This window comes from Xanthomonas sp. 3058 (assembly GCF_014199765.1).
In the GTDB taxonomy this organism is placed as follows: domain Bacteria; phylum Pseudomonadota; class Gammaproteobacteria; order Xanthomonadales; family Xanthomonadaceae; genus Xanthomonas; species Xanthomonas campestris_B.
Genome location: NZ_JACHOF010000001.1, coordinates 567,246 through 624,916 on the forward strand (window position 1 = coordinate 567,246; position 57,671 = coordinate 624,916).

The following is a 57,671-nucleotide window of genomic DNA, read 5'->3' on the forward strand; positions in this document are numbered from 1 at the left end:
TATCTGGGCATCCCGTTTGCAGCGCCCCCGGTCGGCGCGCTGCGCTTCCGCGCGCCGCAGCCAGCGCCCCAATGGAGCGGCGTGCGCGACGCTACCCGTGTGGGACCGGCCTGCCTGCCGCGCTATCGGTTCGGCCAGAAGGAGCTGTCCGAAGACTGCCTGACGCTCAACATCTACACGCCGCCCGGCCCTGCCCCCGCGCATCCGCGCGCAGTCATGGTGTGGATCTACGGCGGCGCGATGCAACTGGGCAGCAACGCCGACTACGACCTGAGCGCGCTGGCGGCACGCCAGGATGTGATCGTGGTCGCGCCCAATTATCGACTTGGCGTCTTCGGCTTCCTCGCGCATCCGGCCCTGCGTGGCGAAGGCGAAGGTGCCTACGCGCTGCTCGATCAACAGGCCGCCTTGCGCTGGGTACAACGCAACATCGGCGCATTCGGTGGCGATGCGCGCAATGTCACCGTATTCGGCGAATCCGCCGGCGCCTGGAGCATCTGCTCCCATCTCACCTCGCCGGGCGCCACCGGCTTGTTCCAGCGCGCGATCCTGCAGAGCGGCAGCTGCCTGGCCGGCGATTCGGGCCTGCCGCGCGTCGAGGCCGAACGCGGCGGTGTGCGCATGGCGCAGGCGCTCGGCTGCGATGGCGCGGCCGACGTTGCCGGTTGCCTGCGCGCACTGCCGGCCGACGCCTTGCTGGATGCCAAGCCGCAACGCCGCGGCCTGACCGGCGGAGATGCCTGGGCACCGATGGTCGGCGGCGACGTCCTGCCCGAGCCGCCGGAAACGGCGATCGCCAACGCAAGCCACGCACGCGTGCCGCTGCTGCTGGGCAGCAACCGCAATGAAGGACGTCTGTTTGCGCAACTGGCCTCCTATGTGGGCGGCTTCGTGTTGCGCAGCAGCTACCGCTCGCGCGTGCAGGGGATGCACGACGATCCGGCGGCGGTGCTTGCGCAGTACGCGGACGTCGCCGCGCGCTCGCGCTGGAGCGCCTACGCCGACATCGTCACCGATGGCGTCTTCGCCTGCCCCACCCGCCGGCTCGGCCACTTGTTGCGCGACCAGATGCCGGTGTATGCCTACGAATTCGACGACCCGCACGCGCCCTACGGCCTGTTGCGTCTGCCGTTCTCGCATCCGCTGGGCGCCTATCACGCCGCCGAACTGGTGTATCTGTTCCAGCGTCCTTGGGCACTCAGCGGCGAGCCGCAGTTCAGTCCGTCGCAGCACGCATTTGCCGACACGCTGCAGGATTACTGGGGCGCGTTTGCACGTACCGGCGATCCCAATGGCGCAGGCCGGCCACACTGGCCACGTTTCGATGGAAACACCCCATTGACGCTCTCGCCCGGCAGGATCGGCGCGACGCCCGACTTCGTGCAGCGTCATCGTTGTGCGTTCTGGGATGCACAAGCGCACGCTGCCACACACACGCCGGCGTCCGCTACCGCCGCGCATCCAACCTCGCAATGATCCACACCTCCACAGGAGTTACGCATGTCTGTCGCCACTTCCTTCCCCTGCCTCATGGTGCCGCTACGCAACGGGCGCAGCGTGCCCGCGCTGGGCCAGGGCTCGTGGAATCTGGGCCAGGGCCGGCATCCGCCGCAGCAGGAGATCGACGCGTTGCAGACCGGCCAGCAGCTAGGCATGCGCCTGATCGACACCGCCGAGATGTACGGCAACGGCCGTTCCGAGCAGTTGATCGGCCAGACCATCGACAGCGCACAGGCACCGTACCTGGTGTCGAAGGTATTGCCGAGCAATGCGAGCGCGCGCGGCATTGCGCGTGCCTGCGAAGCCAGCCTGCAGCGGCTTGGCGTGCGCACGCTGGATCTGTATCTGCTGCATTGGCGCGGCGGCAGCGATCTTGCCGAGGTGGTCGACGCGTTCGAGGCGCTGCGCGATGCTGGCAAGATCCGCGATTGGGGCGTGTCGAATTTCGATGTCGACGATATGCAGGATCTGTGGCGCATCGATGGCGGGCAGCGCTGCCTGGTCAATCAAGTGCTCTATCACGCCGGCAGCCGCGGTATCGAATTCGATCTGCTGCCGTGGTGCGCCGACCATGAGGTGACGGTCATGGCGTACTCGCCACTGGGGAGCCGCGCCTTGCTCGATCATCCAGTGCTGCATGCCATCGGTGCACGGCGTGGCGTTGCAGCCACTGCGGTGGCATTGGCCTGGGCAATCCGCAGCGGCCAGGTGATCGCCATCCCCGAATCGGGCACGCCCGCACACGTGCGTGAAAACGCCGCAGCATGCACATTGCAGCTGGATGCGCAGGATCTTGCCGCACTCGATAGCGCGTTCCCGCCGCCAACGCGCAAGCAGCCGCTGGATCTGCTGTAGATCAAACACCGCACGCTGGGTCACGCAGACCGTGCATGTGGCGGTGTTCGCATCATGCGCGTGGTGTGTTGGCATTGCACAGCGCGCGGTAGCGCACGCTTTGCGTCGTGACGCAAGCATGTGAGTGTTTGCTCGCATGTAGACACATCCGTTTAACAGCGCCGCTCCCAGGCTCGGTTGGATAGCTCGCATCCCAGCCCGCCAACGTGGAGTCCCCCATGGCCAAGTCCCCAAGCAAACCCGCACAGGTTCCTTCTGTCGGCAGTTCCGCCAGCGCGCAAGAGTTGCGCGGCACCGGCGACGAACTGCACCAGAAAGCCGGCGGCTCGCATCCGCAATTGACCACCAACCAGGGCATCCCGGTTGGCGATAACCAGAACTCGCTGCGCGCCACGCCGCGTGGGCCGACGTTGCTGGAAGACTTCATCCTGCGCGAGAAGATCACCCACTTCGATCACGAGCGCATCCCCGAGCGCATCGTGCATGCACGCGGCAGCGCGGCGCATGGCTATTTCGAGCTGACCAAGTCGTTGAGCCAGTACACCACCGCCAAGATCTTTACCGAGGTTGGCGAAAAAACCCCGCTGTTTACGCGCTTTTCCACCGTTGCAGGTGGCGCCGGCTCGGTGGACACGCCGCGCGACGTGCGCGGATTCGCGGTCAAGTTCTATACCAAGGAAGGCAACTGGGATCTTGTCGGCAATAACATCCCGGTGTTCTTCATCCAGGATGCGATGAAGTTCCCGGACCTGATCCATGCGGTGAAGATGGAACCGGACCGCGGTTTTCCGCAGGCAGCCAGCGCGCATGACACGTTCTGGGATTTCATCTCGCTCACCCCCGAATCGATGCACATGATCATGTGGGCGATGAGCGACCGCACGATTCCGCGTTCGCTACGCATGATCGAAGGCTTCGGCATCCACAGCTTCCGCTTCCTCAACGAAGCCGGCGACAGCACCTTCGTCAAGTTCCATTGGCGTCCCAAGCTGGGTCTGCAGTCCACGATCTGGGACGAGGCAGTCAAGATCGCCGGCGCAGACCAGGACTTCCATCGTCGTGATCTGTTCGAATCGATCCAGAACGGCGATTTCCCCGAATGGGAACTGGGCGTGCAGTTGTTTACCGAGGCGCAGGCCGAGGCGTTCCCGTTCGACCATCTGGATTCGACCAAGGTCATTCCCGAAGAATTGGTACCGCTGCAGATCGTCGGCCGCATGGTGCTGGACCGCTGGCCGGACAACTTCTTCGCCGAAACCGAGCAGGTGGCCTATTGCCCGGCCAACATCGTGCCCGGCATCGACTTCAGCAACGACCCGCTGCTGCAGGGTCGCCTGTTCTCGTATCTGGATACGCAGTTGAGCCGCCTGGGTGGACCCAACTTCCATCAGATTCCGGTCAACGCGCCCAAGTGCCCGTTCGCCAATAATCAGCGCGATGGGCATATGCAGATGGGCGTCCCCAAGGGCCGTGTCGCCTACGAGCCAAGCTCGCTGCAGGCCGATGCACCCCGTGAGGCGCTGCGTGGATTCCCCAGCCATGCAACGCCGGCCGAAGACGGCGCCAAGGGCCGCGTGCGCGCAGAAAGTTTTGCCGATCACTACAGCCAGGCGCGGATGTTCTTCCGCAGCCAGAGCGCACCGGAACAGGCCCATATGGCATCGGCGCTGGTGTTTGAGTTGTCCAAGGTGGAGACCGCGCACGTGCGCGAAGCCATCGTTGGCCACCTGCGCCACATCGACCCGACGCTGGCGCAGCGCGTGGCCGATGGCATGGGCATGACCACGTTGCCGCCGGCGCCGCCGGCTGCGGTTGCGCCGACCGATATGCCGTTGTCGCCGGCCTTGCAGCTGATCGGCAAGATGAAGGACACCTTGCAGGGCCGCACGGTGGGCATCCTCATTCACGATGGATCCGACGCAGCGGCGATCAAGGCGGTGCGCAAGGCTGCCGAAGCTGCGGGTGCCACAGTGAAAATCGTCGCGCCGAAAGTGGGCGGCGCCAAGCTCAGCGACGGCAAGCAACTGGCCGCCGACGGCCAATTGGCAGGCACACCCTCGGTGGTGTTCGATGCGGTGGCGGTGCTGTTGTCCTCGGAAGCAGCCAAGGCGCTGACACGCGAATCGGCAGCACTGGACTTCGTCAGCCATGCCTGGGCCCATCTGAAGGCGATTGCATACGACGATGGCGCGCAGCTACTGCTGAAGGCCGGCAATGTCGGCAAGGACGCGGGCGTGATTGCAGCGGCCGATACCAAGGCCTTCATCACTGCCGCCAAGACCCGCCAGTGGGCACGCGAGCCGAAGGTGCGCATGCTGGCGTAACCGTATCCGCAGAGGCTGCACAGGCTTGGGCGCGAACGATTCTACGTCGTTCGCGCCCAAGTCGTTTATGCGGGCAGCAACTCATCTTCAGCAGTAGACCAACGCGTCCTATGCAACGGCCAGCCTTCAGCCATTCTCTTGGCCGCGTCTAATAAACGACGCTGCGATTTGGAATCCTGGCTGCCTTTACGTCGTTGCGCCTTCTTGTCTTTGGGGTGTTGGCACGCGCGGATAGGCCAGCTGTAGAGCAGCGGGCTGCGACTCGGCTGCAAGGCCCTTCCCCGCCCACCGTCGCGGGACACGCCGCAAGTACGTCCTTGTAGGCTCTTACGCGGCATCCATGCCGCGTAAGGTCCCGCGCCGGTGGGCGGGCAAGGACCAGTCAAGATGGTCGGTTTGCAAGGTTGCAAGCAAGAGCATGAGGTGCGCTGGGCGGATCACTCTGGGACCGACTGGCTTCTTACTGCCTTCCCATTGCAGCGGAATAGCCGACAGACCTTCAACACGTGACCTCTCAACTTTTCATCTGCCAGGCTGAGCAACAAGCTTTCAGGAAAACAGCCGACCAACTGTCTGGTGCGGTGTCCTCGCCGCTTGCGGGACCGTGTGGCGGCATGGATGCCGCCACCGAGCCTCCACGGACGGATTCACGGCGTGTCCCGCAAGCGGTGGGGGCACCGCACACTCGACGAACCAGGCTTTTGGCTGCATCCACCAAACGAGAGTGCAACCTGGAATCTCGATGGATTCACGCAGTGCTCGGCAAGCGGTAAGAGGACCGCGTGCTCGACTAACTCAGCTGCTGAGCAGTCGTCTTGTCAGACAAGCTAAGCCGGTTCTGCAGGAAACTGCGCAGCGTTCGCCAGCGCGCGGTACTCGCGCGGCGTCATGCCCGCCGCCAGCTTGAATTGCCGCGCAAAGGCGCTCTGGTCGCTGAAACCGCAGGCATGCCCGATCTCGGTGAGACTCTTGTTCCCGTGCAGCAGATGCATCGCCATCTGCAGGCGCAGCTTGGCCAGCACCTGTTGCGGAGTCAGCTGGAACACCTTGCGGAACGAGCGCTGCAGCTTGGACATCGAAAACCCGGTGATTTCCACCAGCACCTGCATGCGTACGTTCTGCGCGTAGTTGGCGTTGAGGTACGCCAGCGCAAGCCGCAGTTTTTCATACTGCGATGCGTGCCCGTCCTGCGGCCCCAGATCGCGCGAGATGCCGATGATGCCCTGCACCTTGCCGTCGACCAGCAGCGGACGTTTGCAGGTCAGGCACCAGCCCGGTTCGCGGTTGGCGAACAGGTGCAGCTCCAACAGGTTGTCGATGACCGCACCGGCCAGCACCTGCTCGTCCTGATTGGCGTAATTGGCGCCCAGGCCGCTGGGATACACCTCGGCAACGCGCTTGCCGATCAACTCCTTGCGCGACTTCAGCCCCAACCGCCGCAGCATGGTCTGGTTGACGTGGGTATAGCGGCCCTCGCGATCCTTGACGAAGAACAGCACGTCCGGCACGGCATCGAACAACGCTTCCAGATCGGCAGGGTCGATGCTCTTCATGCAGGAGGTCATGCAGGACGGGACTCGGGATCAGGAAAGACGCAGCTGGCGATGACGCGCGCCACCGATGCAGGCCGCAGCGCCATGATACGCCGCGCGCGGCAGACGCCGGCGCACTGCCTCAGCGCGGGTTGTCGGCCACGTTGGACGCAGCCGGCGCAGCCTTGCTGTCCACCGCCGCTGCAGTGGTGTTGCCGATGCGATCCAACGGCACCTGCTGCGCGCGCCAGCCACTGACAACCGCCGCACCGGACTGTGAGCCGATCTGCACCTGCAGGCGCGCACTGCCGCCGGGCGCAATGAACTCGATGGCGCAATCGCCGGCGGCCATGCAGCTGTCGGCGGCGAGCGGATCCACGAGCTGCCAGCCTTGCTCCATCACCGCCTGCGCGAACGCGCGGTAGCCCATGCCGGACTTCAGCGTAGCCGGCAGCGGCACCCCCGGATCGCTGACCGCCGCATCGGTGCCGACAGCGGCAGCCGCAGACACGGGGGCACGCGCAGCAACGGCCGTGGGCCGCGATGCGGCATTCAGGGCAGGACTACAGATTAGGGCGAGCGCCCACAATGAGGGGCGGAACAACATGCGCATGCAAACGGTCCTTGCGATCCTGGCAGGGAACTGAGGAAGTTAAGGAATCGCTATTTTGACATGGCTTGCTTGCTGCGGCACTGCTGTCTCCTGCGGGCATTCAGCCAGATGCGTTGAACCAGGCCACCTCGGCCTGCCGCAAGCGGACGCATGCTTTAAAAGGCGCCGTCGACCTCAGCGCACCTGTCCCTCCGAACATCGTCTGGCGGGCAATGCACGACTACCTGGCGCATGCCCCAGGTCGAAGTCCGAACCATCCCGATCCAAGGCTGACACAGCGCAGAGTCGCCATCTCCGCAGGCGCGTTGCATCCTTGTGGTTTGACCGTGGAGTACCCGATGCTCGATACCACCTCTCCCGCATATGCGGTCGGCCAGCTCTGGCGCTGCCGTGGGCGTACCGCGACGGAGATGCCGCTGGTGCTGATCAACCAGATCGATGTGCATCCCCACGGCGGCCAGATCCTGCACGTGAGTATCAGCGACATCCAGGTGCGTCACGCAGGATTGCCCGATGGGATTCTCGACACGCTGCCGCACATCCCGATGATCGCGCAGGCCCTGGAGCGCAGCGCTGCCGAACACGTCGGCAATGCCGCGCCCAATCAGGATTACCTGCCGGGCCATGCAGAATGGGAAGCCGCCTTCGACGCCGGCAATGCCGGCTCGTTCGGGATCGCCGTGGCGGAGATCCTGCACATCGTGGAAGGCCAGTTAGCCAAACGCGATCAGCTGCCGAACTGAGCAAGCCGAACGAACGCCTTGCGACACGCAGTACAGACCAGGCCGTCACGCGTCATAAGCTCACCCATCGGCACGCCGCTCCGGGCGACGTGCCGATCATGGCCTCACTGACCGATATGCTGCTTCAGCCAGCTGTTGACGGTGTCGTGCCACAGCACGCTGTTGTCCGGCTTGAGCACCCAGTGGTTCTCGTCCGGGAAGTACAGGAACTTGGAGTCGATGCCCTTGCGCTGCAGCGCGGTGAAGGCGGCAAGGCCCTGCTCGACCGGGATGCGGAAATCCTGCTGGCCGTGGATCACCAGCATCGGCACCTTCCACTTGTCCACGTGCAGCACCGGGTTGAACTTCTCGTAGCCGGCCGGGTTCTGCCACGGCGTGCCGCCGTTTTCCCATTCGCTGAACCACAGTTCCTCGGTGGCGTAGCCCATGGTGCGGTTGTCGAACACGCCGTCGTGATCGACCAGGCACTTCCACGGCTGGTTCCAGTTGCCGGCCATCCAATAGACCATGTAGCCGCCGTAGCTGGCGCCCAGCGCACAGGCCTTGTCGCCGTTGAGGAAGCCGTATTGTTTCTGCGCGGCGGCCCAGCCTTTTTGCAGGTCTTCCAGCGGGCGGTCGCCCCAATGCTGGCTGATCGCATCGGTGAAGTCCTGGCCGTAGCCGGTGGAGCCGTGGAAGTCGATCATCACCACCGCGTAGCCCTGCCCGGCATAGGTCTGCGGATTCCAGCGATTGCTCCAGCCGTTGCCGAAGCTGCCCTGCGGCCCGCCGTGGATCAGGAACGCCACCGGGTAGGTCTTGCCTTCCTGGTAGTTGTACGGCTTGACCACGTAGCCGTGCACGGTGTCGTTGTTCCAGCCCTTGAACTGGAATTGCTCGTAGTCGCCGAACTGCACGTCCGGCAGCAGTTCGCTCGCGCTCTGGGTGATCGCACGCAGGCCCTGGCCCTGCACATCGCTGACAAAGACCTGGTCGCCGCTCTTGAGCGAATTGCGCGTAAACGCCAGCGTATTGCCGACCAGGGTCGGCGCATGCACGCTGCCCTCGCCCACCAGCTTGGTCGCCTCGCCGCTGGCGATATCGATCTTGAACAGCGGATGCTCGCCCAGGTCGTCGGCACTGGTGTAGAGACTGGCGCCATCGTCGCTCAACACGATCTCGCCGGCCGAACGGTCCCACTTGGGCGCGATCTCGCGGGTCTTGCCGCTGGCCAGCTCCATCGCCATCAGGCCGAAGCGGTCGGCTTCGAAACCGGGGCGCTTCATCGCGCGGTAGTACAGCGTCTTGCCGTCGGCACTGAACACCGGGCCGGCATCCCAGGCCGGGTTGGACGCGGTCAGATTGACCGGGGCAGCCTTGCCGCCGGCATCCAGGCGGTACAGGTCGAAGTTGGTCTGCCACGACTCGTCGTTGCCGGTGGCCTTGTCGCCGGCCTGGGCCTTCTTCGAGGTGCCGGGGCCGAATGCCTGCGGCACGCGCACGCTGGCGACCACGCTGCTGCCATCCGGCGACCAGGCGTAATCGTCGTTGCCGCCGAACGGCTTGGACGGCGCATCGCCGGCCAGCGTGGCGCTGATCGCCGAGGCACCGACGACCGGCTTGGCACCGGCAACGGGCAGGTCGGCGACAAACAGCGTGTTGCGGCGGCCGTCGTTCCAGGTATCCCAATGCCGCACGAATAACTGGTCGTACACCACCCCGCTGGCCTTGGCGTTCTTGACGCTAGCGAGCTTGGTCTTGGTGCAGCCCAGGTCCGAGCCGCAGTCCTGGAACACCGCGGCACTGAAGGCGATGCGCTTGCCGTCCGGCGCGAGCTTGTAGCTGTCCAGGTCCACCGCAAAGGCGGTCAGCTGCTGCGGGGTGCCGCCGGCCAGCGGCTGCGCGTACAGCTGCTGGGTACCGGATTTACTGCTGAGGAAGTACACCGTCTTGCCGTCCGGCGACAGCGCCGGGCTGTTGACGTTCCAGCCCTCGGGGGTCAGCCGCTTGGGCGGTGCCGCATCGCGGGTGCGCAGGTTGCGCACCCACAGGCCGGTAGCCGGCTTGCCATTGCCGCTCTTGGCTTGGCGCTTGGCGAACACCAGCACACTGCCATCGGGGCTGAGCGTGGGCGAGGACACCCGGTCCATCGCCACCATGTCGCGCACATCGAAACCGCGCGCGGCGGCCAGGCTTGGCAAGGCAGTCAACAGACACAGGGGCAGCACGGCGTAACGAAGCTTCATCGAGAGTTCCTGCAACGGCAAAACGTCGATGGTAGGCGTTGCTGCGGCGCACGCGCAAAGACTTGCGCTTGCGTCTGCCTGCGCGGTCGCGTGGGCGTCGCCTCGTGCATGGAATCACGCGCGTCAGCGCCGCGACCGGAAGCCAAGGCGTGTGCTGTCGAACGCGCATGGCCGTCGCGCGTGGCGGCATGGGTCATGCGGCCAGCAAGCTGATGACGCCAGCCAGGCACGCTTGACGCGTGCGCGCTGTGTTGGATGGGTGATTGCAACAGTCGCCACTACGTTGAGAAGGGCTTCCCATGCGGCCGCTCCCGCTCGGCGTTGTTCAAGCATCGGCAGCGCCGGCGTGCCGCGTACGGGTGTTGCGAGGCGCCAGTCGAACTGGCGCCTCGCAACCTTGACCATGCGTCTCAAGCAGTGTGCACGTCCCGGCAACTCACCCTGCCCTGACGCACCACACGCATCAGAAGCGGTGCGCCAACCCTACATACACCTGTGCATCCGGGGTGCGGTCGTTGAGGCCGAAGTTGGCGCCCACGTCCAGTTGCAACAGCGGGTTGATCAGATACGCAGCGGCGATGTCGGCCGAATACTGTTCGATGGTTCCGGCAGGGTCGCGATTGATCGAGGACCACACTTCAACCGCCATCGACAGCTTGGGCGTCAGCGGGCGCGCCAGGTTGATCGCATTGATCACCGCGATGTGATTGCCGCTGCCATCGCTGTCGGCCAGCCAGTCGACCTCCGGGCCGAAGGTCAACGAGAAGCTGTTGGGCAAGGCGAAGTTGATCGGCAGCGCGATGCCGCCTTCCCACTCGTCGTTGCCCAGGCCGGTGCGCGCGGTAGGCGCCTTGACGAACGGCAGCACCGCGACGGTGGCGGTATCGCTCTCGTAGAACCGCGCCTTCATGCGCAGATAGATGTCGCCACCGCCGCTCAGGCTGCTGCGTGCGCCGGTGGCGCGATCGGTGGTCTTGACCTGCAGCTGCGGCGCCCAGTTGAGCTGCAGATCGATGCGGTCGCTGACGCCGTATTTGAGCGTGGGATTGGTGAACACCGAGGTTTCGATGCGTGTGCCGGGCTGGCTGTCGCGGGTGTAGCTGCCGATGTCGGTTTCCAGCTGCCAGGCGCCGGTCGGCACGGTACAGGTGGAATTGGCCTTGGTCGGCCGGTCGGTGCACAGCGCCGCTTCGGTGGCGTCTTGCGCCTGCGCTTGCGTGGCCAGGCCGCACAGCACGCCGGCCATGGCGATGGCCAGCACAGGGATGCGCGGTGCGCGGGAAGAGGAACGGGGAATAACAGTCAGCATTGCAGTAACTCCATGGCAGAGCGCTGGATCGATGACACGACAAACCAGCAGTGAGTGGGTGGGTGGGGGTGCGCGTGGAGAGGTGGATCGACTGCACGACGCCGGAATGGCAGCGTCTGGTCGATCCTATCGAACTGTCGAGCTCACAAGACAAAAAGCGGCCGCAACCGCACGTTGGAAGAGACGCAGTGTGATTGGGCTAACGTTTTTTGTCGGCAGCAGCGGCGGCGCGATGGCCTACGGCGCGGAGATCAGCGGGTCGATCGAGGCATGCGGCAGCCGTAACGCATCATCCGTGCGGGAGACGGCACGATACGGAGCGGCGGCATAAAGGCGCTATGCATGAGCGCTGGATCTGGCATAAAGCCGGCGCAAAGACAGGCTGCAGACGACGAAGTGCGGTCTGGGACAGTCGATGGGTCTGCGGCGGCGGTGCGTGGGTAGGGACAGATGGCAGCGGCATGCGCTGCGGGCAGGTCGCCTTGCGCGCCTGCCAGGACGGCGCATGCATCGCATGCGCCGTGTCTGTCAAAGGCTCAGGCCGCCTGTTCGCCGCGCTTGCCGACGCGATACAGCAGCCAGCCGACCAGGGCGAGAATGGCCAGGCCGAACCATTGGTTGAGCTGCAGGCTGGCCGGCAGCGCCAGCACATCGGCACGACTGGACAGCACGATCGGCACCGCGATCGCGATACCCATCAACGCCTCGCCAGTGATCAGGCCGGCAGCAAACAGCACGCCCGGACGATGCACGCGGTCGCGGCCGTCTTCGTCATCGGCACGGATCTTGTGGAAGCGCTCCACCAGATGCGCGATCAGGCCACCGACAAAGATCGGCACCATCAGTTCCAACGGCAGATAGATACCGATCGCGGCAGCCAGCACCGGCACGCGGAAGCGCTTGCCGGTGGCCTTCAACCACTCGTCCAGCGCGATGATGGCCGCCCCGACGCCGGCACCGATGGCGATCATCGACCACGGCAGCTGGCCGCCGAACAGCCCCTTGGCGACCGAAGCCATCAACGTGGCCTGCGGCGCAGCGAGCGAGTTGGGATGCTGCGGCGTGGCCGGGCCAATGCCGTAGGCCTGCGCGAGCAGGTTCAACACCGGCGCCATGATCAGCGCGCAGGAGAACGCACCGATGGCCAGCATCAGCTGCTGCTTCCACGGCGTGGCCCCGACCAGATAGCCGGCCTTGAGATCCTGCAGGTTGTCGCCGCCCACCGCCGCCGCGCAGCACACCACTGCGCCGATCATAATTGCCGCCACCGCGCCCAACGGCGCCGCGCCGATGCCGACCGGCACCAACCCGTCCTTGCCGAGCAACAGCACCAGCACCGCCGAGGCGAACAGGATGGTGGAAATGGTGATGCCCGACACCGGGTTGTTGGACGAGCCGATCAAGCCGGCCAGATAGCCGGACACCGACACGAACAGAAAGCCGGCCACGACCATGATGATGGTCATCGGGATCGACACGTGCCACTGCTGCACGATGGCCTGGTACAGGCCGAGCAGCGGCAAGGTGCACAGCACCAGCGCCACCAGCATCCACTTCATCGGCAGGTCGCGCTCGGTCTCGGCGACCACACCGCCACCGCTCTTGCGTGCGGCGGCGAAGCCGCTCTTGACGCCGGACAACAGCGACTTGCGCAGCGAGAACAGCGTCCACACGCCGCCGATCAGCATCGCGCCGACACCCAGGTAGCGGATCTTCGCGCCCCAGATGCCGAACGCCGCATCGGCTGCCGGCGCACCCACCAGGCTCTGCGCCAATGCCGGGTCCGAGCCCATGAAAAACTGCTGATATAGCGGAATGGCGATATGCCAGGACAGGATCGAGCCGGACAGCACCACGATGCCGACGTTCAAGCCGACGATGTAGCCCACGCCCAGCAGTGCCGGCGACAGGTTGGTGCCCAGATAGCCGACCAGCCGGCTGCTGCCCAGATATGTGGCCTGCGCCCAGGTATCGGGAATCACCCGCAGGCCGCTGGCCGCGCCCAGCTTGACCAGCGCACCGATGGCGCCGGACATGGCCAGGATCTTCAGACCCGGGCCGGGGTTGTCGCCGGCCTTGAGCACTTCGGCTGCGGCCTTGCCCTCGGGAAACGGCAGCGGATCCTCGACGATCATCGAGCGCCGCAGCGGCACCGAGAACAGCACGCCGAGCAGGCCGCCCATGCCGGCGATGCCGAGCACCCACCAGTACTTGAAGTCCGGCCAGTAGCCCATGATCACCAGCGCGGGGATGGTGAAGATCACCCCGGCGGCGATCGACGAGCCGGCCGAGGCACCGGTCTGGACGATGTTGTTTTCCAGGATGGTGCCGCCGCCAAGCAGGCGCAGCACGCCCATCGACACCACCGCGGCCGGAATGGCGGTGGCGATGGTCAGGCCGGCGAACAGGCCCAGATAGGCGTTGGCGGCCGAAAGCACCACCGCCAGCACGATGGCCAGCACGACGGCGCGGAAGGTGAGCTGGCGCGGTTGCGCGTCGTGGCGCATTGGGCATTCCCCTGTAGGCAAAAAATCCGCACCACGCTAGCGCTTACGCCTACGCGAGTCCAGCTGCGGCGCGGCGTGACAGGGCGCCCGCCGTGTCGACAACGTCCCCGCAATTTTGATCATGCACTTCATGTTGTAGGCCAACACGGCCAGGCGGATCTCCGTCCTGACCTTTGGAAGCGTCTTGGTCAGCAATGGCGTCGTGCCCAGCCACGCCTTGAGCGTGCCGAACACATGCTCCACGGTCGCTTTCGCTTCGCGCGAACAGGCCGCCATGTAGCCGTGGCGGCCTGTTCGTCCCCGCGTTCGCCCCCGAATTCCCGCGTTTGGTCCCAGAAATCCGGGGGACGGTCACTTGCTGGTGGCAAATAGTGGATGGCGATGCCCAGACTGGCGTCCAACGATCCTGTGGAACGAGATATGCGGGAATGGAGCATGGTGGTAACGGCGCTGTGGCTGTCACTGCTGGCGGGTGCCAGCGTGGCGGCCGAAGGCAACTGGGCGCACTACGGCGGCGCGCCGGGGGGCGGCCAGTATTCGCCGCTGACCCAGATCACTCCGCACAACGTCGGCCGGCTTAAGGTCGCCTGGTCCTTCCACACCGGCGAAAAAGGCGCAGGGCTGCCTGACCCGGATCGGATGCGGTTCGAGGCCAATCCGCTGGTCATCGACGGGCGCATGTACCTGACCACCGGCACTGACATCGTGTTCGCCCTGGATGCGGCCACCGGGGCCAAGTTGTGGACCTTCGACCCCAAAGTTCCACGCAACAAACGCTATGGCGACCCCGCCTCGCGCGGGGTCAGCTATTGGCGCGACCCACAGGCGCCGGCCGGCGCGGCCTGCGCCGAGCGCATCGTGCTGGGCACCCTGGATGCCCGGTTACTGGCGGTGGACGCGCGCGATGGCAAGCCCTGCGCCGCGTTCGGCCAGAACGGCAGCGTTGACCTGCGCCAGGGCATCTACATTCCGCAGGAGGATTCGAACTGGAGCAATTATGCGGTGACTTCGCCGCCGGTGATCGCCGACGGCGTGCTGGTGACCGGCAGTTCGATTGGTGACAACCGCGCCCACCACGAGGAACAGGGCGTGGTCCGCGGCTATGACGTGCGTAGCGGCCGCGAGCTGTGGCGCTGGGATCCGGTGCCGCGCCGACCGGACGATCCGCGCGCCAGCGACTGGCAGGCCGAGCAGGCGGCCACCGTCGGCGCGGCCAATGCCTGGCCTCCGCTGTCGGTGGACCCGGCGCTGGGCCTGGTCTACGTGCCCACCGGTTCGGCCAGCCCGGATTTCTACGGCGGCCAGCGCCTTGGCGACAACCGCGATGCCAATTCGCTGGTGGCGCTGGAAGTGAAAACCGGCCGCCGCATCTGGGCGCAACAGTTGGTCCATCACGACATGTGGGATTACGACCTGGCTTCGCAGCCGGCGCTGGCCACGGTGCAGACCACGCAGGGTCCACGCGATGCGGTGCTGCAAGCGACCAAGACCGGGTTCCTGTTCGCCTTTGACCGGCGTACCGGCGCGCCGGTGTTCCCGATCAGCGAAGTGCCAGTGCCGGCCTCCGACGTGCCCGGCGAACAGGCATCGCCAACCCAGCCCATGCCAGAGCCCGCGCTGCGCCTGGCCAAGATGGCCGCGCTGACTGCGGCCGATGCGTGGGGCCCGACGCCAGGCGAACGCAGGGCCTGCCAGGCATTGATGAGCGGCCTGCGTTCAGAAGGCATCTTTACTCCACCCAGCGTGCGCGGAACGATTGCCTCGCCCGGCTGGGCTGGCGGGGTGAACTGGGGCGGCATCGCGATCGACCCGCAGCGCCAGCTGGCGATTCTGCCGGTAATGGACCTGCCGATGCAGATGGCGTTGATCCCGCGTGCTCGCTTCGACTGGAAGGACGAGAAGAACTTCCCGCGACAGGACTTCAACGGCATGGAAGGCACCCCCTATGGCTTGCGTCGCGGCGCGTTGCTCTCGCCCAATGGCACGCCGTGCGTGGCGCCGCCGTGGGGCAAGCTGGTTGCGGTGGACCTGCGCACGCGCACCGTGGCCTGGGAGCGTCCGTTGGGCTCGCTGGAAGAGCGGCTGCCGTGGCTGCCCCTCAACGTCGGCATGCCGCTTCTGGGCGGTGCGGTGACCACCGCCAGCGGGCTGACCTTTATCGCCGCTGCCGAAGATTCGCACCTGCGTGCTTTTGATACCGCGACGGGAAAGCCGCGCTGGGATAGCAAGCTCCCCGCCGGCGGCAACGCGACGCCGGCGGTGTATGCAGTGGCAGGCAGGCAATACGTTGCCATTGCCGCAGGCGGGCGCGAGGATTTCGGCAAACTTGGCGATGCGGTGGTGGTTTACACCCTCGATGGCACTGGCGCAGACCTGGTGTTCCAGCACGGCATCGCACTGCGCATGAGCGTGCTGGCGAGCGTCGGTGTGCTGTTGCTTGCGGCGCTGGTCAGCGTGCCGGTGTGGTGGCTGCGCCGTCGGCGTGCCCGGCGCCGTTGAGAGGCGGGCCCGCCGGCCCTACAAGGCCTTGCGCCGCACCGCGATGTCTGCTCCTGGCCGAGGCTGAGTGACGACTGCCCGGCCGCTGGCAATATCTCGGCACCATTCGGTTGAGGGCTTTTGAGTCTTGGTTTCCGGGGTTTCGTCGCCTCCCACTTCGCTTGGTCAGACGCGGGTTTCAGTTTGAAAACTGCACCGCTATCTTGCGGAAGCATTCACGGCACGTTGCGGACGCACATCAGTCGACGGATCAAGGGAGTGGTAGCACATGGGTCGCTGGCTTTTTCTTGCTTTTATCAGCCTGTCATTTGCGGCGAAAGGCGTTGTTATCCGGGGCGATGTTGACGATTCGAAATATCGGATCGATGGCTCAGAATTTCCGGCACTGGCAGACCTGCCAGGCGAAGGGCATGGTGTTCTCATCGCGCCGAGATGGGTCGTCACCGCAGCTCACGCGGCTCCCATGGAAGGCATGGCTGCAGAGGTGACTGTCAATGGGAATGCCTACAAAGTTGCGCACGTCGTGGTCCACCCCGGCTACAGGCCAATGCCGGATGCGCTAGCGCAGGAAGCCCTGAAGTCCGGCGACCCGTCCAAGATTCATGCCTTTCTAGCGAACTCGGACGACATCGCCTTGATTGAACTGGAATCGCAGGTAGAGCAGGTTGCACCAGTGATGCTTTATCGCGGCAGTGACGAAGTCACCCAAGTCGCCATGCTGGTCGGGAAAGGGGCCACCGGCAACGGCGACCACGGGCAGCTTCCCGACAGTCCGCATCGTGGCGTGCTGAGGCGGGCCTACAACGTCATCACCGGAGCCAATGCCCGTTACCTATGGTATCGATTCGATCCCCCCACGCATGGCCTGTCTCTGGAGGGCATGCTTGGAAGCGGCGACAGCGGTGGCCCAGTCGTTGTGCGGGCCCACAGCGCTTGGCAACTCGTCGGGTTAGCGTCTTGGATCTCTGCGGTTCCGGAGCACGCCCTGGAGGCTGGCTTCTATGGTCAGATGGCATACAACGTCCGTGTATCGCGATACATCGCTTGGATCGATAACGCGATGTGCGCGGCAGATGGCACTTGCGCCGAGCCTCGCCAGCGCCTGGACCACTGAGGCGCCCGCAGCCATCGCTCACACGGCCACTTCCGGCTATCAACAGACGCGCAGGCAGCAGCGACACGCGACCTTCCAACATACCGCGTCGGCACCAGCTCGCGCCGCGCTGCCAACTGCATCGACAACTGACCTGGCGGCTACTTCACATCGCCAGGCCGCTGGCAGCAGATCCGCACCACGAGAGCGGTACCGGTCATCGCCCATTCGGTGACCGGTACCGCAACTACTCAATGAAGTAACTCGGCGAACGCGCGATCGGCTTCGATGACATCCGGCAGCGCCGCGAACAGCGCATCCAGATCCACGCCATCCATCAACGGCCCACGTACCGCCTCCTGTGCCGCCGCAGTGTCGCCGCCATGCGCGTGCAGCACGTCGGACACCTGCACTGCCTGCGCAACCAGCAGCGGCATCCGCGCGCCTTCCGGCGCGGCGGCGGGCCGGACCTGATAGGCGATCGCTTCCTGGATGACCGCTGGCAACTGCCAGCGACGCACCAGCTCGGCCCCGACTTCGGGATACCCAAATCCCAGCTGGAGGGTTTCTTCGGCGGCGTGGGCGGCAGAGGAGCTTTCGTGATTGATGCGGCTGGCGTAGTCCGGTGCGCCGGACTGGATCAGCAGTTCGCCGATGTTGTGCATCATGCCGCAGGTAAATGCAGTCTCTGGATCGAGCCCGTGCTGGCGCGCCAGCAAGCGGCAGATGCCGGCCACCTCGAAACTGTGCCGCCAGAAGGCCTTGAGATCGAAACCCGGGCCGGCGCGGAACGCTCCGGTCATTGCCGACGCCAGCACCAGGGTGCGCAGCGTGTTGAAGCCCAGCCGCATGGCCGCGTCTTCCACGCTGGTGGAATCACGCAGGCCGTGGAAGCGTGCCGAATTCGCCAGCCGCAACACCTTGGCGGCAATGACCGGATCGCGCTCGATGCTGTGCGCCAGCACGTCGATGTTGGTTGCCGGATCGTCGAACCGGGCAATCAGCTCCTGCGCCACCTTGGGCACGGTGGGCAAGGTGTGCAACTGATCGAACAACGCCTCCAACTTCATGGTCGCCTCGCGGGTGAAGAAATAGGCCAGCGCGGCCGCGCCGGCCTGCATGGTGTAGCACAGACCGGTTGACTGCCGGTGGCAGATGGCAGGCCTTATTCACCCGCGCTTGTGGGTCGCCTGCAGCCCCGTACAGTGCGCTTCCACCGAAGACGCGACGAGGCGGCGGCTTTACGGCATCGCCCTCTGTCGAGCGTGGTGCGTTGCGCAGCGCCATCGAACCGAACTGCTGCGCGACAAGGCCTACGTCACGGCGTGGGCGCACCAGGGAGCACGCCGACACGCTTGCTGCGCCCCCTGTACCTCAATGGAAATCGCGCGAGGGCAGCTGCATCTCGCCGAGCAGGTCGCTGAGATCATGTAGATCGCCGGCGATGAGATGCTCCACGCCGTCCACGCGTTCCCAGCGCCCGCGTACCGCCAGCAGGCGCGATTCCAGCAGTGCGCGGCGACGGCGCAGCGCCAGGTGCGACCAGACGATGACGTTGATCATGCCGTGTTCGTCTTCCAGGGTGACGAAGATGGTGCCCTTGGCGGTGGCCGGGCGCTGGCGCTGGGTGACCAGGCCGGCGACATGCACGCCGCTGCCGTGACGGCGGCCTTGCAACTCATGCAGGCCCAGGATGCGTCGCTGCCGCATCTGCGGGCGCAGCAATGCCATCGGATGCTGGCGCAGACTCAGACCGACAGAGCGGTAGTCGGCCAGGATGTCTTCGCCCGCACGTGGCGCTGCAAACTCCACCGCGCGCTCTTGCGGGCTGCCCGGCAACAGCGGGCGGCGCGCTTCCACGCCGGCCATGGCCCAGCGCGCGGCATTGCGGTTGCCCACCATGCCCTGCAAGGCGCCGGCTTCGGCCAACGCCAGGCGCGCTTTTTCGTCGAGCGCCGCGCGCAGGCATAAATCGCCGATATCGGCGAAGGCGCGTTGCGCGCGCGCGGCGACGATGCGGTTTGCCACCACTTCCGATAATCCAGCGACCTGACGCATGCCCAGACGGATCGCCGGCTGCTCGCCAGGATCTGCGTCGCTGTGCCACGGCCGGCCACCGACCAGCGCGTTGTCCCAGCCGCTATGCAGCACATCCACCGGCAACACCTCCACGCGCGCGCGCTCGGGACTGCCGCGCCGCGCGTCCTGCACGATCTGGCTGGCCGAGTAGAAGCCCATCGGCTGCGCATTGAGCAGTCCGCAGGCAAATGCCGCCGGCTCGTGGCGCTTGAGCCAGCAGCTGGCGTAGACAAGTTTGGCGAACGAGGCGGCATGGCTTTGCGGGAACCCGTAGGAGCCGAAGCCCTTGATCTGTTCGAAGATCTGGTCGATGAAGGTGGAGGCGTAGCCTTTGCCCTGCATGCGCTCGCGCACCCGCGCGCGGTGCTGCTCCATGTCGCCGCCGCGACGCCAGGCGGCCATCGACCTGCGCAGGTTATCGGCTTCGCTTTCGGTGTAATCGGCCGCATGCATCAGCAGCTCCATCACCTGTTCCTGGAACAACGGCACACCCAGGGTCGGCTTGAGGATGTCTTCCACTTCCGCCGATGGATAGTTGACCTCTTCGCGGCCCTGTCGCCGGCGCAGATACGGATGCACCATGTCGCCCTGGATCGGACCAGGCCGCACGATCGCCACCTCGATCACCAGGTCGTAGAACACCGCAGGCTTGAGCCGCGGCAACATCGCCATCTGTGCGCGCGACTCGATCTGGAACACGCCCACCGTGTCGGCACGCTGGATCATCTTGTAGGTTGCGGCATCCTCGCCCGGCAGCGTGGCGATGCTGTAATCGCGCCCACGGTGCCCGCGCACCAGGTCCAGCGTCTTGCGGATGCAGGTGAGCATGCCCAGCGCCAGGCAATCGACCTTGAGCAGCTTCATGGTTTCCAGATCGTCCTTGTCCCACTGGATGATGGTGCGGTTGGCCATCGCCGCGTTTTCCACCGGCACCAGCATCGATAACGGCTCATCGGAAATCACGAAGCCGCCGACATGCTGCGAAAGATGGCGCGGGTGATCGCGCAAGTGCTCGGTGACTGCAAGAATCTTGTTGATCAGCGGGTTGGCCAGATCGAACCCGGCTTCTTCGATGCGCTGCTCCATCGGCGTGTCGCCATTGCCCCAGCCATAGCAATTGGCCAGTAGCGCGGTCTGGTCCGGCGGCAGGCCGAACGCCTTGGCCACGTCGCGTACCGCGCTTTTGCCGCGATAACAGATCACCGTCGCCGCCAGCGCCGCACGTTCACGACCATACTTGCTGTAGACGTACTGCAGCACCTCCTCCCGGCGTTCGTGTTCGAAATCGACGTCGATGTCCGGTGGCTCGTCGCGTTTTTCGGATAGAAATCTTGCCATCAGCAAACGGGTTTCATCCGGATTGACTGCGGTGATACCCAGCGCATAACACACCGCCGAATTGGCCGACGAACCGCGCCCCTGGCAAAGGATGTGCTGCGAGCGCGCGAATCGCACCACGTCTTGCACGGTGAGAAAGAAGGCCTCGTACTGTTTGAGCGCGATCAGCGCCAATTCCTTTTCGATGTCGGCACGTACCTTTGCCGGCGTTCCATTGGGCCACCGCTCACGCATGCCCGTTTCGGTGAGCTGTCGCAGATAACTCGCCGGCGTATGTCCTTCCGGCACCAGTTCGCGCGGATAGGTGTATTCAAGCTTGGAAATATCGAAGGTGCAGCGCTGCGCCAACTCGACGGCCGCCTGCAACAACGCATCCGGGTAGATGTTGCCCAAGGCCCGCCGCGTGCGCAGATGGCGCTCGCCGTTACGGAACAGGTGCGCGCCGCACTCGGCCAATGGCAAGGTATGGCGGATGGCGGTCAGGGTGTCCTGCACGATGCGCTCGCGCCGCTGCGCCATATGCACATCGCCGCTGGCCAGTGCGCTCATGCCCAGCTGTTGCGCCAGCAGTTGCAAGGCAAGCAGCCGTGCCGCATCGTCCTGCTCGCGATGCAGTTCCACCGCCAGGAAGGCGCGCTCGCCGAACACCTGCTGCAACCAGGCGCCCTGCTCGACCTGCGGCTGCGCACCGGGCAACCACACCGCGAACACGCCCGGTGCAACATCGCGAAACTGCGCTTCCACCTCGGGACGCCCCAGCCGATACGCGCCCTTGCTCGCCGCACGCCGCGCGGTGGTGATCAGCGCGCACAACTGCGGATAACCCTGCGCGTTTTCCACCAGCAGTACCAAGCGGGTGCCATCGACCAAGGTGAATTCGCTGCCGACGATCAGGCGCACGCCGGTGGCGCGCGCCGCTTCCAGGCCACGCACGATGCCCGCCAGCGAGCATTCGTCGGTGATGGCCAGTGCGCTGTAGCCGCAGTGTTGCGCACGCGCGAACAACTGCTCGGCACTGGAGGCGCCACGCAGGAACGAGAAGTCCGACAGGCAATGCAGCTCGGCATACGCAGGCAAGCCATCGCTGACCGCCGCATGGGCAATGTCGTCATTGGCCGCACGCAGGCGTGTTGCCACGTTCCAGGCGCGCGGCATGCGTCCACCGGGCGTATCGCGGTCCACGCCGTCGGTGGCGTCATCCCAGCTCATGGGCGCATCTCTTCAACCTCGTGTTGCCGGCAAAATGTTCGGCCGATCACCTCGTTGCAGCTGCGCCTTCGCTGCGTGGCATCGAGCGCGTGCGCCACCGCTGCGATGACCAGCCCGGCAAGCAGTCCGATGCTGCGTGGGCATGCGCCGGATCATGCAAACCACCCATGCAACATCCAGCCATCCACACGACCGGGCGCGGCGAACGCCCAGCCGCGTCGGCCGCGTGCGGTTTCCACCACGTAATAGTCGCGACGTGCCTCGTCGTCGTCCCACCAGCCGCTTTCCAGCCGCTCCGGGCCGGAGATGATGCGCAGCTGCGTCGCGTGCAACGGCACCGGTTGCGGCAACAGCCAGGTCGGGCGCGGAGGACGCGGTGGCGCAGCGGTTTCGCGTATGGCGTCGCCGATGGCACGCCGCCAGGCGCGTTCGGGCCGCGGGTCGTCGGCCGGCAGCACGCGGTATACCGCGTCATCGCCCAGCCGCGCGCGCAAGCGCTCACGTAGCTGCGGCCACTCCACCGATTGCTGCGCACGTTGGTCGAACAGATCGCGCATGGCCGGCACGAACGGCGGCAACTGCCGCGCCAGCAGGCGCATCGCCACCACCGGCCGTGGGATCTCCACCCGCTCCAGCCGGTTGCGCGCAAGCTCGAACAACAGCGTCGGCGCACGCTCCGGCGTCAGCAGGCCGATCTCGACATCGGTAGCGCCTTGTTCGTGTTCCAGCCGCAGCAAGAAACGTTGCACGCCGCCATCGCGGATGGAGAGGTAGGTGCACAGATCACCGATCAGACGCCGCAGCGGGAACAGCAATGCCGGATGCATTTCCACCTCGTAGCCAAGCTCCACACGCTGGTCGAAGTGGTCTGGTGGTGCATAACACTCCAGGGGGTCGTCGACCTGGCCGTAGAGGCGGTCCAGATGCTCGAGCAGGCCGGCACCAAACCGCCGGCGCAGCCCGTCGCGCGGCAACGCACGTACCGCAGCGAGCGTGCGCACGCCCATGTGTTGCAGGCGCTCGCCGACATCGCCCGGCAATGCCGCGCGGCGTACCGGCACCTTGTCGAGCGTGGTGTGCAAGGCCGGCAACTGCGTCACCACCATGCCATCGCGCAGACCGGCCAGCACGCGCGCGGCGCGGGGTGTAGGTGCCAGTGCAAGCCGGTGCTGGAAGCCTAGCGCCTGCAGCTCATCGCGCAGATGGCGCTCGAAACGCGGCCACGGACCGAACAACCGAAAGCTGGCACCCGCTTCCAGCACGATGGCGCGCGACCATTGCTGGCTCACCAACGAACTGTGCCGGTATGCCCAGGCTGCGAGAAACCGCTGCGTCCGCGCCTCGTTCTGCGGGTCGTAATCGATGGTGCGTACTTGCGCCATCAAGGCATGCGCGGCCGACAGCCGCATGCCGGCTTTCAACCCTGCATCTGCTGCCGCTGCATTGACCGAATGCAGGCTGCGTAACTGCGCCGGCCCTTCCACCAATACCAGCGGTGCGTCCGGCTCTTCCAGACGCCGAAGGACGGCGTCCAGCGCCAGCTGCGGCAGCAAGATGCAGGCCCACAACATGCGCGCCTCAATGCGCCAGCCGCAACGGCTGCGAAGGCACCTGGCCGCCGCGGCACTTGCGCACCTGCCAGGCATCGCGCTCGGGCAGAAATTCCAGCCGCAACGCCGCCGGCGATGCGTTGACCGCATGCTTGCGATCGCGCAATGCGAACGCGCAGCAGTTGCCGCTGTCGGCGGCGACTTGCAGCCGCCGCAAGGCGCGCGCATCGCCGGTCTGCGGCCAGCCCAATACCGCCGCGCAGGCACCGCTGCGCAGGCATTGTTCGAACGCCCACAAGGCGTCGCGCGGTTCGGCCTGTACCACTTCCAGATGTTCCAGCACCACCCCGCCCGCCTGCCAGGCCGGTGCGTAAGGAATGCAGGGCGGGGCCACCAGCACCACCCGGCTACTGGCGCTGGTCATGCGCGCCAGCGTGGGCAGTAGCAAGGCGATCTCGCCCACACCGTGCGCGGGCAGCAGCAACTCGGTGAGCGCACGCCGTGGCCAGCCACCATCGGGCAGCAGCGCATCCAATGCGGGATGCCCGGTGGATTCGCCGCCGTTGGCCACAGCGGTGCCCTGCCCCGCCCGCCACACCGTGCGTGCGGCCAGCAAGGCATCCAGCGGCAAGGCCACTGCTGCGTTGCCGTCCTGCCTGATGCGCGCGGGCTCCTGGCTCATCTCAGCCCTGCCGGATCAGACCGCAGTACAGCCCTTCGATCGCGAAGTCGGCATCGGCCGCCACCACGATCGGCGCATGCGCGCGATTGCGCGGCAGCAGGCGGATGCGCGCGTCGCCGCGTTCCAGGCGTTTGATGGTGATCTCGCCATCCACCCGCGCCACCACGATCTGCCCATTGCGCGCATCGTTGCTACGGTGCACGCCGACCAGGTCGCCATCCAGGATGCCGTCGTCGATCATCGAATCGCCTTGCACCTGCAACAGATAGTCCGGGCGCAGCGAGAACAGCGTGCGGTCCAGCCAGAGTTGGCGATCCAGGCCGATATCCGCGCCGATCGGCACACCGGCCGCCACCCGCCCCAGCACCGGCAAGGCCAGCAACGCATCGCGCGCGGCCCCGCCCGGCATGCGGATGCCACGCTTCTGATTGGGCTGCAGCTCGATCAACCCGGCCTCGGCCAGCGCCTGCACATGCTTTTGCGCGGCATTGCGCGAGGCAAAGCCGAACGCCTGCGCAATCTCGGCCAGGCTGGGCGACACCCCGGCCTGGGCCTGCTGCTGCAGGAAGGCCAGCACCGCAGCACGTTTGGGGGACAAGGACGTCATGGAAGACGGGGACCACGTAGGACAAGGTGTACATTTGTACACTTATCGGTCGCAGCAGGCGAGATTGGCTTGCTGAGTCGCTCAGCCATGGCCAGCTTGCGACCATCCGGCCAAGGAGTTATAACTTACGTAATAACGCGAGAGATCCGCAATGAAGCTCAAGATCACTGCCATCGGCAATTCCGCCGGCGTCATCCTGCCCAAGGAACTGCTCGCTCGCCTACGCCTGGGCAAGGGCGACGAACTCTATGCGCTGGAAACGCCCGACGGCATCAAGCTCACCGTGTTCGACCCGACCCTGGCCGCGCAGATGGAGGTGGCCGAGCAGGTGATGCGCAACCGCCGCGCGTTGCTGCACAAGCTGGCGCAATAGGGCGCGACCATGATCATCTGGATCGAACGGCCACTCGTCCTGGCCATCCACGATCGTCAATTGGCCGAACATGGCGGCGGAAGTGGCGTGCGCGACGACGCCCTGCTCGACGCGGCGCTTGCCAGACCAAAACAACTGCTGTCCTACGGCGAGCCACCACCGGACCTGGCTGCGTTAGCGGCCAGTCTTGCCTATGGGTTGGCCCGCAATCATCCGTTTGTCGACGGCAACAAACGCACTGCGGCGGTCGCCTGCGAAACCTTCATCGTACTCAACGGTGCGACCTTGCTGGCCGATGATCTGGAGCTCTACGGCTTCTACATCGGCCTGGCCGATGGCTCACTCGATGAGACAGCGTGCGCCGCGTGGCTGCGCCCGCGCCTGCAATTGCGATATCAGGACCGCGTGCACGAATCAGCGGCAACGTACGGGTGATTCGTTCGTCAGAACAATTCCACGCAATGGCCATCCATGGCCAGACATCACTGCCTAACGCTCTTACCGAAAACGGCGCGCGAGCTGCATGGCGGTCAGCGAACTTCCGCGCTCAGTCCTTCGCATACACCACACCCAACTTGTCGATCTCATCACCGGCGCGGCCGGTGAACCCGGCGATATGCCAGCCGCTGGGCGCAGTCAGCGTATAGCGCTCGCTGCCCGGGGTCCCCACCTGCACGCTGCGGCCGGTGTTGGTGCGCAGGCTCAGCGAAAACACGCGGGTGCGGTCGTTGTACTTGCCCACACTGACGGTGGCCGAAGACAGCGTTTCGTTGGCGCCCAGCGACAAGGTCGTCGCCTGCCCGCCGCTGCCGCCATGCGCCAGCAGTTTGCCGCTGTCCAGGATCACACCCACGCCATCCAGGCGCGCACCGCCGCGCAAGGTCACGCCACTGAGCGGGCGGCCTCCGGGATTGCCGGCGAGGTCATTGAACGGAATACCGTGCGGGCCGCCGAACTGGTCGCTGGTGCGCAGTTGATCGCCCACCGCCCAACCGAACTGCGCAGACACCGGATAATGATCGGACAAGGGCTTGCCGGCGCTGTCGTAGAAGCCGCCGCCATCGAGCTGATAGCGATTGGCCACCAGGGTCAGTTGCGGTGCATCGCGGTACAACATCTTGTCGACCACCTCGCAGCTATTGGTGGGCGGCGTGCCGCAGAGCAGCGGCGCAGCGCCGGCCGCCGGTGCGCTGCCCTTGATCAATTCCACCCACGCATCGGTGAGCCCATTGGAGGCGATCAGGTCGCGGATGTTGTCGTCGCTGCGGGTGTAGCGCGTGTTGGAATCCATCATCACCAGCACTGCGTTGCCGGCCGACCAGGTCTGGATGAACTGCGAGAGCTGGCCGATATTGGCACGCCGTGCGGACAGATCGCCCGCTTCGACACCGGCATTGGGGTGCGCGTTGTAGACGTCCAGCAACACGCCATCGGCCAGGCGTAGACGCATGTAACTGAAACCCTTCGGGGTCAGGCAGTCGGTGCCATTGCACTGATTCCACTTGACCCGCGTGAAGTCGCTGAAGGGATAGTTGCTGAGCGTGTTGAGCCCGTCGCCGAACGCGGCACCACCACTGGTGGCGGTGCGGTACGGATGCGCGTCGCCTGCGTACAGCGTGGCGTGGTAGTTGAAGTCCTCCTGCACATGGACCAGGCCGTAAGGCGCCAGTTTTGGTGCCAGCAGTGCGGTGTTGGTCGCCGGCGTTCCGCTGGACAGCCCTTCGGGCAGGCCGGCGATGTTGTAGGTCAGCACGTCGAGCACGCCGACGTCTGTCTGCGCTTGCGCAGTGCTGGCACAGGCAAGGCTTAGCGCGATTCCGAAACTGACGAGCGTGCGTAGATGCGGGAGCATGAATCACCTCTTGCAGTGAAAGGAAAAACGGCTGGCACGGCGGCCAGAAAAGCGGCGTCCACGACGCCGATGCGACCACGTGCGCCGGCCATCGGCCGGCGCGCGCAGCGTCATTCGCTCAGGTAATGCGGGTCGATCGCCGCATCGATCACTGTCGCCAAGGTCGGTAGCGGGCAGTCGTACTCCGGCGTGGCATTGCTGCAGCCGGGAATGAACACCGGCGAGGATGGCGGTGGCGCCTGCAGTGTCAGCGTGCGGCGTTCGCGCAGTTGCGCCAGGGTCTGCGCGGTGTAGCGCAAGCGGATCACGCGTTGCCCGTCGGCACGCCGCCAGCGCTCGAACACCAGCGCACCACCGGGTACGGTCTGGTCGGGCTGATACCCCGGCAGCTGCCAATGCAGATCGAGCATGCCGGCCAGCAAGGTCAGCGTGCCGTCGTGACCGGACAGCACCACCAGCCGTGCACCCCCACCGATTGGCGTGGCGTGCGCTGCATTGGCGTTTGCACTGCGGTTGGTGTCGCTGCCTTGCTGCAAGGTTGCCAACAACCGCGCCGCCAATGGCGAACTGGCCATCCGCGCCACCGTCGGCGCACGCAGGCGCAATGCGAACTCGGCCTGGTGCGGTGCGAACGCGCGCAGCAGGCTGGCTTCGTCCAGGCCTTGCCAACCCAGTGCGGCAAAGTCCTGGCCGTCGGCCCAGCCCATCAGCAGGCTCTCGCTGATGCCCGATGCGGCCGATGCCGGGCCTTCGACTCCGGCGATGCCGTCATGTGCATCGCCCATGCGTGCGGGCACTGCATCCAGACGCTGCTTGCCGGCACCGGCCTGCGCCGGGCACGGCCGTTGCGCGCACTGCAACAGCAGTTGCTGCAGGGTGTCGATCGCATCGTGTTGCGCCGCATTCCAGGCCGCGACATCGCCGCCGACGCGGCCGGCGATGGCCGCGCGCATCAAGTCGACGGCGGCGGGTTGGCGCAATGCCGGCGCGCCATCGAACAGCGGGTCGGACGCGCCATCGGCAACGTGGTGCACCGTGTTCGTGCACCCCGGCGTGAGCGTGCTTGCCAGCGCCTGTGCCGAGGCGATGGTGCGCTGGGTACGGTTGGCCCAGTAATACACCTTGTCGCAACCATCGCCATCGAACAGGCCGAGCGGTGCGTAACGGGCGCGGTAATAACTGCCGAACAGCGCTTCCAGGCGTGCACCGTTCGCGGTCAGGTGGCCGGCCGGCACATCGAAGCGCGGCCAGGTGCGCAAGGAGTAGCGACCCAATTGTTCCGGGCTGGACATCGCTGCACGCACGCCGTGGCGTTTGAGAACCACGACTTTTTCAAGTGTCTCCGGCGCTGTAGCGGCATCGGCTGCTTGCAACGAGGCAACGACGGCAATGATAGAAACAACACATGCGAAACAGATACGACTGAGTGATGACATGAAGATGGTCTCAAAACGTGGTGCATGCACTGCACGACGCGATACGTCGCAACGTGCAGTTGGCAACAGCGCCATCGCGGGCGCTGTCGCCATTGCAGATGGCACCTTGCAGACAGACGCCCGGTAGCGGCATTGGCTGCAGCCAGAAAAGTGGAGCGGCGATCTACTCAACTGCACAGTTGTCAGGCGGGCGTGGCCGATGCTGGAGCGGCGTGTACCACTCCTCCACTCAGATTCTGAGCGCGCCGTCCGTACCCACCTGACAACCGCTCGCCAGGTGGTCTCAGCTACTCTCAAAAGCGCGCGCGCAGCCCCACCGACCAGGTACGGCCGTAATCGGTATAGCCACCGAACAGGTGATCGCCGACGAACTGGCGTTGCACTTCGCCGGTGAGGTTGATCGCGTTGACGAACACCGACAGCGTGTCGTTGACCTTGTAGGCCACGTTGGCATCCAGGCTGCCGAACTTGTCGCTGTTGAGCGTGGCCACATTGGCGGTGCCGACGGCATTGAGAATGTCGTCGCTCCAGCTGTAACTGACACGCGCCATCAGCGGGCCCTTCTCGTAGAACAGCACGGCGTTGTAGGTATTCTTGGCCACGCCTTCCAGGCTGTCGGTGAAGCTGCTGTTGCCGTCGTGGTAGGTCGCCTTGCTGTCGGTCCAGGTGTAGTTGAGCTGCATGCCCAGGCCATCCAGCGGCGACGGCAAACCGGTAAACACCTGCTGGTAGGCCACCTCCGCGCCCTGCACCATCGCCTTGCTGCCGTTGGTCTTGGACGACAGCAGATAGGTCTGGCCTTCGTAGACCAGGTTGGACATCTGGGTCTGGATGAAGCTGGAAATATCCTTGTAGAACACCCCGCCGGTCAGGGCCGAGGTGCCATCGATATACCACTCGAAGGTCAGGTCGTACTGCCATGCTTCGAACGGCTGCAGCGCGGGATTGCCGCCGCTGGCGGTGAGGATTTCGCCGCTGGAATTGAAGGTGAGCTTGGACGACAGATCGGTAAGGTCCGGGCGTGTGATGACCTTCGCTGCGGAGGTCCGCAGCACCATGTCATCGCGCACATCCCAGGCCGCGTTGAACGAGGGCAGCACGTTGGTGTAGCTGCGCTCGAAATGCACCGGCTGCGCCGTGCCGTTGACGTCGGCATGACCATCGGTGGCCTGCTCGGTGCGCACCACGCGCGCACCGAGGTTGCCGCGCAGCTCGCGGCCGGCCAGCTCGGTACCGAAATTGGTCATGGCGTAGGCCGAGGCGATCTTCTCCTGCACCTCATAGGAATTCTGCAAGTCCGCGCTATTGGGCGTATTGCGCAGATCGGCGCTGGTCGGCCAATTACCCCAGAACGTGGATTCGATCGGCGCCAGCCACTGTCGCGGCATGTTGCCGTTGGCGTCGGCCAGCATGTCGCTCACCGGCAATGCGGTGAAGTTGCTGGCCGGGAAGCGCACCCCGGCGATGCTGTTGAGCAGCAGGTCGGCGCGGTCATAGGTGCGCGAGCGCTGGCGATACTTGGCGCCCACCTTGAAGTCGCGGAAGAAGCTGCCGTCGAGCGCACGCTTGGCATCGAACTGCAGTGCGTCTTCCTTGTCGCGTGCATCGATCTCGCGCCATTCCAGCCGGCGTCCTGCCACGGTGGCCGGGTTGGTCGGATCGAAGCCGTTGGTGAAGCTCCAGTCCGGCACGTTCTCGCCATCGGCCTGCGGCATGTCCACACGCATCGACAGGTTGGTGCCGCTGCGCAGGCGCGTGCGGCGGATCGGATCCGAATCGTAGCTGTGCGCCTGCGAGTGGAAAGCCACTGCGCCGAGCGTCCATTGGTCGCCGCTCCAGGTGCTGGAAAGGCGTGCACTGCGATTGTCGTCGGTGATGCCGGAGGTTTCACGCGAGATCTGCACCTGGCCGTTGCGATAATCGAAGCCGGTGATACCGCCGTTTTCCACCCGCAGATTGCTCAGCTTGGCCAGGCTGTCGAAACCCACACCCATGCTGTATTCGTCGTAATGCACGGTCTGCTTGGCGTAGAGCAGATCCAGATTGGTCTCCCACGCCGCGCTCGGCTTCCACTGCAGCGAGGCCGCCACGCCGGTGCGCTCGCGCTCTTCCAGTTCCAGCGTCGGGCGCAGGCCGGTCGGCACGTAAGTAGCACCGGGCACGCCCGGCACGCCGTTGCGGTAGTAGTCCCAGCTCACCTCGTTGACGCGGTCCTGGCGCAAGCTGCGTTGCGCATACGCGCCGGAAATCAGCATGCCGAAGGTACCTTCGGCATTGACCCAATTGAACAGGCCGGAAACGCGCGGATCGTTGGACTGGGTGCGCTGGGCCTGGCTCGATTCCAGCGATACGTTGGTCAGGGTCTTGCCCAGTTCCAGCGGGCGGAACGTGCGCACGTTGACGATGCCACCGATGGCGCCTTCGTCCAGATCGGCGGTGGGACTCTTGATCACGTCCAGGCCGGAGACCAGTTCGGCAGGCAGCGTGTCGTAGCGGAACTGGCGCCCGGTCTGGCCGGAGGTGCGCACGTTCTCGTTGACCGCCATGGTCTGGCCGTTGAGCGTGGTCACCTGGAAGTTCGGGCCCAGACCGCGCACGCGCACGTACACGCCTTCGCCGCGGTCGCGCACGATCGACACGCCGGGCACGCGCTGCAGCGCCTCGGCCACGTTCTGCGCCGGCAGCTTGCCGATATCCTCTGCGGCGATCACATCCACCACGCTGTCGGCGTAGCGCTTCTGGCGCAACGCAGCGCTGAGGCTACCGGCATAACTGCCGAGTACCTGGATGCTGTCCAGCTCCTGCACCGGTGCGTCTGCGCGCGGTGCTGGCGCATTCGCCACTGCCGCCGACGTCGGGGACACCTGAGGCTGCGCACCAGCCGGGTCCTGGGCCGTCTCGATGGTCACCGTGGTCGGGTTGAGGTAGCGATAACGCAGGCCGGTGCCGGCAAGCAATTGCTGCAAGGCCTGCTCCGGCGCGAGACCGGCGCTGGTGGCGCGGGTCTGCGGGTTGCCGGCAACACCTGCGGCATACACGAATTGCAGGCCGGTCTGACGCGACAAGGCGTTGAGTGCACGCGCCAACGGCTGGGCGGGAATTGCATCGACCGACACTGCCACGGGCGTGGTCTGGGCACCGGCAGTACCGGCATGCAAGGCAAGAGCAATCGAAAGAACCAACGTACGGCGCATCGTGGAATCCAGTAGGGGGAGGAAGCAATGCGCAGCACCACCCACGGGTGGGAATGCTGCGTTGTACCCGGACTACGAGGGACGACAGCGACGATCGGGCACCGTTTTTTGATGAATTTTCTGTGACACGTGCGCAGTGGTGGCACGCGCAGGTAAGCAAGCGGACGAGGTTGCGGGCGCGATGCGGGCGCATCAGCAGGCGCGTGCGCGGCTATCCAGTCTTGAGAGCTGCATGGCTGATTCCGGCGCGCGGCGTGCGCACCACGCCGCCCAGCCGTACGCACCTGTGCCCGGTATGTCACCCGGGCAGCACGGCACCGACCAGCGCACCAGACCCCCGCCGCTGTCGTCAGTGCGCAGCGGCGCCCTGCACCGGCCGGCTACTCACGCGCAATACGCCCGGCGCATCGACCACGCGCAGGTTGGGTTGGTCGTCGAGAAACGCGCGCAGCGAGGCGACATCGTCGCCGCGCAGGTTACCGGTGAGCCGCAACGCGCCGGCGGCCGCATCGTCGATGAGCAGGCGGGTGCGATTGAGCCGATTGAAATCCTCGGCCACGGTGGTCAGCGGTGCATCGCGGAACACGATGCGCCGCTGCCACCACGCGTGCATGGCAGCGACATCCTCGTTGGACACGTCGACCCGGCCGGACGCCGCGTCGATCCGTGCGCTCTGCCCGGCGCCCAGGTTCGCCAGCATCGGCTGCTGCTTGCGGTCATCGCGCCACACGTGCACGCGGCCCTCGGTGACCTCGATGCGTGCCTGCTGCCGATACAAGGCGATATCGAACGTGGTGCCGATATCTTCCACACGCAGGTGGCCCGCATACACCTGCAACCGACGGCGGTCCGGGGCCACTTCAAAGCTGGCCTGACCCTGCAGCAATTGCAGGCGGCGGCTCCACGGCGTCATGGTCGCGCGCACGCTGCTGAGCGCATTCAGATGCACCACGCTGCGATCGGCCAGTTGCACGCGGCGCTGCTCGCCATGCGCGGTGGCATAGGTCTGCGTGCGCGGCCATGCCCAGCCGGTCAAGACCGCCACGCCGCACAGCGCCGCCGCAAGGCCCAGGCTCCAACCGCGTACACGCGCACTGCGCTGGCCATCGTTGCGGCCCGGCGGCGCCGCATGTCTAGGCTGTTGTGGTTGTGGTTGTGGTTGTGGTTGCGGCAATCGCAACGGCAACGGCAACGCGATCACATTGCGCGAGGCTGCAACCGCACGCATGTGGCGATCGCCATCGAGCAAGGCATCCACATCCAGCGCCATGCCACGCAACGCATCGCCCAGCTCGCCAGCAACGCGCAGCACGGCCATGTATTCGCGCACATGCAGCGGCGATGCGGTCAGCCATTGCATGAAGCTGGCTTGCTGCTGTGCGTCCAGCGCCTGCATGCGCTGCAGTGCATGCCAGTGCGCGGCCTCGCCGGCGGCGCTGCGGGCGGCCCAGATGCGCGTACTCACCAGCTGTCTCCGCTGTCGGCAACTGCCTGCCTGCACGCCGACAACCCACGTACCACATGTTTCTTGACCATATGCGCAGACACGCCCATGCGCTCGGCGATCTGCTTGTAGCTGAGGCCATCGCGGTACTGCATCACCAGCACCGCGCAGGTGCGCTCCGGCAAGGTGGCCAGCAAGGCCTGCAGACGTTGCTGGCGCTGCTGACGGTGCGCGGCGTCCTCCACATCCTCGGCCGCGGCCAGCAATTGCGAAAACTGCTCCATCTCTTCGATCTGCAACGGCGCCTGCTTGCGGCGCGCCGCCTGCTCGCGCGCCAGATTCAGCGCCACCGTGTACAGATAGGCTTCCGGGTTGGCGATTCCTTCGCCCTGGTCCTGCTGCGCGCGCAACAGGCGCAGATAGGTTTCCTGCACCAGGTCCTCGGCGTCCTCCTTGGCGCCGCGGCGCACGAAGAAACCGCGCAGCACGGATCCGTGCTGCGTGAACACCTGCGTCCACGCGCGGGTGGCATTGGCTTTCATCGTGCGCGCTCCCCTTGCGCTGGGCGCGATAGCCTGGCCAATTCAGGTGACACCACGATGACGCGCAATGCACGCACCTGCACTGCAGGCCGCTGCGTTGCGCAAGCCATTGCCCATTGCACGCCACCGCGATGCAGCTGAGCGAGCGCCACAGCGCTGCTAGTGGCGCGCGCAAGCGCGATCGAGCATCTCTATATCTACACCGTACCTACACCGCACCTTGACCCAACGCGCGTCAAGGTGAGGGTCTTCCTCTCAGCCATCGCCACGGGGTTCGCATGAATGCCACGCCCGCCACTGCCGATCACACGGCGCCGGCAACCGCTACCGCTGCGCCGACCTATCCGGTCACCCTGCGCATCAACGGTCAGCCATACAAACTGCAACTGGAAGCCTGGGTCAGCCTGCTCGATCTATTGCGCGACCGGCTCGATCTCACCGGCACCAAGAAGGGCTGCGACCACGGCCAGTGCGGCGCCTGCACCGTGCTGATCGATGGACGCCGTATCAACAGCTGCCTGACGCTTGCCGTCATGCAGGACGGTGCCGAGATCACCACCGTCGAAGGCCTGGCCGACGGCGACCAGCTGCATCCCTTGCAACGCGCGTTCATCGAAAAAGACGCCTTCCAGTGCGGCTATTGCACGCCCGGGCAGTTGTGTTCGGCAGTGGGCCTGCTCAACGAAGGCAAGGCACACGACCGCGACCAGGTGCGCGAGTTGATGAGTGGCAATCTGTGCCGCTGCGGCGCCTACCCGCAGATCACCGATGCGGTGATGCAGGTCATGGGCAAGCCCAGCGACAGCAGCCAGAGCGCTGCCACAGCGTGGACGCCCGGGACGGTGCCGGCATGATTCCGCTCAGCTATACGCGCCCCGATAGCGTCGATGCGACGCTCACCGCACTGGCGATACGCGGCAACGACCCGCACCCGCTGCCTGTCGAAGCTCCCGTGCGCCTGATCGCCGGTGGCACCAACCTCACTGACTTGATGAAGCTGCAGCTGATGCGGCCCAGCCGCCTGGTCGATATCAATCGGCTGCCGCTGGACAGCATCACCACCCAGCCCGATGGCGGGCTGCGCCTGGGCGCGCTCGCGCGCAATGCCGACACCGCTTATCACCCGGACGTGGAAACGCGTTACCCCTTGCTGAGCGCGGCGATTCTGGCCGGTGCCTCGCCGCAGATCCGCAATATGGCCAGCAATGGCGGCAATCTGCTGCAGCGTACGCGCTGCCTGTATTTCTACGACCACGCCACCCCGTGCAACAAGCGTGCGCCCGGTACCGGCTGCTCGGCCATCGGCGGGCTCACCACGTACAACGCCATTCTCGGCGCCAGCGCGCAGTGCATCGCCACGCATCCATCGGACATGTGCGTCGCATTGGCCGCATTGGACGCGGTGGTGCACGTGCAGGGCCCCGATGGCGAGCGTGACATCGCGTTTGCGCAATTCCATCGTCTGCCCGGCGAACACCCGGAACGGGACAGCACCTTGGCCCCGGACGAGCTGATCGTGCATATCGATCTGCCCGATGCGCAGCGCTTCGTCGCACACAGCGCCTACCTGAAAATCCGCGAGCGTCTGTCGTACGCCTTCGCGCTGGTGTCGGTGGCCGCGGCACTGGATCTGGCCGACGACGGCAGCATCCGCGAGGTGCGCGTCGCACTGGGCGGCGTGGCCCACAAACCGTGGCGCCATCCCGACGCCGAAGCGCAGTTGGTGGGCAAGCCGGCCACCGCAGACAGTTTCGGCATCCTGGCCGATGCGCTGCTGCAAGGTGCGCAGCCGCAGGGCAACAACGCGTTCAAGATTCCGCTGGCACGCCGCAGCATCGTGCGCGCACTGAGCGTTGCCCGCGAGGGCACCATCGACAACCGCGGGCATACCAGCGCGCTGGAGCAAGCGCCATGAATGCACGCAGCACCGATGTGCCCGACAACGAGCTGACCCCGCCGGTTGCCGACAGCGGCACCGGCTATCGCCCCACCGGCACCGGCGTCACCCGCATCGACGGGCGTGCCAAGGTCACCGGCCAGGCGCGCTATGCCGCCGAATGGCCGGTCGCGGATCTGGCCTATGGCGTGGTGGTCAACAGCAGCATCGCCAAAGGCGAGATCGTTGCCTTCCATCTCGCGGCCGCACGCGCGGTGCCCGGCGTGCTGGAGATCGTCACCCATGAAAACCGCCCGCATATGCGCGGCATGGACCTGTTCTACAAGGACATGACCGCACCCGCCGGCTCGCCGTTCCGCCCCCTGTACGACAACAAGATCTTGTACAGCGGCCAGCCGATTGCCCTGGTCGTTGCCGACACCTTCGAAGCGGCGCGCCATGCGGCGCATCTGGTGGAGGTGGAACTGCTGCAGGACCCGCACGACACCAACCTGATGACCAACCTGGACCGTGCGCACAAGCCCAAGGCCATGAAGGCCGGTTTCTCGCCGCCGCCCAAGGACAAGGGCAAACCGGACACCGCGTTCGCCGATGCTGCCGTGCAGATCCAGGCCGAGTATTACAGCGGTGTGGAGCACCACAATCCGATGGAGTTGTTCGCCTCCACCGTGATCCGCGACGCCGATGGTCACTTCACCATCTACGACAAGACCCAGGGCTCGCAGAACAGCCGTTGGTATGTCTCGCACGTGTTCGGTTTGAGCAAGCGCAAGGTCACCGTGCGCAATCCGTATGTCGGCGGTGCGTTTGGCTCGGGGCTGCGGCCGCAGTATCAATTGCCGCTTGCTGTCATGGCCTCGATTCTGCTCGACCGCTCGGTGCGGGTGGTGCTGACGCGGCAACAGATGTTCACCTTCGGCCATCGCCCGGAGACATTGCAGCGGCTCAAGCTCGGTGCAGACCGCGACGGCACCTTGCGTGCGATCTGGCACGAAGCCATTGCCGAAACCTCACGCATCGAAGATTACGTCGAGGTAGTCGTCAACTGGAGCGGGCAGTTGTATGCCTGCGACAACGTGCATCTGGGCTACAACCTGGTGCGCCTGGATCAGTTCAGCCCCATGGACATGCGCGCACCCGGCGCCGCACACGGCGTGCATGCGCTGGAAGTGGCGATGGACGAGCTGTCCTATGCGCTCGGCATGGATCCACTGGCGCTACGTTTGAAGAACTACGCCGAGGTCAATCCGGCCGACGACAAGCCCTATTCCACCAAGGCGCTGCGCGCATGCTACACGCAAGGTGCCGAGCGTTTCGGCTGGGCGCAGCGCCCGTTGCAACCGCGTGCGCGCAAGGAAGGCAATGAATGGGTCGGCTGGGGCATGGCCAGCGGGCAATGGGATGCGATGCAGATGTTTGCGCGCGCCCACGCCGTGCTGCATGCCGACGGTCGGCTGGTGGTGAGCAGCGCCGCCAGCGATATCGGCACCGGCACCTATACGGTGATGGCGATGATCGCCGCCGAAGCGCTGGGCCTGCCGCTGGAACAGGTCACCTTCCAGCTTGGCGATTCGACCCTGCCGGTTGCACCGATCGAAGGCGGCTCGTCGCATGTGACCACGGTGGGTTCGGCGGTGGATGGTGCCTGCGCGAAGCTGCGCGCCCGGCTGCTGCGGCTGGCCCAGTCCTTACCGAATTCGCGCTTTACCAAGGCCAAGCTGGACGAGGTGGTCTTCGCCGATGGCACGCTGGCATTGCGCGGCGATGCCGGCACCACCATCGCCTTGACCGAGCTGCTGCGTGCCGCTCAGCTGGAACAGATCGAAGACAAGTTCCTGCTATTGCCCAACGTGCTCAAGCAACGCAAATACACCCGCGCCACCCACGGTGCGGTGTTCGTGGAAGTGCGCGTGGACGAAGAACTGGGCACGGTGCGGGTGACGCGCGTGGTCAGCGCGGTGGCCGCCGGGCGCATCCTCAACCCGATCACCGCGCGCAGCCAGATCGTGGGCGGCGTGGTCTGGGGCATCGGCCAGGCGCTGCACGAACATACCCAGTCCGATCACCGTTTCGGCCGTTTTATGAATCACGATTTTGCGATGTACCACGTCTCGGCCAACGCCGACATCCACGACATCGATGTGATCTTTGCCGACGAGGACGACCGCATCGTCAGCAGCCTGGGTGCAAAAGGCGTGGGCGAAATCGGGCTGGTCGGTGTTTCGGCGGCGATCTGCAATGCGATCTTCCATGCCACCGGAAAACGCATCCGCAGCACGCCGATGACGCCGGACAAGGTGATGGCGGACTGACGCCACTGCACTGCAGGCGCGTGCCGTAGCGGATGGAGCCATCTGCCTGACGGCGGACGTGCTGCAGCGACATGCCGCTGCAGCACGTTATTCACGTTGAAGTGTGTGTCCTCCGAAGGATCGATCGTCAGCGGCACAAAAACGTGTCGCGCTGGCGATCGACGTGTCTCGTCTCACCGAACATTGCACGCACTCAGGTGCGCGTTGCCGCCATGAAGTGCGCACGGTCCTGCTGGGTGCGGCGGCGGATTTCCGCCAGTGCATCGCTTTCGGTCGCTTCCAGCATGGATTCGAACAGGCGCTGGAAGTGGTTGCGCATCGCCGTGCGGGCCGCCACCGGGTCACGTTGCTGCAGGGCCTGCAGGATGGCGGTGTGCTCGTCCACGCGGGTGGCGCCGTCGTCGTGGCAGACCCGCGCGTACACCTCGCGCACGCGCGGCAATTCGTTGCGCATGCGCCAGATCAGCTGCACGCAGTGCGCCACCACCGGGTTGCCGCTGATCCGCGCAATCGCCAGGTGAAACGCGCGGTCGTAGTCGCCAGCGGCCGCATCGCTCAGGCCCGGTGCGGACAGCGCCTGGATCATGCCGCGCAGTTCGTCCAGCTCCGCATCGGTGATGTGGCTGGCCGCCAATGCGGCCGCCTCCGCCTCGATCACCGCGCGCGCGGCGGTCAGCTCGAACGCGCTGACATCCGGCAACGCGCCCTCGTCCGAGGCCAGCCGTGGCTTGACGTACACGCCCGAGCCGATCTTGATCACGATGCGGCCCTGCGCCTCCAGTGCGATCTCGGCCTCGCGCACGGTCACGCGGCTGACGCCGAAGCGCTCGGCCAACTCGCGCTCGCCCGGCAGGCGCGAGCCGACCGGGAACTCGCCCGTGTCGATCAGCGCGCGGATCTTGGCGGCAACGGAGTGGTACAGGCGGTTTTCGGACATCGGCGACTCAAACCCTCAAGGTGATCGGCCCGGCACGCAGGTGCCGGACAGGTGGCGCGACGGAGGCCGTACCGGTGGGCGACGCTAGAACCGGTAGCGCACTCCCAAATAATAGCGCCGCCCGTAGGTGTTGTACTCACGGAAGCTACCGGGCACCGGCATGTCGGAGATGCGCGGCTCGTTGGTCAGGTTGGACGCCTCCAGTGACACCGACAGCTGCGCATTGAAGCGGTAGCTGGCGCGCAGGTCCAGGGTGCCGCTGTCGCGGACGTAGCGGTTCTGCGCCGGGGCGCCGACGAACTTCTGGAAATACTCGGAGCGGTACTTGTAGATGGCCTGCAGGTCGAGCGCGCCGATGGCGTAATACAGCTGGCCGGAGAACACGTGCCGCGACAGGCCGAAGATGTTGGCCGGCGCGACGATGCCGCTGCTCACCAGGCCGGTTGCCGGATCGACCTGGTCGCCCAGGCGCAGATCCTGGGTCTTGTAGTTGGAATCGGCGTAGTTGTAGCTCAGCTTGACGCCCAGGCCGTCGAACGGCGCCGGCAGGTAGGAGAAGCGGTGGGTGCCGGTCAGCTCCAGCCCGGTGAGATCGCTCTTTTGCCGGGTGGTGACGTCCTGCACCACCGGCACCACTACCGACGTGCCGTCGATGACGAAGCGCTCGTCCACCACCGTGGGCACCGCGCCACCGGTGAACTGCTTGTAGTACAGCGCAGCGCTGAGCAGGGAGTCGGCATTGGGATACCACTCCAGCGACACGTCCGCATTGGACGACAACAGCGGCCGCGTGCGCGGGTTGCCGGTGGCGGTGATGCTGCCGATCGCCTCGCCCACGGTAGTGAATTCGGTCCCCGGTTCCAGGATGAAGGTGCGCCCGGCAGACAGCGCCACCAGATCCGGGCGCGCCATGGCCCGGTACAGCCCGAAGCGCAGCTGGGTCTGCTCGGTGAGGCCGATGTTGGCATTGAAGCTGGGCAGAAACACGCGGTTGGACGCGCGCACCGTCTGCGCGGCGAAGCGCCCGGTTTCCACCAGCTGGATGGTGCCGTCGGGATTGTCGACCACGTCCAGTTCGCCGCGCAATCCCAGCGAGCTCACGTCGGTGCGCACCCAGCGCACGCCCAGGTTGCCATCCACCGGCAGCCCGAACAGCGTGCTGGCGAATTCGCCCATCACGTACAGCGCGCGGGTCTTTTCTTGCACGTCGGCGTCGGCGGTGCCGCGCGGGTCGGCGTTGCGGCCGGTGTCGTCCACGCCGGTGACGGCGCTAAACAGACAGCGGCTGTCGAAGGTGGCCCACTGCTGGATGGTGTTGCCGCTGGCGCTGGAGAGGAAATCCTCCTGCGGAAACGGTTGCCGGCAGGCCAGGTTGGCGGCGCGGATCGTGGCCGGATCGGTGACATTGCGCTCGACGCGGTCGTCCAGGTCGCGGTAGGTCGCCTCGGACAGGCGCACGCCGCCCTTGATGGAGGTGAGCAGCCCGCTTTCCGGGGTGAAGGCGCCATCGAAACGCCAGGCCCGGATGGTGTGCTCGCGGCGCAACTCGTCGCGGCGCGCGCGTGCGGCCGCGCTGAAATTGTCCGGGTTGTTCAGGTCGAACGCGGGATTGACCACGATCCCCGGCACATCGCCGGCATAGGTATAGGTGTAGTCCACGCGTTGCCCGTTGATCCCGGGCACGCGGTTGCCGTTGATGTCGGTGGCATTGGAGCGCAGCCGCATCAGGCGGTCGATCTCGCTGCGCTCGGTGCGCGAATACGACAGGTCGGTGGACAGCATCCAGGCCGCGTTCGGGCGCCATTCCACGCGCAGCCCGCCACCGCGATATTGCTCGTCGCGCACCTTGTAGTCGGTGGACGATTCCACCGTGCTGCTGCCGGTGTGGCCGAGCAAGGCGCCGTTGTCGCCCACCTGGCGGTTGTTGAGGTTGCGCAAGGTCTCGGAGAAATTGAGCTCGGCGCGGTCTTCGGTCACGGTGCGCTGCGAGTCCTGGTAATCCAGTGCCACATCCAGGCCGTCGAACGGCCGCCATTGCAGCGCGGCGAAGGCCGCGTCGCGTTGATCGTGTTCGCTGATCTGGCGGTATACGCGGCTGCCGGGCGCCAGGTAGTACGGCGTGCCAGCCTGCACCTGCGCCGGGGTCACGGCGGTGCAGTTGCGGCTGGCGCCCACCACTTCATTGGCGTTGCAGGCCGTCCAGGTAGAGCTGCTGCTCATCACTTCTTCCGGGTTGGTGCCTTCCAGCCGCTGCAGGCCGAGCGAGACGCCCAGCTTGCCGGCCCCGCGCAGGTCGAACTGGTCCAGGTAGCTGACGGTGCCGCGCCAACCCACGCCATCGGCGTCGCGCAACTTGCTGTCGCCATCGGCATAGGTCGCCCGCCCGTCCAGCTGCACGCGGCGCTTGCCGAATTCCAGCGGCCGCACGGTCTGCATGTTGACCGTGCCGGCGATGCCGCCTTCGACGAAGTCGGCGCGCTGGGTCTTGTAGATCGCCACGGTGTTGATGAGTTCGGCGGGGAACTGGTTGAAGTTCACCGAGCGGTCGCCGCTGCCGTTGCTGGCCTCGCGCCCGTTGAAGGTGGCCGAGCCCAGGAACGGCCCCAGGCCACGGATGGAAATCTCCGAGGCACCGCCCTTTTCGCGGTGCGTGGCCGCTCCGGTGATGGTCTCGATCGCCTCGCCGATCGACAGCGCCGGCAGATCGCCAATGTCCTCGGCCGACAGCACGTCGGCCACCACTGTCTGCTCGCGCTTGCTGTCGATGGACGACTGGATCGAGCTGCGGATGCCGGTGACCTTGACCTGGTCCAGCGTGGTCGGTGCTTGTTCCGGCGCCGGTGGGGCAGCATCGGTCTGCTGGGCCACGGCTGCCTGTGCGCTGGCCAGTGCCAGGGCGCCGAACAGCGCCTGCGCCAATATGTTACGGCTTACTGGTCTAGATGATTGGACTACTTTCAGATACCGCACGATTCCTCCTCCCAAAGGATGCCCGAAACCGAGCAATGCGGAGACTCCATGCGGATTAACGTCAAGTCAACCATTTCTTTCATTTGCCGAACAAGCCACCTAACCAGGCCAGTTTCATTAGATTTTTTGTGCGTACGCAGCATGACATCGAGCGAACTCCAGGCTTCAATGCATACCAACCGGACTACGATTTTGGTTGACGACCCGGCCTGCACTGCTACTCTCGCCCATCACCGACGCGCCTGCGTCCAGGAGCACTCCGATGCGATCGCCCGTGTCCCTTGCCTGCCTTTTGCTGCTGTGTGCGCCTGCCTGGATCGGCTCGGCCAAGGCCACCGAGTACCTGGTACACGACCAGAGCGAGTACGCCGTGGCAGCGGCCGCGCTACGTGCCGGCGATCGCATCGTGCTGGCCGATGGACAGTGGCGGGATTTCGCCATCGTGCTGCGCGGGCAAGGCACTGCCGAGCAGCCGATCACCCTCACCGCACAGACGCCCGGCAAGGTAATCATCAGCGGCACCTCCGAACTGCGCATGGCCGGCACCTACCTGGTGGTGTCCAACCTGGTGTTCCGCGACGGCCACAGCCCGGGCGATGCGGTGCTGTCGTACCGCATCTCCAGCAAGGAACGCGCGCGCCACAGCCGCATCACCGGGGTGGTGGTGGACGGCTTCAGCAAGCCCACCCGCGGCGATTCGGACAATTGGGTGGCGCTGTACGACAGCGACAACCGCTTCGACCACAACCAGCTGGTCGGCAAGACCAATGCCGGCCCCACCCTGGTGGTGGTGCGCGATGCCACCCAGGGCCTGGACAATCGCCATCGCATCGACCACAACTGGTTCGGGCCACGCCCCAACCTGGGCGCCAATGGTGGCGAGACGCTACGCATCGGCACCAGCAGCGATGCCGACAGCGCCTCCAACTCGCTGGTGGACAACAACTGGTTCGAAGGCTGCGACGGCGAGGTGGAGGTGGTCTCCAACAAGTCCGGCGGCAATACCTACCGTGGCAATGTGTTCAAGCAATCGCGCGGCGCGCTGGTACTGCGGCATGGCGATGGCAACCTGGTCGAGCGCAACGTGTTCTTCGGCGACGGCAAGGCCGACACCGGCGGCATCCGCGTGATCAACCGCAAGCAGACCGTGCGCCACAACTACCTGGAAAACCTGGCCGGCGATGGCTATTCGTCGGCGCTGAGCATCATGTACGGGGTGCCCAACTCGCCCGCCAACCGCTACGTGCAGGTGGACCAGGCGCGCATCGAGCGCAACACCTTCGTGACCGTCAACCAGCTGTACTTCGGTGCCGGCATGGATGCCGAGCGCACCGCCGCGCCGATCAACAGCCGCTTTGCCGGCAACCTGATCGTGGCCGCCAACGACCCGGTGCGCGTGCTGGGCGATCTCTCCGGCATCGCCTTCGCCAGCAACCTGCAAAGCCCGCTGGCCTCCACCCGCCTGCCCGGCGGCGTCAACAGCCGCCAGGTGACGATGACCCGCGCCAGCACCGGCCTGCTGGTCGCCGACAACGCCACTGGCGTCGGCGCCGACCCGGCGCTGAGCTACATCGCGCGCGCGCAGGTGGGCGTGAGCTGGTACCCCAAGCAGGCAGCGCAGGCAGTGACCGACAGCGGCCGCCGCACGCGCGTGCGACCGGGCCCGGCCAGCCTGACCGACGCCGTGGCGCAGGCCAGCCCCGGCGATCGCCTGCAACTGGACGCAGGGCGCTACCAGGTCGATGACATCCTCGACGTGGACCGGCCGCTGACGCTGGAAGGCCCGCCACGCGGCCGCGCACAGATCCGCTTTTCGCAACCGGCGCTATTCCAGATCGCACCCGGCGGCTCGCTCAGCCTGGCCCGGCTCGAGATCGACGGCCGCGCCGCGCCCGCGCGGCCGGGCAACGCGGTGATCCGCACCAAGCCCGGCACCGCGGTGGCGCAGTACCAGCTCACGCTGCGCGACACGCACCTGCATCATCTGGACGCGCACCCCGGCTTCGATGTGATCGCACTCGGCAAGGGCAGCCTGGCCGACCACATCCTGCTGGACAGATTGCTGGTCGAAGACGTCTCCGGCCGGGTGCTGTCCGCGCGCGCCGAAACCGACGACCGTGGCACCTACAACGTCGAACAGGTGACGGTGCGGCAGTCGCAGTTCCACCGCGTCGCCGGGCCGGTGCTGGACCTGTATCGCGGTGGCCGCGACGAAAGCACCTTCGGCCCGGTGCTGCAGGTGAGCGACTCGCACTTCACGCAGGTCGGCCGCGCTGCGGATGCGTCGCTGCGCCTGCACGGCGTGCAACGCATTGCGCTGCGCAACAACCGCTTCGTCGACAGCGCCGCGATCCTGGCGCAGCGCACCACCGGCACGCCCCACCTCATCGCCAGCGGCAACCAGTTCGTCGGCACCCCGGCGTTGCGCGCCGACGCAGCGGAGCCCCTGCTATGACCCGTTCCACCCGCCTGTTGCTGCTGGTCCTGGTCGGCGCCGGCAGCGCCCTGCCCTGCATCGCCGCCCCGTCACCTGCGGCCGAGCAAGCGGCGCAGCCGCAACAGCGCGCGACCGACGCCGCGCCGGTGCTGGTGAGCGCCCAGCAATGGCGCGACATGGCCAGCGATGGCGCCAAACTGCCGCTGTTCGCCCGCGAACAGGCGCGCGCACAAGCCAGCGTGCGCGCGGCGATGAAGGCCGGCGTGGACGTGCCGGTGCCCAGGGATCCCGGCGGCGGTGCCAGCCACGAGCAGCACAAACGCAACTACCAGGCCATCCAGGCGGCCGGCGCGCTGTACCGGCTCACCGGCGATCGCGCCTATGCCGACTATGCGCGCGACGTGCTGCTGGCCTACGCACGCCTGTATCCCACGCTGGGCGCACACCCCGCCGGGCGCGGCCAGGTACCGGGGCGGCTGTTCTGGCAGTCCTTGAACGACTCGGTGTGGCTGGTCTACGCAAGCCAGGGCTACGACGCCATCCGCGACACGCTCAGCGCGCAGGACCGCGCCACCATCGACCGCGATGTGTTCGCGCGCATGGCGCACTTTCTGTGCGACGAAAGCGCCGACAACTTCGACAAGATCCACAACCACGCCACCTGGGCGGTGGCCGCGGTCGGCATGACCGGCTATGTGTTGCGCGATCAGGCCTTGGTGGACAAGGCGCTGCGCGGCAGCAAGCGCGATGGCAAGGCCGGCTTCCTGGCGCAGGTGGACCAGCTGTTCTCGCCGGACGGCTACTACGCCGAAGGCCCGTATTACCAACGCTATGCGTTGGCGCCGTTCGTGCTGTTCGCCAACGCGATCGCGCGCAACCAGCCGCAGCAGCGCATCTTCCAGCGCCGCGACGGCGTGCTGCTCAAAGCCGTGGACAGCCTGGTGCAGAGCAGCTACGGCGGCTATTTCTTCCCGATCAACGACGCCATCCTCGACAAGGGCCTGGACACCGAAGAACTGGTGGCCGGCATCGGCATCGCCTACGCGCAGACCCACGACGCGCAGCTGCTGTCCATCGCACAACGCCAGCGCCGCGTGCTGCTCACGCCCGAAGGCCTGGCCGTGGCCACCGCGCTCGCGCAAGGCCGCGCCCAACCGTTCGCCTTCGGCAGCGTGTCGCTGCGCGATGGCGCGCAGGGCGACCAGGGCGCGCTGGCGATCCTGCGCAGCGGTGGCGACGACGGCCAGACGCTGGTGATGAAGAACACCTCGCAAGGCATGGGCCACGGCCACTTCGACAAGTTGAACTGGCTGTTCTACGACAACGGCCAGCGCGTGGTCACCGACTACGGTGCGGCGCGTTTCTTGAATGTGGAAGCCAAGGCCGGCGGCATCTATCTGCCGGAAAACACCAGCTGGGCCAAGCAGACCGTTGCGCACAACACGCTGGTGGTGAACGAGACCAGCCACTTCAACGGCGACTGGAAAGTGGGCGAGCAACACGCGCCGACGCAGCTGCTGTTCGCCAGCGATGCCGACACCCAGATCGTGTCGGCGCGCATGCAGCAGGCCTACGACGGAGTCACCTTTACCCGCACCCAGGCCTTGCTGTCGCACCCGGAGCTGCGCCTGCCGGTGGTGGTCGACCTGCTGCGCGTCACCGCCAGCGCTCCGGCACGTTACGACCTGCCGCTGCACTTCGACGGGCAGATCATGCAGGTCGGCTTCACCGCAGAGCGCGCACTGACGCAACGTGCGGTGCTGGGCAAGGCCAACGGCTATCAGCATCTGTGGGTCGACGCCTCCAGCGAGGCGAGCACCGACACGCGCAGCCTGAGCTGGCTGCTCGCCGGCCGTTTCTACAGCTACCGCTTCGGCAGCAGCGCGCCTGCGCGTGCGTTGCTGGTGGAAAGCGGCGCCAACGACCCGAACTTCAACCTGCGCCGCGAACCAGCACTGATCCAGCGCGTCGATGGGCAGGCCAATGTCAGCTTCTTCGGCGTGCTGGAACCGCATGGCGAATACAACGGCACCGCCGAATACGTGCATGGCGCCAACAGCCGCATCCGCGCCATCGAGCGCGTGCGCGGCGACGATGCCGAGGTGATCGTGCTCACCCTGGTCGGCGGCCAGCGCATCGCGCTGGCGGTGGCCGACGATGCCGATGCGCAACGCACCCACCAGGTGCAGGCGGCCGGTCAGCGCTACCGCTGGCGCGGCGGCTACGCGCGCTTCGATCGCGCCGCAGGTGCGCAATGAGCACCGCCACCACCTCCACCCGCACGGGCCCTGCGGGCAAGCGCTCGGCGGTGCGCTGGCTGATCGTGGCGCTGATCGCGGTGGCCACGGTGATCAACTACATCGACCGCAATGCGTTGGCGGTGATGTGGCCGGCGATCTCGCGCGACATCGGCGCCACCAAGGAAGACTACGCGCTGCTGGTCACCATCTTCATGCTGTTCTATGCCGCCGGGCAGTTCGTGTTCGGGAGGCTGTTCGACATCATCGGCACCCGGCTCGGCTTTGCCTTGTCCATCGCGGTGTGGTCGATCTCCATCGCGCTGCATGCCGTCACCCACTCCATCATGGCGTTCTCGGTGGTGCGCGCACTGCTGGGCATCAGCGAAGCCGGCGCCTGGCCGGGCGCGGTCAAGGCCAATGCGGAATGGTTTCCCGCGCGCGAGCGTGCGTTGGCGCAGGGCATCTTCAATGCCGGCGCCTCCATCGGCGCGATCGTCTCGGCGCCGCTGATCGCGCTGCTGTTCCTGTCGTTCGGCTGGAAGGGCACGTTCGTGCTGATCGGCGTGCTCGGCATGCTGTGGTTGCTGCCGTGGCTGGTGATCTACCGCGCCGGGCCGGACCGGCATCCCTGGGTCAACGCGGCCGAGCGTGCGTTGATCCTGGATGCGCCCGAGACCGGCAGCGCGCCGCCGCCGACCTACCTGCCCACGCTGCGCCAGCTGATGTCGCACCGGCAAAGCTGGGGGATCGTGCTGGCGCGGTTCTTCCTGGACCCGATCTGGTGGCTGTTCGTGTCGTGGCTGCCGATCTACCTGGCCGAGACCTTCCACTTCGACATCAAGCAGATCGGCGCGTTCGCCTGGGTGCCGTTCGTCGGCGCGATGCTGGGCAGCCTGTGCGGCGGCTGGCTGTCCGGGCGGCTGATCGCGGCCGGCTGGAGCGTGGACCGCGCGCGCAAATGGACCATCACCCTGGGCGGGGCGATCATGGCGCCGGCGCTGCTTGGCGCCGTGCAGGCGGCCGACCCGCGCATGGCGGTGCTGACGATTGCCGCCGTGCTGTTCGGCTTCCAGATCGCCATCGGCAATATCCAGACCCTGCCCGGCGATCTGTTTGCCGGCAAATCGGTCGGCTCGTTGGCCGGCATCGGCGGCATGGCCGCAGTGGCCGGCACCTTGATCACCACCTGGCTTGTCCCGGTGATGACCGCGACCTCGTACGCCCCGATGTTCATCCTGGTCGCTGCGCTGGTGCCGGCCTCGCTGGCCGCGCTGTGGCTGGTCACCGGCCGCATCCACCGACTCGACGCACCGGGCACCTGACCGTGCCCGCTGCCTTCTCCGCTTTGCCCACACCAACAGGACATACCCGCATGCAATTCCACGACAAGGTCGCCATCGTCACCGGCGGTGGCCGCGATATCGGCCGCGCCATCTCGCTCAAGCTGGCTGCGGCCGGCGCCAAGGTCTGCATCAACTACGCCAACGACGACGCCAGCGCGCGCGACACGCTGGCGCAACTGCAGGCCGCCGGCGGCCAGGGCATCCTGCACCGCGCCGACGTCACCGACGCCACCGCCGTGGCCGGCATGCTGACCGCCACCCGCACCGCCTTCGGCCAGCACATCGATGTGCTGATCAACGTGGCCGGCGGCATGCTGGCACGCAAGCCACTGGCCGATATCGACGAGGCCTTCTTCCATCAGGTGATGGACCTCAACCTCAAATCGGTCTACCTGACCACCCAGGCGGTGGCGCCGCATATGCGCGAAGGCGGCGCCATCGTCAATTTCGCCTCGCTTGCCGGGCGCGATGGCGGCGGACCGGGCGCGGCCATCTACGCCACCGCCAAGGCGGCGGTGATGACGTTCTCGCGCGCGATGGCCAAGGAACTGGGCCCGCGCGGCATCCGCGTCAACGCACTGTGCTGCGGCATGATCTCCACCCGCTTCCATGACGACTTCACCAAGCCGGAAGTGCGGGCCTTCGTTGCCAATGCCACCCCGCTGCGACGCGAAGGCCGCCCGGACGAAGCCGCCGATGCGGCGCTGTACCTGGCATCGGATGCGGCCAGCTTCATCAATGGCGCCAACCTGGACGTCAACGGCGGCGTGTTCTTTTCCTGATCGACAACGGAGTCTTGCGCATGGCCTGGCGATGGATGATGACTGCGACACTGGGCGTCTTGCTGGCGGGCCCGGCCACTGCGCACCCGGCACCACGCTGGGTGCCGGCCTGGATCGCCTCGGCGACGCCGGACCGGCTCGACGGCGGCGCCGACACGCCGCTGCACTTTGCCGATGAAACGGTGCGCCAGGACATGCGCCTGGGCAGTGCGGCAGTGGCCTTGCGCGTGCGCATCAGCAACGAGCTGGGCACCGCACCGCTGACGATCGGTGCGGGCACCGCGCGTCTGCTCGGCGGCGCCGGGGACGCGCAACCGCTGCGCTTCGATGGCCGCGCCAGCGTGACCGTGCCGCCCGGTGGCGTGCTGCTCAGCGACCCGGTGCCGTTGCGCGCACCGGCATTGGGCGAGGTGGCGGTCAGCCTGTATTTCCCCACGCCGGCGCGTCCGGCGGTACGCCGTACCGCATTGCGGGTGGTCAAGGGCCAGGCCGAGGTGCCGGACAGCAAGGCCTTGGCGTATCGCCAGAACGTCATCTCCGCCCTTTACGTCCAACCGCCGCATCCCCGCCAGACCGTGGTGGTGGCGCTGGGCGATTCGATCACCGAAGGCGCCACAGCCACCCGCGGCGCCAATGGCGATTGGCCGGCCCTGTTGGCCAGGCGGTTGGAGCAGCGTTGCCCCGGCAGCGTGGTGGTGCTCAACGCCGGCATCAGCGGCAACAAGCTGCTCGACGATGGCCGCAGCCCCAGCGCGCTGGCGCGGCTGGACCGCGACGTGCTGGCGCTGCCCGGCGTGGACCAGGTGATCCTGTTCGAAGGCATCAACGACATCCGCCACAGCGGTCCGCCGGATGCGATTGCCGGCCGCAATGCCGCCGACATGGTGCTGGGGTATCGCCAGATCGTGACCCGGCTGCAGCAACACGGCATCGCCGTGATCGGCGCCACGCTGACGCCGTTCGGCAACTCCGATCGCTACGAACCGGTGGCGGCGGCCACACGCCAGGCGCTCAACGGTTTCATCCGCGATGGGCAGGCATTCGATGCGGTGATCGACTTCGACGCCGCGCTGCGCGACCCCGCCAGGCCGGAGTGGCTGCCCGCCGCCCTGACCCGCGACTTCCTGCATCCCAACGATGCCGGGTATCAACGCATGGCCGAGTCGGTGGACCTGTCGTTGTTCTGCAAGGCTCGCTGAGCCGCCGGTCGCCAGGCAGCGGCGCGCATGCGCCAGACCTGCTGCTACGGCAGAGGTTCGGCGCCGACGCGGCGGCCATGTTGTCTTGCCGCAGAGTCGGTGTTTCAACCGACGTTGGTTGAAGCGCGTCGCTGCGTACCCGATACGTGTTCTGGCGTGCAAACGCGTTGCCCTACGCATCGCCGCGCGCACCGCCGTGCGCACGCGGGTGCAACAGCGCGAACGACCGTGCGTCTTCGTCGTTACCCACAATCAATCACCGCGCAGCCGCCTGGCCGGCCGTCAACGGCGCGCGGATTTTTTCTTGTCGGTCGGTGCGGCGGTGGCAGCGGGCGATGCATCCCGCCCCGCGCCCACGGTGGCCAATGCCATGTGGATCAACCCGGCGATCAACCGCCGCAGCACCATGACATTGTCGGCGGAGGCCTTGAGGCTGGTCGTGGCCAGGCGCAGGATGTAGGCAATGTCGGCAGCCGACATCGCGCTGTCGTCGCGTACATGCGGACTCAGCAACTGCACCAGCGTGGTTTCCATCTGCTGATACAACGCATCCAGCGCGGCGGGCGCATACACCCCGCAGTTGGCCACCAGATCGATGCCGTTGTCCGAGTCGATCACCGCCGCCACCGGCTCCAGCACCCAGATATCGAACAGATGCCGCAACTGGGTCTGCAGGTCCTGCGTATCGCGCACGCGCTGGGCGGTTTCGGCCATGCACAGCGCACGTTGGCGCGCCACCTGCGCGGCGAAGATCGCTTCCTTGTTGGCGAACGCGGCGTACAGCGACGGCCGCGACATCTGCGTGGCCTGCGCGATATCGCTCATGCTCACCTTGCGGTAGCCATGGCGCAGAAACAGCTGCAGCGCCGCGTCCATGACACGCTGCTCCTTGCTCGCGCCCGGCTGCGCGACGGACGCAGGCAGCACCCCGGAGGACTTTACACTTGACATTTTTTGTAAATAGGTAAACCTTACACGTTCCGCAGAGTGTAAAGCACCCACCCCATGACTTCGACCCACACGCCTTCCGACTGCCACGGCCGCCCCACCCGCGCCTATGCCGCCCTCGAAAAAGCGGGCGCGATGGTGCCATGGCAGTTCGAGCGACGCGCCGTGCGCGGCAATGATGTTGCGATCAAGGTGCTGTTTTGTGGCGTCTGCCATTCGGACCTGCATTCGGTGAACCAGTGGGCCAGCGAGTACCCACTGGTCCCCGGCCACGAAATCGTCGGCGAAGTCATCGAGCTCGGTGCGGACGTCGAAGGGTTGGCGCTGGGGCAGAAGGTGATGATCGGCACCATCGTCGATTCCTGCCGGCACTGCGCGCCTTGCCAGGCGCACGACGAAGTGTATTGCCGCGAGTTTCCGACGCTGACCTTCGATGGCCTGGACCGCGTCGACGGCAGCCGCACACGCGGCGGCTATGCGGAGTTCTATGTGTCCGACGCGCGCTTTGTGTATCCGCTTCCCGAGGGACTGGACCCGGCCGCCGCCGCGCCGTTGCTATGCGCCGGCATCACCAGCTTCGCGCCGCTGCACCGCTACGGGATCGGCCCCGGCCACACCGTGGGCGTGGTCGGCATCGGCGGGCTTGGCCACTTGGGCATCAAGTTCGCGCGTGCAATGGGCGCGCACGTGGTGGCCTTCACCACCTCGCCGAAAAAAGCGGCAGAAGCGCAGCGCCTGGGCGCGCACGAGGTGGTGCTGTCCACCGATACGGCGCAGATGCAGGCACAGGCCTTCCGTTTCGACTTCATTCTCGACACCGTCTCGCGCAGCTATCCGATGAACGACATGCTCAAGGCACTGAACCTGGACGGCACCTTGTGCACGCTGGGCCTGCCCGACCAGCTGGATTTTCGCCCGGTGATGCTGGCGATGGGCCGGCGCAAGGTCACCAGCTCCGGCACCGGCGGCACCGCCGATACCAAAGCGATGCTGGCGTTCTGCCAGCAGCACGGCATCGTCGCCGATATCGAGTTGATCCGCATGCAGGACATCAACGACGCCTTCGCACGCGTCCACGACAACGATGTGCACTATCGGTTCGTGATCGATCTGCAGGCATCGGGGTTGTAGAACGCGGCACGCCCAGCGCGCGCTGGCCCGCCTGCGCTCCAGCGTTTTTCAGCAGACTGATGTCGCCGGAGGTTTGCAGGATCGCCATGTCGCTACCGGCATCGTCGCGGCGATCCGCCTTGCGTTTTGCCACCTCGAAATCTGCATAGCCGACATTATGGCGGACCAGCTCCTTCCAGTAGATCTCGCCGCCACGCGCCAGCAGTGCGGGCTTGCCCTGCGCCCAGCTGGCGATCCGCGGCTGCGCGCGGTCGGCACGCCCACCAGCCAGTTCAACACCAACGAGGTTGCCGCCAGGATCATGCCGCCCGGCAGCCAGACGTCTTCTCCGATCAAGGCGTTCTGTACCGCACTTCCCAACAGCGCACGAGGCGCAGCACCTCGAACGGCGTGGACTGGCCTAGCGTGCATTTGCCGGTCATGCGCGTTAACAGCAAAACCACGCTATAGACTGCGGCCGCACGCAGCACGAACTCCCACCACGGCCTGCCAAGGCGCAGCATTTCGTAGAGGCGCTCGCGTGTTTCCACGTCCAGCAGCGTTTGCCCTGAACGCGGTTACGCGATTGCGCATGCAAGTGTGCAATCGGTGTACGGCAGGTCCCGCTAGCGATGAGGGCATCGCACCCAGGTTGGCTTGGGAACATCCACACTGCGCTGACGCTCATGCTCTCGGTCGTCTTGAGAACTCATCGAACGGTGCCGATGCCTCGGGGCAAAGCAGCGGATCTGCGGCTTGGCTGCAGGGCCCTTCCGCCCACCCTCGCCGGACACGCCACAAGTATGTCCGTGCAGGCGCTTACGCGGCACCCATGCCGCGTAAGCGCCCGCGACGGTGGGCGGGCAAGGGCCAGTCGAGAGGGCCGGTGTGCAGGGTTGCGAGCGGTGCATGCCGTGCGATGCGATGCAGTGCGGTCTGATCGGCTCTCTTCGATGCGAGCAATCTCGCTGCCATGCCGGCATCACTTCACTCGTTAGCGAAGGCGCGTCCAGCCAACACGTTCCCGCCATCGCTACAACGTTCGAGAGGGTGTGTTAGCCGCTTATTTTCCGCGCAACACCTGCGCCAGGAACGGGGCCGTGCGGCTGCCGCGATGCCGTGCAACCACATCAGGCGTACCAGCTACAACAACGTTGCCACCCGCACCGCCCGCGCCCGGCCCCATGTCCAGCACCCAATCGCTGCTGGCGGCCACGCGCATATCGTGTTCGACCACGACCACCGTATTTCCGGCGTCCACCAATCCTTGCAGCTGGGTCATCAAGGTATCCACGTCGGCCGGATGCAGGCCGGTGGTGGGCTCGTCCAGCACGTATACGGTGTCGCGCCGTTGCGCACGCTGCAGTTCGGTAGCCAGCTTGATGCGCTGCGCTTCGCCACCGGATAGCTCGGTGGCCGGTTGCCCAAGGCGCAGATAGCCTAGCCCCACTTCGCGCAATACCTGCAGCGGTCGCAGCACGCTGGCGTCGTCGGCAAAAAACGCTGCTGCCTGATCCACCGTCATCGCCAGCACCTGCGCGATGCTGTGCCCGCGCAGTTCGATTTCCAGCGTCTTGGCGTTGTAGCGCGCGCCGTGGCAGCTGGGGCACGGCGCGTAGACGCTGGGCATGAACAGCAACTCCACGTGTACCGAACCCTCCCCCTCGCAGGTGGCGCAGCGGCCCTTGGCGACATTGAACGAAAACTGCCCAGGGTCGTAGCGGCGGCGGCGCGCGGCCGGCGTTGCGGCAAACAACTTGCGTACCGGATCGAACAGGCCCGTGTAGGTGGCCAGATTGGAGCGTGGCGTGCGGCCGATCGGTTTCTGATCCACCCGCACCAGGCGACGCACCTGGTCGAGCCCGCCGACGATCGCACCGCCCAACGGCAGCTGCGTGCCACGCTCCAGCGGATCGACCGCCTCCTCGTCTTCTGCCTGCGTTTGTCCCAGATGCGCGGCCAGCAATTCCACCAACGCCTGGCTCACCAACGACGACTTGCCCGAGCCGGACACGCCGGTCACCGTGGTGAACACACCCAACGGCAGATCCACGTCCAGCGCGCGCACGTTGTTGCGGGTGATGCCGCGCAGCTGCAGCCAACCGGTGGCGGCGCGCGCATGGCTTAGCACCGCCGGTGGCGTGCCGAACAGATAACGTCGCGTGGACGATGCCTCCACAGCGTCCAGTCCCGCTGGCGGGCCGCTATAGAGCACCTGCCCGCCATGCACGCCTGCTGCAGGACCGACGTCCACGATCCAGTCCGCATGGCGGATCACATCCACCTCGTGTTCGACCACGAACACCGAATTGCCCGCCGCCTTGAGTTGATCCAGCGCGCCCAGCAGCGCCTGCGCATCGGCCGGATGCAGGCCCGCCGAGGGTTCGTCCATCACGTACACCACACCGAACAGCTGCGAGCGGATCTGCGTGGCGAGCCGCAGGCGTTGCAGCTCGCCCGGCGACAATGTCGGCGTACTGCGCTCCAGGCTGAGATAGCCCAGACCCAGCGCCTGCACCACCTCGATCCGTGCACGCAAATCGGCGGCGATGCGTTGCGCGGCGATCGCCTGTTCCGGATGCGCGTCAGCCTGCGTGCGTCTGTCGTTGCGCTTGCGCTTGCCATCGCCACCTTCGGCAGCGGGGCGCAGCAATTCGGCGACCTCATCCAATGGCCGGCGCGACAGTTCGCCGATATCCAGCCCGGCAAAGGTCACAGACAGCGCCTCGCGCCGCAGCCGCTTGCCCTCGCACTGCGGGCACTGCGTGCTGATCAGGTACTGCGCCACGCGCTTTTTCATCTGCGCGCTTTGAGTGGTGGCAAAGGTGTGCAGCACATAGCGCCGCGCACTGGTGAACGTGCCCATGTAACTGGGCTCTTCCTTGCGACGCAGCGCGCGCTTGACCTCGTCCAGGTCGTAACCGGCGTACACCGGCACCACCGGTTGCTCGTCGGTGTAGAGAATCCAGTCGCGGGTTTTCTTCGGCAGCGTGTGCCAGGGCACATCGACGTCGTGGCCCAGCGTGGTGAGGATGTCGCGCTGGTTCTGCCCATGCCAGGCACCGGGCCACGCGGCCACCGCACGATCGCGGATGCTCAGCGTGCGATCGAGCACCATCGTCGCTTCGGTGGCATCGTAGATGCGCCCCAACCCGTGACATGTGGGGCACGCACCGGCCGGGGTATTGGGCGAAAATCCATCGGCATAGATGATCTCCTGCCCCGGTGGATAATTGCCCGCACGCGAATACAGCATGCGCAAGGAATTGGAGATGGTGGTGACGCTGCCCACCGACGAGCGCGCACTCGGCGCGCCGCGCGCCTGCTGCAAGGCCACCGCCGGCGGCAGGCCTTCGATGGAATCCACTTCCGGCACGCCGACCTGGTCGATCAGGCGCCGCGCATACGGCGAGATCGAATCCAGATATCGACGTTGCGCCTCAGCGAAAATGGTGCCGAACGCCAGCGACGACTTGCCCGAGCCGGACACCCCGGTGAACACCACCAGCGCATCGCGCGGGATGTCCACGTCCACGTTCTTGAGGTTGTGCTCGCGCGCACCGCGCACACGCACCAGGCCAGAGGACGACGAGTTTGCGTTGGACATGACCACCAGACCGACATTCGACAACGCATTAGCCTAGCGCGGCGCGCATGCAGCCGATGTCGTCGTCGCATCGTTTAGGTGCAGCCGAGTGCTTTAAGTCAACAGCCTGGTTAATCGAGGGCGCGGTGCCCTCACCGCTCGCGGGACACGCCGTGAATCCGTCCGTGGAGGCTCGGTGGCGGCATCCATGCCGCCACACGGTCCCGCAAGCGGTAAGGACACCGCACCAGAGAGTTGGTCGGTAGCGAGATGAAAGCCGGCCACTTCGCGACTTGCGTTGGCTTGCTGGTGCCAGTCGCAGAGCTGCATTTGAGCCAGCGAGTCAGAAGTACACCATGCATCTTGTAACTCTGCGCACCGACCATCTCCGGTGGTCCTTGCCCGCCCACCGTCGCGGGACCTTACGCGGCATGGATGCCGCGTAAGAGCCTTATCTGTTCGGATTCTGGCAGTTTAGGTGTCGAGAGCCGACGTGGGCCACCGTGAGAGCCTGGATCATTGCCGATCGTCGTGTAGCTGGGTGCCCACGCCGGCGGACGGGCAAGGACCCTGCAGCCAGGCAGCAGCGCTTCCGCCCTGTGATCGCCGCATGCATGGCATCCAATCTTCGCGAAAAAATCGAGATCTCGCGTCCCCACAAAATCGCGATCCCGTAGTCCAAACGTAGCCAGAAAGCGCGCGATCAACGCGGCAGGTAACTGGGGACGGTGAATTCAGGGGCAGCATGTATGCGTGATGCACACGCACCTGCCGATAGCGGCGCCTGCCTTGATGGCGACGGGGTCGCTGCGTTGGCCGACTTAAGGCTGTGCGTCCAACCAGGCTTCCAACGCCGCAGCCGGTAGTGGCCGTGAGAACAGATAGCCCTGCAGCACTTCGCAGCCCAGATCGGCGAGAAACAGACGCTGCGCTTCGTTTTCGACGCCTTCGGCGACCACATGCTTGCGCAGATGCGCGCCGATGCGCAGCACCGAAGTGGTGAGGGCGCGAGCGTCTTCGCTGTGTTCGATGTCGCGGACGAAGCTCATGTCCAGCTTGAGTTCGTCGATCGGCAGACGGTGCAGATGGCTCAGGCTGGAATAGCCGGTGCCGAAGTCATCCAGCGACAGTGCGATGCCGGCTTCGCGAATCGCGTGCAGATTTTCCAGCACGCCTGGCTGGCCGGACAACATCACGCTTTCGGTCATTTCCAGGGTGAGGTCCGATGGCAGCACGCCTTCTTCGGCAATCAGCCCAAGCAGGTCGGGCAGCATGCGAGGGCTTTCGAAACTGCTGGCCGACAGATTCACCGACACGTGCGTCACCGGCACGTCGCGCTGGCGCCAGTCGGCGATCTGCCGACAGGCGCGGCGCAGCACCCAATCGTTGAGCTGCGGCATCATGCCTTGCTCTTCGGCAACCTGCAGGAAGCGCGCAGGCGAGATGGTGCCGAGGTGCGGGTGATTCCAGCGCAGCAGTGCTTCCACGCCATACAACGCGTGCGGCGCGGCGCTAAGCAGTTGCGGTTGGTAATGCAGTTGCAGCTCGTCGCGCTCGATCGCCTGACGCAACTCCGCTTCCAGTGCCACGCGCTCCTGCGCCATGCGATTCATGTCGGAACTGAAAAAGCGGAAACGTCCGCCGCCTTCCTGCTTGGCGCGATTCATCGCCAGGTCGGCATGCCGCAGCAGGATGGTGATGTCGCTTCCGTCTTCGGGAAACATCGCCACGCCGATGCTGGCAGACGGATGCACGGTCATGTGGCCCACCGGTAACGGGCCGGCGATGCTGCTCAGCAGGCGCTCTGCGGTGGCGCTGGCCTGCTCGGCACTGCATTGCGGCAAGGCCAGTGCAAATTCATCGCCGGCCACGCGGGCCAGCATGGCGGTAACGGCCAATTGCTCGCTGATCCGTAGCGCGATGTCGCGCAACAACGCATCGCCGGCCGCATGCCCCTGGCTGTCGTTGATCAGTTTGAAACGATCGATATTGACGAACATCAGCGCAACCGGTTCGCCTGCGTACTCGGCCTGGGTCAACGCCTGCTCGGCGCGCGCGCTGAACATGATGCGGTTGGGCAGGCCGGTCAGCCCATCGTAGAAGGCGAGTTGATGCACGCGTTGGCGGATCTGCTCGCGTTCCAGTGCCAGCGTGCACAACTGCTGGCACAGGTCGGTGAGGCGGACATGCCAGGCGTCGGCGCGCTGCGGCTTGCGGTAATACAACGCAAAGGTGCCGAGCACGCGCGAGCTGTTGGACCGGATCGGGGTGCTCCAGCACGCGCGCAAGCCCATGGGCAGCACCAGTTCGCGATACTGCGCGAACAGCGGATCGGTGGCGATGTCCTCCACCATCACCGCGCGGCCGCGCCAGGCAGCGGTACCGCAGGCGCCGGCGTTGGGCG

The 57,671-nt window shown here is 66.0% G+C and carries 37 protein-coding genes and 1 pseudogene (2 of these 38 cut by a window edge); 17 read left to right on the plus strand and 21 right to left on the minus strand.

Annotated features, from left to right (window positions below; all coding sequences use genetic code 11):
* The 3 genes from GGR61_RS02710 to GGR61_RS02720 form a co-directional block, all read left to right on the plus strand.
* Nucleotides 1–1,476, plus strand: the 3' portion of a protein-coding gene (locus tag GGR61_RS02710) for a carboxylesterase/lipase family protein (RefSeq protein ID WP_184620364.1). Its footprint begins 180 nt before the window's first position; 1,476 of the gene's 1,656 nt are visible here — the last part of the coding sequence; the start codon falls outside the window, past its left edge; the stop codon is at nt 1,474–1,476.
* A 24-nt stretch (nt 1,477–1,500) separates the two neighbouring features.
* Entirely contained in the window at nt 1,501–2,355 is an 855-nt protein-coding gene (locus tag GGR61_RS02715) for an aldo/keto reductase (RefSeq protein ID WP_184620365.1), read from the plus strand.
* Between the two features lie 218 nt (nt 2,356–2,573).
* The gene (locus GGR61_RS02720; RefSeq protein WP_184620366.1) at nt 2,574–4,679 is read left to right on the plus strand and encodes a catalase; all 2,106 of its coding nucleotides are present in this window, start codon (nt 2,574–2,576) and stop codon (nt 4,677–4,679) included.
* A gap of 827 nt (nt 4,680–5,506) precedes the next feature.
* Here the strand turns inward: GGR61_RS02720 and GGR61_RS02725 are convergent.
* Both GGR61_RS02725 and GGR61_RS02730 read right to left on the minus strand, forming a co-directional pair.
* On the minus strand, nt 5,507–6,232 hold the full coding sequence (locus tag GGR61_RS02725; RefSeq protein ID WP_184620367.1) for an AraC family transcriptional regulator: 726 nt from the start codon (nt 6,230–6,232) through the stop codon (nt 5,507–5,509).
* A gap of 121 nt (nt 6,233–6,353) precedes the next feature.
* Entirely contained in the window at nt 6,354–6,824 is a 471-nt protein-coding gene (locus GGR61_RS02730) for a hypothetical protein (RefSeq protein WP_184407022.1), read from the minus strand.
* 338 nt (nt 6,825–7,162) lie between these two features.
* Here GGR61_RS02730 and GGR61_RS02735 point away from each other — a divergent pair, with 338 nt between their 5' ends.
* Nucleotides 7,163–7,567: a hypothetical protein gene (locus GGR61_RS02735; protein ID WP_260286865.1), complete on the plus strand. Its 405-nt coding sequence runs from the start codon at nt 7,163–7,165 to the stop codon at nt 7,565–7,567.
* A gap of 104 nt (nt 7,568–7,671) precedes the next feature.
* Here the strand turns inward: GGR61_RS02735 and GGR61_RS02740 are convergent, their stop codons facing one another.
* From GGR61_RS02740 to GGR61_RS20935, 4 genes and pseudogenes are all read right to left on the minus strand, one after another.
* Nucleotides 7,672–9,792, minus strand: coding sequence for a S9 family peptidase (locus GGR61_RS02740; RefSeq protein ID WP_184620368.1), 2,121 nt, complete (start codon nt 9,790–9,792; stop codon nt 7,672–7,674).
* Between the two features lie 463 nt (nt 9,793–10,255).
* Nucleotides 10,256–11,101: a transporter gene (locus GGR61_RS02745; protein ID WP_184407020.1), complete on the minus strand. Its 846-nt coding sequence runs from the start codon at nt 11,099–11,101 to the stop codon at nt 10,256–10,258.
* A 536-nt stretch (nt 11,102–11,637) separates the two neighbouring features.
* Nucleotides 11,638–13,608, minus strand: a complete 1,971-nt coding sequence (locus GGR61_RS02750) for an oligopeptide transporter, OPT family (protein ID WP_184620369.1) — start codon at nt 13,606–13,608, stop codon at nt 11,638–11,640.
* Between the two features lie 36 nt (nt 13,609–13,644).
* Nucleotides 13,645–13,860 (minus strand): annotated as a pseudogene (locus GGR61_RS20935) (hypothetical protein); the annotation flags it as partial.
* A 183-nt stretch (nt 13,861–14,043) separates the two neighbouring features.
* Here GGR61_RS20935 and GGR61_RS02760 point away from each other — a divergent pair.
* Nucleotides 14,044–16,107 (plus strand): pyrroloquinoline quinone-dependent dehydrogenase, encoded by a 2,064-nt coding sequence (locus GGR61_RS02760; protein WP_221237238.1) that lies wholly within the window; start codon nt 14,044–14,046, stop codon nt 16,105–16,107.
* Nucleotides 16,108–16,375: 268 nt separating this feature from the next.
* Nucleotides 16,376–17,221 (plus strand): trypsin-like serine protease, encoded by an 846-nt coding sequence (locus tag GGR61_RS02765; RefSeq protein WP_184620371.1) that lies wholly within the window; start codon nt 16,376–16,378, stop codon nt 17,219–17,221.
* Between the two features lie 230 nt (nt 17,222–17,451).
* Here GGR61_RS02765 and GGR61_RS02770 read toward each other — a convergent pair whose 3' ends face one another.
* The 5 genes from GGR61_RS02770 to lexA form a co-directional block, all read right to left on the minus strand.
* Nucleotides 17,452–18,270, minus strand: a complete 819-nt coding sequence (locus GGR61_RS02770; RefSeq protein ID WP_184620542.1) for an HDOD domain-containing protein — start codon at nt 18,268–18,270, stop codon at nt 17,452–17,454.
* Nucleotides 18,271–18,574: 304 nt separating this feature from the next.
* On the minus strand, nt 18,575–21,826 hold the full coding sequence (locus tag GGR61_RS02775; protein WP_184620372.1) for an error-prone DNA polymerase: 3,252 nt from the start codon (nt 21,824–21,826) through the stop codon (nt 18,575–18,577).
* Nucleotides 21,827–21,978: 152 nt separating this feature from the next.
* Nucleotides 21,979–23,397 carry a DNA polymerase Y family protein gene (locus GGR61_RS02780; RefSeq protein WP_184620373.1) on the minus strand — a complete coding sequence of 473 codons (1,419 nt, stop codon included), beginning with the start codon at nt 23,395–23,397 and terminating at the stop codon, nt 21,979–21,981.
* Nucleotides 23,398–23,404: 7 nt separating this feature from the next.
* Entirely contained in the window at nt 23,405–24,058 is a 654-nt protein-coding gene (gene imuA / locus GGR61_RS02785; RefSeq protein ID WP_184407015.1) for a translesion DNA synthesis-associated protein ImuA, read from the minus strand.
* A 1-nt stretch (nt 24,059) separates the two neighbouring features.
* Nucleotides 24,060–24,665: a transcriptional repressor LexA gene (gene lexA, locus GGR61_RS02790; protein WP_184407014.1), complete on the minus strand. Its 606-nt coding sequence runs from the start codon at nt 24,663–24,665 to the stop codon at nt 24,060–24,062.
* 151 nt (nt 24,666–24,816) lie between these two features.
* On the opposite strand from lexA, the gene GGR61_RS02795 reads away from it, so the two are divergent.
* Nucleotides 24,817–25,038, plus strand: coding sequence for an AbrB/MazE/SpoVT family DNA-binding domain-containing protein (locus tag GGR61_RS02795; RefSeq protein ID WP_184620374.1), 222 nt, complete (start codon nt 24,817–24,819; stop codon nt 25,036–25,038).
* Between the two features lie 9 nt (nt 25,039–25,047).
* The gene (locus GGR61_RS02800) at nt 25,048–25,473 is read left to right on the plus strand and encodes a type II toxin-antitoxin system death-on-curing family toxin (RefSeq protein WP_184407012.1); all 426 of its coding nucleotides are present in this window, start codon (nt 25,048–25,050) and stop codon (nt 25,471–25,473) included.
* 112 nt (nt 25,474–25,585) lie between these two features.
* Here the strand turns inward: GGR61_RS02800 and GGR61_RS02805 are convergent, their stop codons facing one another.
* The 5 genes from GGR61_RS02805 to GGR61_RS02825 form a co-directional block, all read right to left on the minus strand.
* Nucleotides 25,586–26,890: a jacalin-like lectin gene (locus GGR61_RS02805; protein ID WP_184620375.1), complete on the minus strand. Its 1,305-nt coding sequence runs from the start codon at nt 26,888–26,890 to the stop codon at nt 25,586–25,588.
* Nucleotides 26,891–27,000: 110 nt separating this feature from the next.
* A complete protein-coding gene (locus GGR61_RS02810; protein WP_260286818.1) occupies nt 27,001–28,326 on the minus strand; it encodes a histidine-type phosphatase in 1,326 nt (441 codons plus the stop codon).
* A 293-nt stretch (nt 28,327–28,619) separates the two neighbouring features.
* Nucleotides 28,620–31,520, minus strand: coding sequence for a TonB-dependent receptor (locus tag GGR61_RS02815; protein ID WP_184620376.1), 2,901 nt, complete (start codon nt 31,518–31,520; stop codon nt 28,620–28,622).
* Between the two features lie 349 nt (nt 31,521–31,869).
* Complete coding sequence (locus GGR61_RS02820) at nt 31,870–32,985, minus strand: FecR domain-containing protein (RefSeq protein WP_326520608.1); 1,116 nt, start codon at nt 32,983–32,985, stop codon at nt 31,870–31,872.
* On the minus strand, nt 32,982–33,506 hold the full coding sequence (locus tag GGR61_RS02825) for an RNA polymerase sigma factor (protein ID WP_184407008.1): 525 nt from the start codon (nt 33,504–33,506) through the stop codon (nt 32,982–32,984). The genes GGR61_RS02820 and GGR61_RS02825 overlap by 4 nt, the downstream gene beginning before the upstream one ends.
* A gap of 278 nt (nt 33,507–33,784) precedes the next feature.
* Here GGR61_RS02825 and GGR61_RS02830 point away from each other — a divergent pair, with 278 nt between their 5' ends.
* From GGR61_RS02830 to GGR61_RS02840, 3 genes are read left to right on the plus strand one after another with little or no spacing between them, the layout of a single operon-like run.
* On the plus strand, nt 33,785–34,360 hold the full coding sequence (locus tag GGR61_RS02830; protein ID WP_184620377.1) for a 2Fe-2S iron-sulfur cluster-binding protein: 576 nt from the start codon (nt 33,785–33,787) through the stop codon (nt 34,358–34,360).
* Nucleotides 34,333–35,421: a xanthine dehydrogenase family protein subunit M gene (locus GGR61_RS02835; RefSeq protein WP_184620378.1), complete on the plus strand. Its 1,089-nt coding sequence runs from the start codon at nt 34,333–34,335 to the stop codon at nt 35,419–35,421. Before GGR61_RS02830 ends, GGR61_RS02835 begins: the two co-directional genes overlap by 28 nt.
* A complete protein-coding gene (locus tag GGR61_RS02840) occupies nt 35,418–37,715 on the plus strand; it encodes a xanthine dehydrogenase family protein molybdopterin-binding subunit (RefSeq protein ID WP_184620379.1) in 2,298 nt (765 codons plus the stop codon). Before GGR61_RS02835 ends, GGR61_RS02840 begins: the two co-directional genes overlap by 4 nt.
* A gap of 193 nt (nt 37,716–37,908) precedes the next feature.
* Here GGR61_RS02840 and GGR61_RS02845 read toward each other — a convergent pair whose 3' ends face one another.
* Nucleotides 37,909–38,652, minus strand: a complete 744-nt coding sequence (locus tag GGR61_RS02845; protein WP_184620380.1) for an FCD domain-containing protein — start codon at nt 38,650–38,652, stop codon at nt 37,909–37,911.
* Nucleotides 38,653–38,736: 84 nt separating this feature from the next.
* On the minus strand, nt 38,737–41,571 hold the full coding sequence (locus GGR61_RS02850) for a TonB-dependent receptor (protein WP_260286819.1): 2,835 nt from the start codon (nt 41,569–41,571) through the stop codon (nt 38,737–38,739).
* Between the two features lie 313 nt (nt 41,572–41,884).
* Between GGR61_RS02850 and GGR61_RS02855 the strand changes: the two genes are divergently transcribed.
* From GGR61_RS02855 to GGR61_RS02875, 5 genes are read left to right on the plus strand one after another with little or no spacing between them, the layout of a single operon-like run.
* Nucleotides 41,885–44,077, plus strand: a complete 2,193-nt coding sequence (locus GGR61_RS02855; protein ID WP_260286820.1) for a polysaccharide lyase 6 family protein — start codon at nt 41,885–41,887, stop codon at nt 44,075–44,077.
* Nucleotides 44,074–46,317, plus strand: a complete 2,244-nt coding sequence (locus GGR61_RS02860) for an oligoalginate lyase (RefSeq protein ID WP_184620381.1) — start codon at nt 44,074–44,076, stop codon at nt 46,315–46,317. Before GGR61_RS02855 ends, GGR61_RS02860 begins: the two co-directional genes overlap by 4 nt.
* Nucleotides 46,314–47,621, plus strand: a complete 1,308-nt coding sequence (locus GGR61_RS02865) for an MFS transporter (protein ID WP_184620382.1) — start codon at nt 46,314–46,316, stop codon at nt 47,619–47,621. The genes GGR61_RS02860 and GGR61_RS02865 overlap by 4 nt, the downstream gene beginning before the upstream one ends.
* Before the next feature lie 50 nt (nt 47,622–47,671).
* Complete coding sequence (locus tag GGR61_RS02870) at nt 47,672–48,424, plus strand: glucose 1-dehydrogenase (protein ID WP_184620383.1); 753 nt, start codon at nt 47,672–47,674, stop codon at nt 48,422–48,424.
* 20 nt (nt 48,425–48,444) lie between these two features.
* Nucleotides 48,445–49,623, plus strand: coding sequence for an SGNH/GDSL hydrolase family protein (locus GGR61_RS02875; RefSeq protein WP_260286821.1), 1,179 nt, complete (start codon nt 48,445–48,447; stop codon nt 49,621–49,623).
* A gap of 282 nt (nt 49,624–49,905) precedes the next feature.
* On the opposite strand, the gene GGR61_RS02880 is transcribed toward GGR61_RS02875, so the two are convergent.
* Nucleotides 49,906–50,499 (minus strand): TetR/AcrR family transcriptional regulator, encoded by a 594-nt coding sequence (locus tag GGR61_RS02880; protein ID WP_260286822.1) that lies wholly within the window; start codon nt 50,497–50,499, stop codon nt 49,906–49,908.
* 129 nt (nt 50,500–50,628) lie between these two features.
* Between GGR61_RS02880 and GGR61_RS02885 the strand changes: the two genes are divergently transcribed.
* Nucleotides 50,629–51,702, plus strand: coding sequence for an NAD(P)-dependent alcohol dehydrogenase (locus GGR61_RS02885; RefSeq protein WP_184620385.1), 1,074 nt, complete (start codon nt 50,629–50,631; stop codon nt 51,700–51,702).
* 1,042 nt (nt 51,703–52,744) lie between these two features.
* On the opposite strand, the gene GGR61_RS02890 is transcribed toward GGR61_RS02885, so the two are convergent.
* Nucleotides 52,745–55,288 (minus strand): excinuclease ABC subunit UvrA, encoded by a 2,544-nt coding sequence (locus GGR61_RS02890; RefSeq protein WP_184620386.1) that lies wholly within the window; start codon nt 55,286–55,288, stop codon nt 52,745–52,747.
* An 800-nt stretch (nt 55,289–56,088) separates the two neighbouring features.
* On the minus strand, nt 56,089–57,671 hold the 3' portion of the coding sequence (locus tag GGR61_RS02895) for an EAL domain-containing protein (RefSeq protein ID WP_260286866.1). The gene runs 661 nt beyond the window's last position; only the last 1,583 of its 2,244 coding nucleotides appear in the window; its start codon lies off the right edge, out of view; it ends in the stop codon at nt 56,089–56,091.

Coding starts and splice junctions, on each gene's coding strand:
- GGR61_RS02855 (WP_260286820.1), top strand. CDS start 41,885: ATGCGATCGCCCGTGTCCCTTGCCTGCCTTTTGCTGCTGTGTGCGCCT.
- GGR61_RS02740 (WP_184620368.1), bottom strand. CDS start 9,792: ATGAAGCTTCGTTACGCCGTGCTGCCCCTGTGTCTGTTGACTGCCTTG.
- GGR61_RS02800 (WP_184407012.1), top strand. CDS start 25,048: ATGATCATCTGGATCGAACGGCCACTCGTCCTGGCCATCCACGATCGT.
- GGR61_RS02775 (WP_184620372.1), bottom strand. CDS start 21,826: ATGAGCTGGGATGACGCCACCGACGGCGTGGACCGCGATACGCCCGGT.
- GGR61_RS02795 (WP_184620374.1), top strand. CDS start 24,817: ATGAAGCTCAAGATCACTGCCATCGGCAATTCCGCCGGCGTCATCCTG.
- GGR61_RS02830 (WP_184620377.1), top strand. CDS start 33,785: ATGAATGCCACGCCCGCCACTGCCGATCACACGGCGCCGGCAACCGCT.
- GGR61_RS02725 (WP_184620367.1), bottom strand. CDS start 6,232: ATGAAGAGCATCGACCCTGCCGATCTGGAAGCGTTGTTCGATGCCGTG.
- GGR61_RS02745 (WP_184407020.1), bottom strand. CDS start 11,101: ATGCTGACTGTTATTCCCCGTTCCTCTTCCCGCGCACCGCGCATCCCT.
- lexA (WP_184407014.1), bottom strand. CDS start 24,665: ATGACGTCCTTGTCCCCCAAACGTGCTGCGGTGCTGGCCTTCCTGCAG.
- imuA (WP_184407015.1), bottom strand. CDS start 24,058: ATGAGCCAGGAGCCCGCGCGCATCAGGCAGGACGGCAACGCAGCAGTG.
- GGR61_RS02860 (WP_184620381.1), top strand. CDS start 44,074: ATGACCCGTTCCACCCGCCTGTTGCTGCTGGTCCTGGTCGGCGCCGGC.
- GGR61_RS02715 (WP_184620365.1), top strand. CDS start 1,501: ATGTCTGTCGCCACTTCCTTCCCCTGCCTCATGGTGCCGCTACGCAAC.
- GGR61_RS02815 (WP_184620376.1), bottom strand. CDS start 31,520: ATGCGCCGTACGTTGGTTCTTTCGATTGCTCTTGCCTTGCATGCCGGT.
- GGR61_RS02880 (WP_260286822.1), bottom strand. CDS start 50,499: ATGGACGCGGCGCTGCAGCTGTTTCTGCGCCATGGCTACCGCAAGGTG.
- GGR61_RS02735 (WP_260286865.1), top strand. CDS start 7,163: ATGCTCGATACCACCTCTCCCGCATATGCGGTCGGCCAGCTCTGGCGC.
- GGR61_RS02825 (WP_184407008.1), bottom strand. CDS start 33,506: ATGAAAGCCAATGCCACCCGCGCGTGGACGCAGGTGTTCACGCAGCAC.
- GGR61_RS02810 (WP_260286818.1), bottom strand. CDS start 28,326: ATGTCATCACTCAGTCGTATCTGTTTCGCATGTGTTGTTTCTATCATT.
- GGR61_RS02890 (WP_184620386.1), bottom strand. CDS start 55,288: ATGTCCAACGCAAACTCGTCGTCCTCTGGCCTGGTGCGTGTGCGCGGT.
- GGR61_RS02845 (WP_184620380.1), bottom strand. CDS start 38,652: ATGTCCGAAAACCGCCTGTACCACTCCGTTGCCGCCAAGATCCGCGCG.
- GGR61_RS02875 (WP_260286821.1), top strand. CDS start 48,445: ATGGCCTGGCGATGGATGATGACTGCGACACTGGGCGTCTTGCTGGCG.
- GGR61_RS02760 (WP_221237238.1), top strand. CDS start 14,044: ATGGTGGTAACGGCGCTGTGGCTGTCACTGCTGGCGGGTGCCAGCGTG.
- GGR61_RS02750 (WP_184620369.1), bottom strand. CDS start 13,608: ATGCGCCACGACGCGCAACCGCGCCAGCTCACCTTCCGCGCCGTCGTG.
- GGR61_RS02865 (WP_184620382.1), top strand. CDS start 46,314: ATGAGCACCGCCACCACCTCCACCCGCACGGGCCCTGCGGGCAAGCGC.
- GGR61_RS02780 (WP_184620373.1), bottom strand. CDS start 23,397: ATGTTGTGGGCCTGCATCTTGCTGCCGCAGCTGGCGCTGGACGCCGTC.
- GGR61_RS02770 (WP_184620542.1), bottom strand. CDS start 18,270: ATGAAGTTGGAGGCGTTGTTCGATCAGTTGCACACCTTGCCCACCGTG.
- GGR61_RS02720 (WP_184620366.1), top strand. CDS start 2,574: ATGGCCAAGTCCCCAAGCAAACCCGCACAGGTTCCTTCTGTCGGCAGT.
- GGR61_RS02765 (WP_184620371.1), top strand. CDS start 16,376: ATGGGTCGCTGGCTTTTTCTTGCTTTTATCAGCCTGTCATTTGCGGCG.
- GGR61_RS02885 (WP_184620385.1), top strand. CDS start 50,629: ATGACTTCGACCCACACGCCTTCCGACTGCCACGGCCGCCCCACCCGC.
- GGR61_RS02805 (WP_184620375.1), bottom strand. CDS start 26,890: ATGCTCCCGCATCTACGCACGCTCGTCAGTTTCGGAATCGCGCTAAGC.
- GGR61_RS02730 (WP_184407022.1), bottom strand. CDS start 6,824: ATGCGCATGTTGTTCCGCCCCTCATTGTGGGCGCTCGCCCTAATCTGT.
- GGR61_RS02870 (WP_184620383.1), top strand. CDS start 47,672: ATGCAATTCCACGACAAGGTCGCCATCGTCACCGGCGGTGGCCGCGAT.
- GGR61_RS02840 (WP_184620379.1), top strand. CDS start 35,418: ATGAATGCACGCAGCACCGATGTGCCCGACAACGAGCTGACCCCGCCG.